Source organism: Nocardioides sp. (genome assembly GCA_037045645.1).
Lineage (GTDB): Bacteria > Actinomycetota > Actinomycetes > Propionibacteriales > Nocardioidaceae > Nocardioides.
Map to the genome: position 1 here is coordinate 1,431,298 of JBAOIH010000001.1, position 56,673 is coordinate 1,487,970.

Annotated in this window: 58 protein-coding genes and 1 pseudogene (2 of these 59 cut by a window edge); 33 read left to right on the forward strand and 26 right to left on the reverse strand. The window is 67.3% G+C overall.

The window, feature by feature from the left end; genetic code table 11:
* From tpiA to V9G04_07065, 4 genes are all read left to right on the forward strand, one after another.
* A protein-coding gene (gene tpiA / locus V9G04_07050) for a triose-phosphate isomerase (protein MEI2713047.1) crosses the window boundary here: on the forward strand, positions 1-733 show its 3' portion. 56 nt of this gene lie to the left of the window's left edge; only the last 733 of its 789 coding nucleotides appear in the window; its start codon lies off the left edge, out of view; it ends in the stop codon at positions 731-733.
* 29 nt (positions 734-762) lie between these two features.
* Positions 763-996 (forward strand): preprotein translocase subunit SecG, encoded by a 234-nt coding sequence (secG, locus tag V9G04_07055; protein ID MEI2713048.1) that lies wholly within the window; start codon positions 763-765, stop codon positions 994-996.
* Positions 997-1,052: 56 nt separating this feature from the next.
* Complete coding sequence (locus V9G04_07060; protein MEI2713049.1) at positions 1,053-1,412, forward strand: RNA polymerase-binding protein RbpA; 360 nt, start codon at positions 1,053-1,055, stop codon at positions 1,410-1,412.
* Between the two features lie 197 nt (positions 1,413-1,609).
* Positions 1,610-2,605, forward strand: coding sequence for a hypothetical protein (locus V9G04_07065; GenBank protein ID MEI2713050.1), 996 nt, complete (start codon positions 1,610-1,612; stop codon positions 2,603-2,605).
* A gap of 66 nt (positions 2,606-2,671) precedes the next feature.
* Here V9G04_07065 and pgl read toward each other — a convergent pair whose 3' ends face one another.
* From pgl to tkt, 6 genes and pseudogenes are all read right to left on the reverse strand, one after another.
* The gene (gene pgl / locus V9G04_07070; protein MEI2713051.1) at positions 2,672-3,505 is read right to left on the reverse strand and encodes a 6-phosphogluconolactonase; all 834 of its coding nucleotides are present in this window, start codon (positions 3,503-3,505) and stop codon (positions 2,672-2,674) included.
* Positions 3,498-4,409 (reverse strand): glucose-6-phosphate dehydrogenase assembly protein OpcA, encoded by a 912-nt coding sequence (locus V9G04_07075; GenBank protein MEI2713052.1) that lies wholly within the window; start codon positions 4,407-4,409, stop codon positions 3,498-3,500. Before V9G04_07075 ends, pgl begins: the two co-directional genes overlap by 8 nt.
* Positions 4,409-5,926, reverse strand: a complete 1,518-nt coding sequence (gene zwf / locus V9G04_07080; GenBank protein ID MEI2713053.1) for a glucose-6-phosphate dehydrogenase — start codon at positions 5,924-5,926, stop codon at positions 4,409-4,411. Before zwf ends, V9G04_07075 begins: the two co-directional genes overlap by 1 nt.
* Entirely contained in the window at positions 5,923-7,587 is a 1,665-nt protein-coding gene (gene pgi, locus V9G04_07085; GenBank protein MEI2713054.1) for a glucose-6-phosphate isomerase, read from the reverse strand. Before pgi ends, zwf begins: the two co-directional genes overlap by 4 nt.
* Positions 7,584-8,693 carry a transaldolase gene (gene tal / locus V9G04_07090; protein ID MEI2713055.1) on the reverse strand — a complete coding sequence of 370 codons (1,110 nt, stop codon included), beginning with the start codon at positions 8,691-8,693 and terminating at the stop codon, positions 7,584-7,586. Before tal ends, pgi begins: the two co-directional genes overlap by 4 nt.
* A gap of 27 nt (positions 8,694-8,720) precedes the next feature.
* Positions 8,721-10,823, reverse strand: a pseudogene (gene tkt, locus V9G04_07095) (transketolase).
* Positions 10,824-10,970: 147 nt separating this feature from the next.
* Here tkt and V9G04_07100 point away from each other — a divergent pair.
* On the forward strand, positions 10,971-11,942 hold the full coding sequence (locus tag V9G04_07100; protein MEI2713056.1) for a heme o synthase: 972 nt from the start codon (positions 10,971-10,973) through the stop codon (positions 11,940-11,942).
* Positions 11,943-11,954: 12 nt separating this feature from the next.
* Here the strand turns inward: V9G04_07100 and V9G04_07105 are convergent, their stop codons facing one another.
* Genes V9G04_07105 through V9G04_07115 form a run of 3 tightly spaced genes read right to left on the reverse strand, consistent with a single transcriptional unit; the run spans position 11,955 to position 14,301 of the window.
* A complete protein-coding gene (locus V9G04_07105) occupies positions 11,955-12,830 on the reverse strand; it encodes a COX15/CtaA family protein (protein ID MEI2713057.1) in 876 nt (291 codons plus the stop codon).
* On the reverse strand, positions 12,821-13,585 hold the full coding sequence (locus V9G04_07110; protein ID MEI2713058.1) for an ABC transporter permease: 765 nt from the start codon (positions 13,583-13,585) through the stop codon (positions 12,821-12,823). The genes V9G04_07105 and V9G04_07110 overlap by 10 nt, the downstream gene beginning before the upstream one ends.
* A complete protein-coding gene (locus V9G04_07115; GenBank protein MEI2713059.1) occupies positions 13,582-14,301 on the reverse strand; it encodes an ABC transporter ATP-binding protein in 720 nt (239 codons plus the stop codon). The genes V9G04_07110 and V9G04_07115 overlap by 4 nt, the downstream gene beginning before the upstream one ends.
* 239 nt (positions 14,302-14,540) lie before the next feature.
* On the opposite strand from V9G04_07115, the gene V9G04_07120 reads away from it, so the two are divergent.
* The 8 genes from V9G04_07120 to V9G04_07155 are packed head-to-tail and all read left to right on the forward strand — an operon-like array spanning position 14,541 to position 21,043.
* Complete coding sequence (locus V9G04_07120) at positions 14,541-15,224, forward strand: transcriptional regulator (GenBank protein MEI2713060.1); 684 nt, start codon at positions 14,541-14,543, stop codon at positions 15,222-15,224.
* Positions 15,225-15,245: 21 nt separating this feature from the next.
* Positions 15,246-16,670, forward strand: coding sequence for a Fe-S cluster assembly protein SufB (gene sufB / locus V9G04_07125; protein MEI2713061.1), 1,425 nt, complete (start codon positions 15,246-15,248; stop codon positions 16,668-16,670).
* A complete protein-coding gene (gene sufD / locus V9G04_07130; protein MEI2713062.1) occupies positions 16,670-17,854 on the forward strand; it encodes a Fe-S cluster assembly protein SufD in 1,185 nt (394 codons plus the stop codon). The genes sufB and sufD overlap by 1 nt, the downstream gene beginning before the upstream one ends.
* A complete protein-coding gene (locus V9G04_07135) occupies positions 17,854-18,189 on the forward strand; it encodes a non-heme iron oxygenase ferredoxin subunit (GenBank protein ID MEI2713063.1) in 336 nt (111 codons plus the stop codon). The genes sufD and V9G04_07135 overlap by 1 nt, the downstream gene beginning before the upstream one ends.
* The gene (sufC, locus tag V9G04_07140) at positions 18,186-18,944 is read left to right on the forward strand and encodes a Fe-S cluster assembly ATPase SufC (protein ID MEI2713064.1); all 759 of its coding nucleotides are present in this window, start codon (positions 18,186-18,188) and stop codon (positions 18,942-18,944) included. Before V9G04_07135 ends, sufC begins: the two co-directional genes overlap by 4 nt.
* 8 nt (positions 18,945-18,952) lie before the next feature.
* Positions 18,953-20,221, forward strand: a complete 1,269-nt coding sequence (locus V9G04_07145) for a SufS family cysteine desulfurase (protein MEI2713065.1) — start codon at positions 18,953-18,955, stop codon at positions 20,219-20,221.
* The gene (locus tag V9G04_07150) at positions 20,221-20,688 is read left to right on the forward strand and encodes an SUF system NifU family Fe-S cluster assembly protein (protein MEI2713066.1); all 468 of its coding nucleotides are present in this window, start codon (positions 20,221-20,223) and stop codon (positions 20,686-20,688) included. Before V9G04_07145 ends, V9G04_07150 begins: the two co-directional genes overlap by 1 nt.
* Complete coding sequence (locus V9G04_07155; GenBank protein ID MEI2713067.1) at positions 20,681-21,043, forward strand: metal-sulfur cluster assembly factor; 363 nt, start codon at positions 20,681-20,683, stop codon at positions 21,041-21,043. The genes V9G04_07150 and V9G04_07155 overlap by 8 nt, the downstream gene beginning before the upstream one ends.
* Before the next feature lie 351 nt (positions 21,044-21,394).
* Here the strand turns inward: V9G04_07155 and V9G04_07160 are convergent, their stop codons facing one another.
* Entirely contained in the window at positions 21,395-22,087 is a 693-nt protein-coding gene (locus V9G04_07160) for an HAD family hydrolase (GenBank protein MEI2713068.1), read from the reverse strand.
* Between the two features lie 26 nt (positions 22,088-22,113).
* On the opposite strand from V9G04_07160, the gene V9G04_07165 reads away from it, so the two are divergent.
* The gene (locus tag V9G04_07165; GenBank protein MEI2713069.1) at positions 22,114-22,650 is read left to right on the forward strand and encodes an ASCH domain-containing protein; all 537 of its coding nucleotides are present in this window, start codon (positions 22,114-22,116) and stop codon (positions 22,648-22,650) included.
* Here the strand turns inward: V9G04_07165 and V9G04_07170 are convergent.
* Positions 22,647-23,588, reverse strand: a complete 942-nt coding sequence (locus V9G04_07170; protein MEI2713070.1) for a hypothetical protein — start codon at positions 23,586-23,588, stop codon at positions 22,647-22,649. The genes V9G04_07165 and V9G04_07170 overlap by 4 nt on opposite strands.
* Positions 23,589-23,637: 49 nt before the next feature.
* On the opposite strand from V9G04_07170, the gene V9G04_07175 reads away from it, so the two are divergent.
* Positions 23,638-24,246, forward strand: coding sequence for an acVLRF1 family peptidyl-tRNA hydrolase (locus V9G04_07175; protein MEI2713071.1), 609 nt, complete (start codon positions 23,638-23,640; stop codon positions 24,244-24,246).
* 116 nt (positions 24,247-24,362) lie between these two features.
* Here the strand turns inward: V9G04_07175 and V9G04_07180 are convergent, their stop codons facing one another.
* The gene (locus V9G04_07180; GenBank protein ID MEI2713072.1) at positions 24,363-25,148 is read right to left on the reverse strand and encodes a hypothetical protein; all 786 of its coding nucleotides are present in this window, start codon (positions 25,146-25,148) and stop codon (positions 24,363-24,365) included.
* Between the two features lie 74 nt (positions 25,149-25,222).
* Here V9G04_07180 and V9G04_07185 point away from each other — a divergent pair, with 74 nt between their 5' ends.
* From V9G04_07185 to V9G04_07195, 3 genes are all read left to right on the forward strand, one after another.
* Positions 25,223-26,131 (forward strand): ABC transporter ATP-binding protein, encoded by a 909-nt coding sequence (locus V9G04_07185; GenBank protein ID MEI2713073.1) that lies wholly within the window; start codon positions 25,223-25,225, stop codon positions 26,129-26,131.
* 414 nt (positions 26,132-26,545) lie between these two features.
* Positions 26,546-27,700 carry a hypothetical protein gene (locus V9G04_07190; protein MEI2713074.1) on the forward strand — a complete coding sequence of 385 codons (1,155 nt, stop codon included), beginning with the start codon at positions 26,546-26,548 and terminating at the stop codon, positions 27,698-27,700.
* A 41-nt stretch (positions 27,701-27,741) separates the two neighbouring features.
* On the forward strand, positions 27,742-28,635 hold the full coding sequence (locus V9G04_07195) for a phosphotransferase (GenBank protein ID MEI2713075.1): 894 nt from the start codon (positions 27,742-27,744) through the stop codon (positions 28,633-28,635).
* A 10-nt stretch (positions 28,636-28,645) separates the two neighbouring features.
* Here V9G04_07195 and V9G04_07200 read toward each other — a convergent pair whose 3' ends face one another.
* On the reverse strand, positions 28,646-29,581 hold the full coding sequence (locus V9G04_07200; GenBank protein ID MEI2713076.1) for a neutral zinc metallopeptidase: 936 nt from the start codon (positions 29,579-29,581) through the stop codon (positions 28,646-28,648).
* Between the two features lie 61 nt (positions 29,582-29,642).
* On the opposite strand from V9G04_07200, the gene V9G04_07205 reads away from it, so the two are divergent.
* From V9G04_07205 to V9G04_07220, 4 genes are all read left to right on the forward strand, one after another.
* Positions 29,643-31,241 (forward strand): ABC-F family ATP-binding cassette domain-containing protein, encoded by a 1,599-nt coding sequence (locus tag V9G04_07205; GenBank protein MEI2713077.1) that lies wholly within the window; start codon positions 29,643-29,645, stop codon positions 31,239-31,241.
* Between the two features lie 63 nt (positions 31,242-31,304).
* Entirely contained in the window at positions 31,305-32,090 is a 786-nt protein-coding gene (locus tag V9G04_07210; GenBank protein ID MEI2713078.1) for an enoyl-CoA hydratase/isomerase family protein, read from the forward strand.
* A 161-nt stretch (positions 32,091-32,251) separates the two neighbouring features.
* On the forward strand, positions 32,252-33,973 hold the full coding sequence (locus tag V9G04_07215) for an ABC transporter ATP-binding protein (GenBank protein ID MEI2713079.1): 1,722 nt from the start codon (positions 32,252-32,254) through the stop codon (positions 33,971-33,973).
* 16 nt (positions 33,974-33,989) lie between these two features.
* Entirely contained in the window at positions 33,990-34,745 is a 756-nt protein-coding gene (locus V9G04_07220) for an SDR family oxidoreductase (GenBank protein MEI2713080.1), read from the forward strand.
* Here V9G04_07220 and V9G04_07225 read toward each other — a convergent pair.
* Complete coding sequence (locus tag V9G04_07225) at positions 34,689-35,594, reverse strand: SURF1 family protein (GenBank protein MEI2713081.1); 906 nt, start codon at positions 35,592-35,594, stop codon at positions 34,689-34,691. The two genes, V9G04_07220 and V9G04_07225, sit on opposite strands and share 57 nt — an antisense overlap.
* A gap of 40 nt (positions 35,595-35,634) precedes the next feature.
* On the opposite strand from V9G04_07225, the gene moaA reads away from it, so the two are divergent.
* Positions 35,635-36,624 carry a GTP 3',8-cyclase MoaA gene (gene moaA, locus V9G04_07230; protein ID MEI2713082.1) on the forward strand — a complete coding sequence of 330 codons (990 nt, stop codon included), beginning with the start codon at positions 35,635-35,637 and terminating at the stop codon, positions 36,622-36,624.
* A gap of 165 nt (positions 36,625-36,789) precedes the next feature.
* Here the strand turns inward: moaA and V9G04_07235 are convergent, their stop codons facing one another.
* Positions 36,790-37,002, reverse strand: coding sequence for a dodecin (locus tag V9G04_07235; GenBank protein ID MEI2713083.1), 213 nt, complete (start codon positions 37,000-37,002; stop codon positions 36,790-36,792).
* 44 nt (positions 37,003-37,046) lie between these two features.
* Between V9G04_07235 and V9G04_07240 the strand changes: the two genes are divergently transcribed.
* From V9G04_07240 to V9G04_07260, 5 genes are read left to right on the forward strand one after another with little or no spacing between them, the layout of a single operon-like run.
* Positions 37,047-37,340 carry a DUF3099 domain-containing protein gene (locus V9G04_07240; protein MEI2713084.1) on the forward strand — a complete coding sequence of 98 codons (294 nt, stop codon included), beginning with the start codon at positions 37,047-37,049 and terminating at the stop codon, positions 37,338-37,340.
* Complete coding sequence (locus V9G04_07245) at positions 37,337-37,534, forward strand: acetone carboxylase (protein ID MEI2713085.1); 198 nt, start codon at positions 37,337-37,339, stop codon at positions 37,532-37,534. Before V9G04_07240 ends, V9G04_07245 begins: the two co-directional genes overlap by 4 nt.
* 37 nt (positions 37,535-37,571) lie before the next feature.
* The gene (gene fabG / locus V9G04_07250; protein ID MEI2713086.1) at positions 37,572-38,282 is read left to right on the forward strand and encodes a 3-oxoacyl-ACP reductase FabG; all 711 of its coding nucleotides are present in this window, start codon (positions 37,572-37,574) and stop codon (positions 38,280-38,282) included.
* 49 nt (positions 38,283-38,331) lie between these two features.
* A complete protein-coding gene (gene fabI / locus V9G04_07255) occupies positions 38,332-39,105 on the forward strand; it encodes an enoyl-ACP reductase FabI (protein ID MEI2713087.1) in 774 nt (257 codons plus the stop codon).
* Positions 39,106-39,142: 37 nt separating this feature from the next.
* Positions 39,143-40,846, forward strand: a complete 1,704-nt coding sequence (locus V9G04_07260) for a Mur ligase family protein (GenBank protein MEI2713088.1) — start codon at positions 39,143-39,145, stop codon at positions 40,844-40,846.
* Here the strand turns inward: V9G04_07260 and cphA are convergent.
* Genes cphA through V9G04_07275 form a run of 3 tightly spaced genes read right to left on the reverse strand, consistent with a single transcriptional unit; the run spans position 40,825 to position 44,582 of the window.
* Positions 40,825-43,584 (reverse strand): cyanophycin synthetase, encoded by a 2,760-nt coding sequence (gene cphA, locus V9G04_07265; protein ID MEI2713089.1) that lies wholly within the window; start codon positions 43,582-43,584, stop codon positions 40,825-40,827. The two genes, V9G04_07260 and cphA, sit on opposite strands and share 22 nt — an antisense overlap.
* A gap of 10 nt (positions 43,585-43,594) precedes the next feature.
* Positions 43,595-44,467 (reverse strand): cyanophycinase, encoded by an 873-nt coding sequence (locus tag V9G04_07270; protein MEI2713090.1) that lies wholly within the window; start codon positions 44,465-44,467, stop codon positions 43,595-43,597.
* Complete coding sequence (locus V9G04_07275; protein ID MEI2713091.1) at positions 44,433-44,582, reverse strand: hypothetical protein; 150 nt, start codon at positions 44,580-44,582, stop codon at positions 44,433-44,435. Before V9G04_07275 ends, V9G04_07270 begins: the two co-directional genes overlap by 35 nt.
* Before the next feature lie 60 nt (positions 44,583-44,642).
* Here V9G04_07275 and V9G04_07280 point away from each other — a divergent pair, with 60 nt between their 5' ends.
* Complete coding sequence (locus tag V9G04_07280) at positions 44,643-45,140, forward strand: histidine phosphatase family protein (GenBank protein MEI2713092.1); 498 nt, start codon at positions 44,643-44,645, stop codon at positions 45,138-45,140.
* A 1-nt stretch (position 45,141) separates the two neighbouring features.
* On the opposite strand, the gene V9G04_07285 is transcribed toward V9G04_07280, so the two are convergent.
* The 3 genes from V9G04_07285 to V9G04_07295 all read right to left on the reverse strand — a co-directional run bounded on the left by V9G04_07285 (position 45,142) and on the right by V9G04_07295 (position 47,849).
* Positions 45,142-45,321: a hypothetical protein gene (locus V9G04_07285; protein MEI2713093.1), complete on the reverse strand. Its 180-nt coding sequence runs from the start codon at positions 45,319-45,321 to the stop codon at positions 45,142-45,144.
* 597 nt (positions 45,322-45,918) lie between these two features.
* Positions 45,919-47,148 (reverse strand): phosphoserine phosphatase SerB, encoded by a 1,230-nt coding sequence (gene serB, locus V9G04_07290; GenBank protein ID MEI2713094.1) that lies wholly within the window; start codon positions 47,146-47,148, stop codon positions 45,919-45,921.
* 35 nt (positions 47,149-47,183) lie between these two features.
* Positions 47,184-47,849: a hypothetical protein gene (locus tag V9G04_07295; protein MEI2713095.1), complete on the reverse strand. Its 666-nt coding sequence runs from the start codon at positions 47,847-47,849 to the stop codon at positions 47,184-47,186.
* 46 nt (positions 47,850-47,895) lie between these two features.
* Here V9G04_07295 and V9G04_07300 point away from each other — a divergent pair, with 46 nt between their 5' ends.
* The 4 genes from V9G04_07300 to V9G04_07315 all read left to right on the forward strand — a co-directional run bounded on the left by V9G04_07300 (position 47,896) and on the right by V9G04_07315 (position 51,245).
* Positions 47,896-48,693 (forward strand): ABC transporter ATP-binding protein, encoded by a 798-nt coding sequence (locus V9G04_07300; protein MEI2713096.1) that lies wholly within the window; start codon positions 47,896-47,898, stop codon positions 48,691-48,693.
* 33 nt (positions 48,694-48,726) lie between these two features.
* Positions 48,727-49,206, forward strand: coding sequence for an NfeD family protein (locus V9G04_07305; protein ID MEI2713097.1), 480 nt, complete (start codon positions 48,727-48,729; stop codon positions 49,204-49,206).
* 174 nt (positions 49,207-49,380) lie between these two features.
* Positions 49,381-50,484 (forward strand): SPFH domain-containing protein, encoded by a 1,104-nt coding sequence (locus V9G04_07310; GenBank protein MEI2713098.1) that lies wholly within the window; start codon positions 49,381-49,383, stop codon positions 50,482-50,484.
* Complete coding sequence (locus V9G04_07315) at positions 50,481-51,245, forward strand: sulfite exporter TauE/SafE family protein (GenBank protein MEI2713099.1); 765 nt, start codon at positions 50,481-50,483, stop codon at positions 51,243-51,245. Before V9G04_07310 ends, V9G04_07315 begins: the two co-directional genes overlap by 4 nt.
* 124 nt (positions 51,246-51,369) lie before the next feature.
* Here the strand turns inward: V9G04_07315 and V9G04_07320 are convergent, their stop codons facing one another.
* The 5 genes from V9G04_07320 to V9G04_07340 all read right to left on the reverse strand — a co-directional run.
* A complete protein-coding gene (locus V9G04_07320) occupies positions 51,370-52,341 on the reverse strand; it encodes an alpha/beta hydrolase (protein ID MEI2713100.1) in 972 nt (323 codons plus the stop codon).
* A 12-nt stretch (positions 52,342-52,353) separates the two neighbouring features.
* Entirely contained in the window at positions 52,354-53,067 is a 714-nt protein-coding gene (locus V9G04_07325; protein ID MEI2713101.1) for a gamma-glutamyl-gamma-aminobutyrate hydrolase family protein, read from the reverse strand.
* A 118-nt stretch (positions 53,068-53,185) separates the two neighbouring features.
* The gene (locus V9G04_07330) at positions 53,186-53,965 is read right to left on the reverse strand and encodes a 3-oxoacyl-ACP reductase (GenBank protein ID MEI2713102.1); all 780 of its coding nucleotides are present in this window, start codon (positions 53,963-53,965) and stop codon (positions 53,186-53,188) included.
* Position 53,966: 1 nt separating this feature from the next.
* Complete coding sequence (locus V9G04_07335) at positions 53,967-55,328, reverse strand: aldehyde dehydrogenase family protein (protein ID MEI2713103.1); 1,362 nt, start codon at positions 55,326-55,328, stop codon at positions 53,967-53,969.
* Positions 55,329-55,337: 9 nt separating this feature from the next.
* Positions 55,338-56,673 carry the 3' portion of a glutamine synthetase family protein gene (locus V9G04_07340; protein ID MEI2713104.1) on the reverse strand. Its footprint extends 26 nt past the window's final position, so the window shows 1,336 of its 1,362 coding nt (coding positions 27-1,362); its start codon lies beyond the right edge, outside the window; it ends in the stop codon at positions 55,338-55,340.

Sequence of the window (56,673 nt, forward strand, 5' to 3'; positions counted from 1 at the left end):
AGCGGTGGCACTGGTCCAGAAGTTGGCGTGGACGCTTTCCGACAAGCGCCACGACTACGCCAAGGCCGAGGTCGTGGTGATCCCGCCGTACGTCGACCTGCGCTCGGTGCAGACGCTCGTCGATGGCGACAACCTGCAGATCGGGTACGGCGCGCAGGACGTGTCGGAGCACGACAGTGGCGCCTACACCGGTGAGGTCTCGGCCTCGATGCTGGCCAAGCTGGGGTGCTCGTACGTCGTCGTCGGTCACTCCGAGCGCCGCGAGTACCACAACGAATCCGACGCCTTGGTCAGCGCCAAGGCGCACAAGGCGTACGACGCCAAGATGATCCCGATCGTGTGTGTCGGTGAAGGTCTCGACGTCCGCAAGGCTGGCGAGCAGGTGGCCTACACGTTGGCTCAGGTCGACGGCTCGCTCGCGGGCTTCTCGGCCAAGGACGTGGCGTCGCTGGTGATCGCGTACGAGCCGGTCTGGGCGATCGGCACCGGCGAGGTTGCCACTCCCGACGACGCGCAGGAGGTCTGCGCGGCCATTCGTGAGCGTGTGCGTGAGGTGCACGGCGACGAGGCGGCGGACTCCGTACGCGTGCTGTACGGCGGCTCGGTCAAGGCCGCCAACGTCGCGGCGATCATGGCGCAGCCCGACGTGGACGGCGCGCTCGTTGGGGGAGCGTCGCTGCAGGTCGACGAGTTCGGCGGAATCTGTCGCTTCTACGACCTGCCCGTTCTCTGAACCGCAGGGTCCTGACGTAGGCTCCTCCCGTGATTCTTGCCTTTACCATCCTGCTGATCCTCACCAGCTTGCTGATGATCGTTCTCGTGCTGCTGCACAAGGGCCGCGGCGGCGGAATGTCCGACATGTTCGGCGGCGGGGTCTCCAGTTCTCTCGGCGGCTCGTCCGTGGCCGAACGCAACCTCGATCGTTTCACCGTCGGCGTCGGCCTAATCTGGTTCGCCTCGATCATCGCGCTCGGGTTGACGTACGCGCACGGCTGAGCCGGCTTTCCTACTTTCTCCCAAGTTTCTCGATAGTCCAGAGAGGACGACGTACGTTGGCTGGTGGTGGCAACGCGATCCGGGGTAGCCGGGTCGGTGCTGGACCGATGGGTGAAGCCGAGCGCGGCGACGCAGCTCCGCGCCAGGCGGTCACCTTCTTCTGCTCGCACGGTCACAAGGCCGTGGTCAGTTTCGCGATCGAGGCGGTGCCGCCTGAGACGTGGGACTGCCCCAAGTGCGGCCTTCCGGCGTCGGTGGACAGTGAGAACCCGCCGCCGGCTCCGAAGATCGAGCCCTACAAGACGCACCTGGCGTACGTGAAGGAGCGCCGCTCCGACGCAGAGGCCAAGGACATCCTCAGCGACGCCGTCGACCTGCTCCGGCGGCGGCGCAAGTCCGGCGACATCGTCTTCTGACCGGGCACAAACGCACGCGTGAAACCCGCCGAGCGGGCGCGAACGCACGCGTGAAACCCGCCGAGCGGGCGCAAACGCACGCGTGAAACCCGCCGAGCGGGCGCAAACGCACGTACGAGCCGTGCTCGGCGAGCGCACCCACACGTGCCCTGTGGATAGCCAAGCGCCGACCTCGCCAGTTCGGCAAGAGTCGGCGCATGAATCAACTTCCACTATGGTGTCGCAGCGGCGCGGTCTTGGGGCCCGAATCTCCCTTGCCTCTCGATCGGCCTTTCACGGTCAAGCAAGCGCGCGGACTCGGGGTCAGCCGAGGACTCCTGGGTCGGCTGACCACCTGTGGATTCGTACGACCCGTACTGCATGGCGTGTATGTCGCGTCGCAGGTTCCCGATGCGTTGGCGCTGCGCTTGGCTGCCGTACGGCTGGTCGTCCCTGACCACGCCATCGTGGTGGATCGCACCGCCGCCTGGTTGCATGGGGTCGACGCATTGCCGCGCAGCGCCATCTATGAGCTGCCCGACCTGGACGTCTTCAGCCGCGACGCCAATCGGATGCGCCGTGACGGCGTGCGTAGCGGGACCCGGGGCCTTCTCGACCGCGACATCGAGGTCAGGGGTGGGGTGGCGCTGACGACACCCCTTCGCACGGCCTGCGATCTGGGTCGCCTGCTGTGGCGATATGACGCATTGAGCGCGATTGATGGATTCTTGCGACTCGGTGTCGAGCCGGCCGAGTTGGCGTTCGAGATCAACCGGTTCAAGGGTTTCCGAGGCGTACGGCAGTTGCGGACTCTCGCACCCCTAGGCGATCCGCGCGCCGAGTCTCCGCCTGAAAGCGCGCTGCGATTGCACTGGCACGACTCGGGAAATCCCTGGCCGGACATGCAGATGTGGGTGTACTGCGACGACGGACGACCGCGCTATCGCATCGATGTCGGCGCCGAGGTGGTGCTGTACGGGGTCGAGTACTTCGGCGAGCCATTCCACTCCGAGGACACCCGCGCCCACGACGACGGCCGACTGCGCTGGCTCTCCGAGGAACGAGGTTGGCAGATGGAGGTCTTCACCAAGGAGGATCTGTACGGCCCACAGCTCGCCGCGACCGACATGTTGCGATCGGGGTACGAGCGGGCGCGCGCGACCTTAGGGATCCGCACTTCGAGGATCATCGACCTGGGGCGACCGCAGCACTAGGTGGACGCGTGCGTTTCCGCCCGCTGGGCAGGTTTCACGCGTGCGTTTCCGCCCGGTGGGCAGGTTTCACGCGTGCGTTTCCGCCCGGTGGGGGAGGAGGGAGGCGGCGCCTTGATCGAGCCACCACACGGTCTCGACCTGGCCGCGTACGCCGCGCGCGGGGGTGTCGCGTACGAGCGGGTCGGACCACGCGTCGTTGGGGTCCTCGTCCGAAGCGGCAGCTTCGCCGCGCGGGGTGTGAGAAGCCAGTGCTCGTGCAACCGCTTCGGCCTTGTCTTCGCCACTGACCACGAACCAGACGCGAGCAGACCGTGCGAAGGCCTCGAAGGTGAGAGAGACCCGCTCGGGTGGCGGCTTTGGTGAGTCCGTCACCGGCACCGCGATCCGGTTGGTCAAAGCCGCTGCCGGGTGATGCGGGAAGAGCGACGCCACGTGGCCGTCGGGTCCCACGCCGAGCATCACGAGTTCGAAGCCGCCGGTCCCCTCGGCACGCACGATGTCGGAGTAGACATCCGCAGCGGTGTTGACATCACGCACCTCGTCGCTGGCGGGCATCGCCATGACGTGAGCCCGAGGCAACGCTCCGGCTGGAGAGGACACGAGGACCGACAAGAGATCCGACCACGCCTGGGCGGCGTTGCGGTCCTGAGAAGCAGTGGGTACGAACCGATCGTCGCCCCACCAGAACCGCACCCGCGACCAGTCCACGGAAGATGCCAGACCAGCCATCTCACGATGGATCACCCGCGAGATGGACCCACCTGTCAGCGCGATCTCGTGGATCGGCGCCCCGTGCGCGACCGCAGGTGGCGCCTGCCCGACCAGCGAGACAAATGCCGAGGCCACGGCAGCGGCCATCGACTCGCCCGAGTCGAAGATGCGTACGACGGGCTCAGCCATGCGCGACGAGCCACTTCGCCGTCTCGGCATAGATGTCGTCCTCGTCGAGATGGCGAAGTTCTTCGGCCAGCAGCTCCGGGGGATCCATCCGCCGCAGGGCCACCGGTCGATCCGGTTTGCCCGGAGAGCGGAAGGTGGCCAGCTTGCCGTCGAGCCGGACCAACTCGATCGGCCCTTCCTTGGTCTCCAACGTGACGTCGGTGATGCCCGGGCCGTCGGAGTTTCGCCGCTCGATCGAGACCTTGAGTCGGGACGCGAGCCACGCGACCAGCAGGTCCGCGGACGGACTGATCCGTTCGGCAGCGACACAGCCTCCCGTGACCTTCAAGGGGTGCTGATCCAACGCCGCTGCCAACAGCGCGCGCCACGGCGTGATCCGGGTCCAGGCCAGGTCGGAGTTGCCGGGCGCGTACACCTCGCACTGGCCCACCATCGCCGCCTTCTTGCCGCGGGTGACGAAAGCCGCGTCGGTGATCCGACGGTTGGCCAGGCGGCCGAGCGGATCACCGGCCGGGTCGGCGGGATGGTCCGCGGGCCACCACACGACGACGGGGGAGTCGGGCAGCAACAAAGGGAGTACGACGCTCGCGGCGTGCTTCACGACCGGACCAGAGAGTCGGATCAGGGCGCGCTCGCCACCTCCGGCTGCGCCCGCGCCAACCTGCGCGTTGACCCGAGCAGCACCGCGAGCCGCACCGAGCACCACACCAAGGATCCGAGCCGGGTGGGCTCGACACGCCATCTCGGCGGTCTGCATCGCCTCAGACGAGCCTTCCTCGTCGACCACGACGACGAGGGTCATCACCATGCCCATCATCGGGCTGCCGGCGCGCACTCGCGCGCGTACGAATTCTGCGGCGATCTCCGACGAGTTGGTGTCGGTGAGTTCGATCAGGTTGCCCATCAGGGACGCCTCCACATCCGGCCGTCGCGGGCCATCAGGTCGTCGGCAGACTTCGGGCCCCAGCCGCCGGACTCGTACTGATCCGGCTTGCCCTTGCGCGCCCATGACTCCAGGATCGGGTCGAGGATCTGCCAGGCCAACTCGACCTCCTCGTGCCGCGGGAAGAGCGGTGGGTCGCCGAGCAGGACGTCGAGGATCAGACGTTCGTACGCCTCGGGCGAGGCCTCGGTGAACGAGCCGCCGTACGCGAAGTCCATGTTCACGTCGCGGATCTCCATCGTGTTGCCCGGCACCTTGGAGCCGAAGCGCACGGTGAGCCCCTCGTCGGGCTGGACCCGGATCACGATCGCGTTCTGCGTCAGATCCTCGGTGTCGGTCACGCTGAAAGGCTGGTGCGGCGCCTTCTTGAAGATGATCGCGACCTCGGTAACACGCCGTCCCAGCCGCTTGCCGGTGCGCAGATAGAACGGCACGCCAGCCCAACGCCGGGTGTCCACGAACAGTTTGATCGCGGCGTACGTCTCGGTCACCGACGACTTCGAGATGCCCTCCTCCTCCAGGAAGCCCTGCACCTCGACGCCGCCCTGCCAGCCGTCGGCGTACTGTCCGCGCGCGGTCGACAGGTCCACGCGAGGCGGGCGTCGCAGCGCGCGCAGGACCTTGAGTTTCTCGATCCGCAGACTCTCGGCATCGAACTCGACGGGGTCCTCCATCGCGACCAGCGCCAGGAGTTGCAGCAGGTGGTTCTGGATCACGTCACGAGCAGCACCGACACCGTCGTAATAACCCGCGCGGCCCCCGATGCCGATGTCCTCGGCCATGGTGATCTGCACGTGGTCGACGTAGTTGGCGTTCCACAACGGCTCCCACATCGTGTTGGCGAAGCGCATCGCCAAGATGTTCTGCACCGTCTCCTTGCCCAGGTAGTGGTCGATGCGGAAGATCGAGCCACTGGGAAAGACGGTGTTGAGGATGCCGTTGAGTTCGCGCGCCGATTCGAGGTCGTGCCCGAACGGCTTCTCCACCACGACGCGGCGCCAGGCGTCGTCGCGAGACTCGGTGAGACCGTGCTCCTCCAACTGCTGGACCACATCGCCGAAGAACTTCGGTGGGATGGAGAGGTAGAACGCGTGGTTGCCGCCGGTGCCGCGGGCCACGTCGAGTTCTTCGATCGTACGACGAAGCGTGTCGAAGGCGACGTCGTCGGAGAAGTCGCCGGGGACGAACCGGAAGCCCTCCGCCAGTTGCGCCCAGACCTCTTCGTGGAACTCCGTACGCGCATGCTCCTTCACCGAGTCGTGGACGATCTGCGCGAAGTCCTGGTCCTCCCAGTCGCGTCGCGCGAAACCCACCAGCGAGAAGCCCGGCGGCAGCAGACCGCGATGGGCCAGGTCATAGATCGCGGGCATGATCTTCTTGCGCGCCAGGTCGCCGGTGACACCGAAGAGGACCATGCCGCACGGTCCGGCGATGCGGGGAAGTCGGCGGTCTTGCGGATCGCGCAGGGGGTTCTTCATGAACGGTGCTCCCGGTAGTAGGCGATCAGACCGCGCGTCGAGGCGTCCTGCTCATCGGCCACGGACTGGTCTCCCGACACGGCCGGGGCGAGTCGTTGGGCTAGTTGCTTGCCCAGCTCGACACCCCACTGGTCGTAGGAATCGATGCCCCACACCGCGCCCTGCACGAAGGTGATGTGCTCGTAGAGCGCGATCAGTTGCCCCAATACCGAGGGGGTCAAGGACGGAGCCATGATCGACGTCGTCGGACGATTGCCGGTGAAGACGCGCGCCGACACGATCTCCTCGGCCGTGCCCTCCGCGCGTACCTCCTCCTCGGTCTTGCCCAGCGCCAGTGCTTGCGTCTGCGCGAAGAAGTTGGCGAGGAAGAGTTCGTGGACGTCCGTGTCGCCGTCCTTGAGGTCGTACGCCGGGTTCGCGAACGCGAGGAAGTCGGCGGGCACCAGTCGCGTCCCCTGATGGATCAGTTGATAGAACGCGTGCTGACCGTTGGTGCCGGGTTCGCCCCAGAAGACCTCACCGGTGTCGGTGGTGACCGGCGCCCCGTCCCAGCGCACGCCCTTGCCGTTGGACTCCATCGTCAGTTGCTGCAGGTACGCCGGGAAGCGGTGCAGCAGTTGCGAATAGGGGAGTACGGCGTGCGTCTCCGCACCGAGGAAGTTGACGTACCAGACGTTCAGCAGCCCCACCAGCAGTGGCACGTTGTCGGTGTCGGGAGCCGTACGGAAGTGCTCGTCCATCGTATGGAAGCCCGCCAGCATGTCGGCGAAATGCGAGGGCCCGACGGCGATCATCAGCGACAATCCGATTGCGGAGTCCATCGAATAGCGACCGCCGACCCAGTCCCAGAAGCCGAAGGCGTTGGCCGGGTCGATCCCGAAGTCGGCAACCTTGTCGAGTGCGGTCGAGACCGCGACGAAGTGCTTGGCGACGGCATCGGAGTCCTCGACATCGTCGAGTGCACCGACAGCACGCAAACGATCGAGCAGCCAAGCCCGGCACAGCCGCGCATTGGTCAGCGTCTCCAGCGTCCCGAACATCTTGGACGAGACGATGAACAGTGTCGTTTCGGGGTCGAGCCCGGTCAGCGTCAAGGCAGCGTCGGTCGGGTCGATGTTGGAGATGAATCGGCACTCCAGGCCGGCCTGACGGTAGGGGGCGAGGGCTTCGTACGCCATCACGGGGCCGAGGTCGGAGCCGCCGATGCCGATGTTGACCACCGTCGCGATGCGCTGACCGGTGATGCCGGTCCAGTCGCCGTCGCGCACTCGTGACGCGAACGCGTACGCCCGGTCGAGCACCTCGTGCACGTCGGCAACCACGTCCTGCCCGTCCACGGTCAACGCTGCCGATCTTGGCAGTCGCAGCGCCGTATGCAGCACCGCTCGATCCTCGGTGACGTTGATGTGCTCGCCGGCGAACATCGCCTCCCGTCGCGCCGCGACCCCGGTCTGGGAGGCGAGGGTGAGCAGCGTGGACAGGACGGCGTCGTCGGCCAGGGACTTCGACAGATCGACGAACAGGTCCCCGGCCGTGTGGGTCCAGCGCGTGACGCGTTGCTCGTCGGCGAGCCAGGCGCGCAGGTCCGGATCGAATTCGTCGGCGAGGTCTTCCAGAGCCGCCCATGCAGTGGTCGTGCTGGGGTCGATCGGATCGTTCACGAGTCGGCCTTGGCGGCGTCGAGACCCGTCTGCACGTCCTCGATCACTTCGTCCCATGCCTTGACGAACTTGTCGACGCCTTCCTTGATCAACACCTCGATCACGTCGTCGTAGTCGATGCCCGCCTCGGCCAGCGACTGCATCGTTGCCTCGGCGTCGTCATACATCGTGGTGACCTGGTCACCCTTGACTTCTCCGTGGTCGCGGACCGCGTCGAGGGTCTTCTCGGGCATGGTGTTGACGGTGTTGGGGGCGACCAGATCGATCACGTACATCGTGTCGTCGTAGTCGGGGTTCTTCACGCCCGTCGAGGCCCACAGCGGGCGCTGGCGGTTGGCGCCGGCCTCCTCGAGGGCGCGCCAGCGCGGGGTGGCGAAGAAGCGTTCGTACGCCTGGTAGGCCAGCCGCGCGTTGGCGACACCGGCACGGCCGAACAGCGCCTTGTCCGCACCCATGGACTCCAACCGCTTGTCGATCTCGGTGTCGACGCGTGAGACGAAGAACGACGCAACGGAGTGGATCTGGGAGAGGTCGAGGCCGGCCTCCTGCGCCTGCTCCAGCCCGGCGACGTACGCCTCCATCACGTGCTCGTACTGCTGCAACCCGAAGATCAAGGTGACGTTGACGTCGATGCCTTGGGCGATGGTCTCGGTGATCGCCGGCCAGCCGGCCTCGGTGCCGGGGATCTTGATGAACAGGTTCGGCCGATCGACGGTCTTCCACAGTTCCGCCGCTTGCGCCACGGTGCCGTCGGTGTCGTCGGCAAGGTCGGGCGTGACCTCGATCGAGACCCGTCCGTCGACGCCGTCGGTGGCGTCATAAACGGGACGCAGCAGGTCGCATGCATTGCGTACGTCCGTGGTCGTCAACTCGAAGATCGTGCGGGTGACATCGGCGCCGGTGCTCGCCAACTCGCGCACCTGAGCGTCATAGCGCTCGCCCTCGGCGAGCGCCGCGGCGAAGATCGCCGGGTTCGTGGTCACGCCCACCACGTGCGAGTCCTTCACCAGGTCGGCCAGGTTGTCGGTCTCGAGGCGCTCGCGCGACAGGTCGTCGAGCCAGATCGAGACACCGGCCTCGGAGAGTTCTTGCAGATTGTTCGTCATGCTGGATTCCTCTCTAGTGATGTGCTTTCAGCCGGTCACGACGCGCAGGCTGTCCTGCGCCGCGTCCGCCACTGCCTGAGCGGTGATGCCGAACTCGCGGAAGATCCGCTCGAAGTCCGCCGACGCGCCGTAGTGCTCCAGGGAGATGATCCGGCCGTGGTCGCCGACCAGATCGCGCCACCCCTGCGCCACGCCGGCCTCGACGCTGACCCGAGCCTTGACCGTCGGCGGGATGATCCGCTCGCGGTAGGCGGAGTCCTGCGCGTCGAACCACTCGCGGCACGGCAGCGAGACCACCCGCGCGCGGACTCCCTGCTCGGCCAGGATCGACCTGGCCTCGACGGCCAGTTGCACCTCGGAGCCCGTGGCGATGAGCACGACGTCGGGCAGTCCGTCGCCCTCGGAGTCGAGCAGGATGTAGCCGCCGCGGTGCACGTCGTCGGTGGAGTTGAAGCCGTCCTCGCCGCGCGGGAACACCGGCAGGTTCTGCCGGCTCAAGATGATGCCCGCCGGACGGTCGGTGTGCTCCATGATCGTGTGCCACGCGGCGGTCGTCTCGTTGGCGTCGGCCGGGCGCACGATGTCCAGGCCGGGGATGGCGCGCAGAGCGGCGAGGTGCTCGACCGGCTGGTGCGTCGGGCCGTCCTCGCCCAGACCGATCGAGTCGTGCGTCCACACGTACGTCACGGGCAGTTGCATGATCGCGGACAGGCGTACGGCGCCGCGCATGTAGTCGGAGAACGTCAAGAAGGTGCCACCGAAGACGCGGGTGCCGCCGTGCGCGGCGATGCCGTTCATGATCGCGCCCATGGCGTGCTCGCGGATGCCGAAGTGCAGCACCCGCCCGGCGTACGGGTCGCCCTTCCACATCTTCGTCGAGCGGTCGGTGGGCAGGAACGACGGCGCACTCTCGATGGTGGTGTTGTTGGAGTCGGCCAGGTCGGCCGAACCGCCCCAGAACTCGGGCATCTTCTCGGCGATCGCGTTGATCACCGCGCCGGAGGCCTTGCGGGTCGCCATCCCCTTGGGGTCGGCGGGGAAGGTGGGCAGATCCGCGTCCCAGCCCTCGGGAAGCTCGCGGCGAGCCACGCGGTGCAGCAGTTCGGCGCGCTTGGGATAGCGGCTCGCCCACGCGGCGTACGCCTCATCCCACTGAGCGCCCGCATCAATCCCGCGCTTGGCCAACTCGCGGGTGTGCGCGATGACGTCGGCGGCGACCTCGAAGGTCTGCTCGGGGTCGAAGCCGATCACCTTCTTGGTAGCGGCGACCTCCTCGGCACCCAGAGCCGAACCGTGCGACTTGCCGGTGTTCTGCAGGTTGGGCGCGGGCCAGGCGATGATCGTCTTGAGCACGATGAAGCTGGGCCTGTCGGTGACGGCCTCAGCCTTGCGGATGGCCTCGATAGAGCGCGTCGACGTCCTCGACGTACTTGCCGCCGTCGTGGGTCCAGTCGACCGTCTGGACGTGCCAGCCGTACGCCTCGTAGCGCTTGCCGGACGTCCTCGCCGAGTGCGATGTCGGTGTTGTCCTCGATGGAGATCCGGTTGTCGTCGTAGATCAGGGTCAGGTTGCCCAACTCCTGCACACCCGCGATGGCGGAGGCCTCCGCGCTCACCCCCTCCTGGATGTCGCCGTCGCGAGCACAGTGCGTAGATGTGGTGGTCGAAGGGCGATTCACCCGGTGCCGACTCCGGGTCGAGGATCCCGCGCTGCCGGCGTGCTGCCATCGCCATGCCGACGGCATTGCCAATGCCCTGGCCCAGTGGCCCGGTGGTGGTTTCAACACCGGCGGTGTGGCCGTACTCCGGGTGCCCGGGAGTCTTGGAGCCCCACGTACGCAACGACTTGATGTCTTCCAGTTCCAGCCCGAATCCGCCGAGGTAGAGCTGGATATAGAGCGTCAGGCTGGAGTGGCCGCAGGACAGGACGAAGCGGTCGCGGTTGATCCAGTTGGGATCGGCGGGATCGTGGCGCATCACCTTTTGGAAGAGCAGGTACGCCGCCGGGGCGAGGCTCATCGCGGTGCCGGGGTGTCCGTTGCCGACCTTCTGCACCGCGTCCATCGCGAGAGCGCGGACGGTGTTGACCGCCTTGTCGTCGAGTTCGGTCCAGTCGAGCTTGGCGGGCAGTGTGGTCACGGGGTTCCTCTCGGCGGATTCATCTGTCGGCAGTCGGCGGCGCTGCCACCGAATCGAGCCTACCGAGGGCTGACGTTAGACTCGACCCCGCAATCCACCCACACCTTCCCGGGTCCATTTCTCAAAGGGTTCTTGTTCGTGACTCACGTCGGCTCCTCGGCATCGGCTGCGGCTGCAGATGACGCGACGACTCCTTCGAAGGCTGACCCGAACGCCGACCGTGCCACCTGGCGCGATGTGGTCGCGGCTTACGTCGGTCTCACCAAGCCGCGCGTGATCGAACTCCTCCTCCTGACCACGGTCCCGGTGATGTTCTACGCCGCGGGCGGCATCCCGCCGTTGGGCCTCGTCGTGGCGACCGTCGTCGGTGGGGCCTTGTCCGCGGGCTCGGCCTCGGCACTCAACTGCGTCTATGACCGCGACATCGACGAGCAGATGCGGCGTACGCGGCGACGCGCGCTGCCGCGACACATCGTCTCGCCCGTCTCGGCCACGATCTTCGGCATTGCGCTGGGCGTGATCGCGACCGTGATCTTGGCCGTGTGGGTCAACTGGCTCTCGGCCGGACTCGCGTTGGTCGCTGAGTTGTTCTACCTGTTCGTCTACACGATGTGGCTCAAGCGTCGGACGACTCAGAACATCGTGTGGGGCGGCCTGGCGGGCTGCTTCCCGGCCCTGATCGGCTGGACCGCGGTAACCAACGAACTTGCCTGGCCCCCGGTCGTACTCTTCCTGGTCGTCTTCTTCTGGACCCCACCACACACCTGGGCGCTGGCGCTGCGCTATCGCGAAGACTATGCGGGCGTCGACGTGCCGATGTTGCCCGTGGTCAAGCCGGCGGCCGAGGTTGGCAAGCAGATCGTGCTCTACACCTGGGCGACCGTGGCGACCTCACTGGCGTTGTGGCCGATCGCGGACACCTCCTGGGTGTACGTCGCGGCAGCGGTCGTGCTCGGTGCGGTCTTCCTGGTCTCGGCACACCGACTCTGGTCGCGCACCCGGCGTACCGAAGTCCTCGCCGAGATCCAGCCGATGAACCTCTTCCACGTCTCGAACCTCTACCTGGCCCTGCTGTTCGTGGCCGTGGCCCTGGACCCCGTCCTGCGTTGAGTTGGGCCCAACTCAACGGGGGTGGGGGAGCACTGCCAACGCGATCCGCGCCAGTCCGGCGGCGAGCAAGCCAGCGCCCAGCATGTGCAGCGCGACCAGCAACACCGGCAGATCGAGCCAGTACTGCACCCAGCCGAGGACGCCTTGACTGACCTCGATCGCCAGCACGATGGCGGCGATCAGCGACAGCCACCGATCACGCGTACGCAAGGCGAGCACGAGTAGGGCGAGCGTGAGAGCCACGAGGAGATAGACCGCGTACGCGTGCCAGTGCGACATGGTGGCCGGGTCCAGCCCATTTCGTTTCGCGTCTTCGTCGCCCGCATGGGGTCCGGCGCCGGTCACGACCGTGCCGAGGTACAGCACGATCCAGCCGACGACGAATGTCGCGAACGCGACTGCACGCGTGAGCGGCGCCGCCGCCGACCGGGTGGGCGAACGAAGATGGTCGAGCAGCGCCACGCACAACATCACGATCACCATCGAGGCGATGAAGTGGAAGCCCACGACCCACGGGTTCAACTGCGTCAACACGGTGATCCCGCCGATGATCGCCTGGAGCGGGATCCCGAAGGCGATCAAGGTGGAGATGATCAGCGCGCGTCGATTGCGCGAGGCCAGCGCGGCGAGGAACAGCAAGATCGCCAGCGCGACGAGGACGAAGGTCAGCAGCCGGTTGCCGAATTCGATGACGCCATGGATACCCAACTCGCCGTGTGCGCGATAGGACTCCTCGGTGCATCGCGGCCACGTCGGGCAGCCCAGACCCGAGCCGGTCAGGCGTACTGCCGCACCCGTCACAACGAGCATGATGTTGGCCAGCAGGTTGGCGATCGCCAACGGCCACAGCCAACGCGTGAGCGGGGCCAGTCGGTCGGTCATTCCCATCGGAAGGTCCTCGCGGTCAGTGCGGTGGCGACGATGCCCCAGGCCAGGAGTACGAGCAGCGCCCCCGGCGCCCAGGCCCCGTCGAGGAACGCAGTCCGGAGGGCATCTCCCAGCGCTCCCGACGGCAGCAGGCGTACGAAGCCCTCTGCCGAACCGTAGGTCGAGGTCGGGAGTACGACGCCGCCTCCGGCCATCAGGAGCAGATAGACAAGATTGGCCGCGGCAAGCGTGGCCTCGGCTCGAAGCACGCCGGCCACGAGCATTCCCAGACCCGCGAACGCGAAGGTGCCGAGCAGCACTCCGACCAGCGCCGCGGGCACCCCACCCCACGCAGGGCTCCAGCCGAGCGCGAGCCCCACACCGCCGATCACGATCATCTGAGCCACCATCACGATGGCCAGCGCGAGCACCTTGCCCAGCAGGAGCCCGGAGCGGGGCAGGGGAGATGCGCCCAGTCGTTTGATCACGCCATAGCGGCGTTCGAAGCCGGTGGCGATCGCCAGCGACGTGAAGGCCGACGACATCACAGCCAGGGCTAGCACTCCCGGGGTGAAGACGTCGACCGCCGGTGACGAGAGGTCTAGGCCCAGGCGATCCGCGCCCAGAACCGCGCCGACCAACACGAGCACGGGGACCACGACCGCGAGCAGGAGTTGTTCCCCGTTGCGCACCAGGAGACGGGCTTCCATGGTGGCTTGAGCACGCACCATCTGCGCGTACGGGGCCGCCCCCGGCGCGGGTGTGAACAGGCTCATCGGCCGTCACCGGTCAGCGCCAAGAACACCTCTTCGAGCGACTGCTCGCCCGCCGTCAACTCTGCGGGTGTGCCCGACGCCACCAGGCGTCCGCGGTCGATGATGTGAACCTCATCGGCCAGTTTCTCCGCCTCGTCCATGAAGTGTGTGGTGAGTACGACGGTCGCCCCGGCGTCGCGCACCTCGCGCAGCAACTGCCAGGTCGCGCGTCGCGCGTGCGGGTCCATGCCCGCTGTGGGCTCGTCGACGAACAGCAGTTCGGGGCGTCCGATCAAGGCCATCGCCAACGACAGCCGTTGCTGCTGGCCTCCCGACAGCCGCCGATACGGCGTCCGCCCGCAGTCGCCCAGGCTGAGTCTCTCGACCAGGACGTCGGGTTCGAGGGGGTGGGCGTGCAAGCGAGCCATGTGGGTCAACATCTCGTCCGCGCGCGCTCCTGACCAGGCGCCCCCGGACTGCAGCATCACGCCGAGACGGGGGACCAGCCGTGCGTGGTCCTGGACAGGGTCGAGCCCGAGCACGCGCACCGTGCCCCGGTGTGGCGTACGGAAGCCTTCGCAGGTTTCCAAGGTGGTGGTCTTGCCCGCACCGTTAGGGCCGAGAACGGCGGTGATCGTCCGGGGTGCGACTGTCAACGACAGATCGTCCACGGCAACCTTGCTGCCGTACCTCATCACCAGCGCGTCGATCTCGACGGCGGGGGTATTGGCGGCCACGGCGACAGTCTAGGAGCGGCCGTCGAGAGCAACGAGGGAGGGCTGGTCCGAGGCTCGACAGACCTGGGTGTCTTCAATGCCACGGTCACCGGCGCTGGCTGCTGATTGACCTCTGGACCCCCACCCCTTGCCCGCTTCCGCGGTGTGAGTGGTGGGGTTCAGTCAATTCGCACGCGGGCTCGATCAAGTAAGGGTCACCTTTGTTGAAATGGCAACCGCAATAACGTCACACTTGGCTTGTGCAATTGGACAAGGGAACGGATCAGTCGGCCTCGGGCGACGCTCCGACCCGTGACCGGGTCGCGCGGTCGATCCTGGAGAACGGCCCGTCCACGGCAGCCGAATTGGCGCAACGTCTGGAGTTGACTGCAGCCGCCGTACGCCGGCACCTCGACCATCTCGGCGAACTTGCGATGATCGAGGGCCGCGATCGCGCGGTGTACGGCCAGCGTGGACGGGGGCGTCCGGCTCGCGAGTTCGTGCTCACTCAGGCAGGTCGCGACGAGTTCGACCAGCAGTACGACGACCTCGCCGCGCAAGCGCTGAGGTTCCTGGCCGAGACGAGTGGCGACGACGCGGTGGTCGAGTTCGCTCGACGCCGGGTCGCCTTCATCGAGCGCGACTACGACACGGTGACCACCGAGCACCCGGAGTTGACCCCCGCTGAGGCGTTGGCGTTGGTGTTCAGCCGCGAGGGGTACGCCGCGACGGCCAAGGAACTGCCCGTCGTGGGCCAGCAACTGTGCCAGCAGCACTGCCCGGTGGCCCACGTGGCCCACGAGTTCCCGCAACTGTGTGACGCCGAGACAGAGGCGATCGCCAACGTCCTCGGCACCCATGTGCAGCGGCTGGCGACCATCGCGCACGGCGACGGCGTCTGCACGACCTGCATCCCGAACATCAAGAAGGAGAGGAAGTCCTGATGACCTCCATCGCTGAGCAGGATGGCTCGACGAGAGTCGAGCAACTCAACCCCGAAGCTCAAGGACATCGGTCGCTATGAGTTCGGCTGGCACGACGCCAACGACGCGGGCGCCACCGCCCAGCGTGGTCTCAACGAGGCGGTCGTACGCGACATCTCCGCCAAGAAGAACGAGCCACAGTGGATGCTCGACCTGCGCCTGAAGGGCCTGAAGCTCTTCGACCGCAAGCCGATGCCAACCTGGGGTTCGGACCTCTCGACGATCGACTTCGACAACATCAAATACTTCGTCCGCTCGACCGAGAAGCAGGCCACCAGTTGGGAGGACCTGCCCGAGGACATCAAGAACACCTACGACAAGCTCGGCATCCCCGAGGCGGAGAAGCAGCGCCTGGTCGCCGGAGTCGCCGCGCAGTACGAGTCCGAGGTCGTCTACCACCAGATCCGTGAGGACCTGGAGGAGCAGGGCGTGATCTTCCTCGACACCGACACCGCGCTGCGTGAGCACGAGGACATCTTCAAGGAGTACTTCGGCACGATCATCCCGGTCGGCGACAACAAGTTCGCCGCGCTGAACACCAGCGTGTGGTCCGGTGGCTCGTTCGTGTACGTCCCGCCAGGCGTGCACGTCGAGATCCCGCTTCAGGCGTACTTCCGGATCAACACCGAGAACATGGGTCAGTTCGAGCGCACGCTGATCATCGTGGACGAGGACGCGTACGTGCACTACGTAGAAGGCTGCACCGCGCCGATCTACAGCTCCGACTCGCTGCACTCCGCCGTCGTCGAGATCATCGTCAAGAAGGGCGGTCGTTGCCGCTACACGACCATCCAGAACTGGTCGAACAACGTCTACAACCTCGTCACCAAGCGCGCCGTGTGCGAGGCGGGCGCGACGATGGAGTGGGTCGACGGGAACATCGGATCCAAGGTGACGATGAAGTACCCGGCCGTCTACCTGATGGGCGAGCACGCCAAGGGTGAGACCCTCTCGATCGCGTTCGCGGGCGAGGGCCAGCACCAGGACGCGGGCGCCAAGATGGTGCACGCCGCGCCGCACACGTCGTCGAGCATCCTGAGCAAGTCCGTGGCGCGCGGTGGTGGGCGTACGTCCTATCGCGGCCTGATCCAGGTCAACGAAGGCGCCCACGGATCGAAGTCCAACGTGCTGTGCGATGCGTTGTTGGTCGACCAGATCAGCCGCTCGGACACCTACCCGTACGTCGACATCCGCGAGGACGACGTCTCGATGGGCCACGAGGCCAGCGTCTCCAAGGTCTCCGAGGACCAGCTCTTCTATCTGATGAGCCGTGGCATGGAGCAGGACGAGGCGATGGCGATGATCGTGCGTGGCTTCGTCGAGCCGATCGCCAAGGAGCTCCCGATGGAGTACGCCCTCGAGCTCAACCGACTCATCGAACTGCAAATGGAAGGAGCAGTCGGCTGATGACAGCCACTGTCGACAGCGTGCGAAGCGCGCTGGAACTTGATCATGTCGAGTCGCACCTGCACCCCACGGGGTCGTTCGACGTGGCCGATCACTACGTGCCCACCGGCCGCGAGGAGATCTGGCGATTCACCCCGCTCAAGCGGCTACGGAACCTGCACGCCGACGCGCCGCTGCTCGGGCGTACGTCGAAGTTGACCTGGAACGAGACGACCGAGGCGTCCGTCTCGATCGTGACCGGTGACGCTGCGCGCGAGTTGCGCGGGATCAGCGGCTGGGCACCCATTGACCTGTGGTCGGCCCGCGTGATGGCCGATGTGCCGGCAACCGTCCTCGTCGACGTCCCGGCAGAGACCGAACTCAGCGAGCCGATTGTGTTCGACGTGGTCGGTGAGACCGTGGACGACACGACGGGTGGGCACCTGGCGTTCCGCTTCGGCAACCACTCCAAGGCGGTCGTGGTGATCAACCACACCGGCTCGGCAGCGGTCGCCGCGGTCGTGGAGATCGTCGTCGGCGACGGCGCCGACGTGACTGTGGTGTCGATCCAGGACTGGGACGACGACGCCGTCCACCTGGCTCACCACCAGGCCCGCGTCGGTCGCGACGCGACCTACAAGCACGCCGCGATCTCGTTCGGCGGCGATCTGGTCCGCATGGACACCAACGTGACGTACGACGGCCCGGGCGGGTCTGCTGAATTGCTCGGCCTCTACTTCGCCGACGCCGGTCAGCACATCGAGCACAGGTTGTTCGCCGACCACACGGCTCCTCGTACGAAAAGCCACGTGTCCTACAAGGGCGCCCTCCAGGGCGAGAAGGCGCACACCGTCTGGGTCGGCAACGTCCTCATCCGCAAGGTCGCCGAGGGCATCGAGACGTACGAAGAAAACCGCAACCTGGTGCTCACCGACGGCTGTCAGGCCGACTCGATCCCCAACCTGGAGATCGAGACGGGGGAGATCGAGGGGGCGGGGCATGCCTCGGCCACCGGACGCTTCGACGACAACCAGCTCTTCTACCTGCGTTCGCGTGGGATCGACGAGAAGGAAGCCAAGCGTCTGGTCGTGCACGGATTCTTCAACGACCTGATCGCCAAGATCGGCGTCGAGCAGATCCAGGAGCGGCTGATAGCCACCGTCGAGGACGAGCTCGCCAAGAACGTGTCCGGCAAGGTCCTCTGATGACCTTCGAGCGCGCCTGTGCGTTGGCGGACATCCCGCACGACGAGGCCCTCGCGGTGACGCTGGGACGGTTCGACATCGCGATGACCCGTTGTGACGACGAGGTCTTCGCGATCGAGAACCTCTGCTCCCACGCACATGTGGCGCTCAGCGAGGGTGAGGTCCGCGACTGCCAGATCGAGTGCTGGCTGCACGGGTCGATGTTCGACCTGCGTACGGGCAAGCCCACCAACCTTCCGGCGACCGAACCCGTCGCCACTTTTGCCACAGAACTGCGCGGTGGCGACGTCTACGTCGACATCGCCTCCACCCTGAACGGAGTTACACCGCAATGAGCAAGCTTGAGATCAAGGACCTGCACGTCTCGGTCCAGACCGAGGACGGCCCCAAGGAGATCCTCAAGGGCGTCAACCTCACCATCAACTCGGGCGAGGTCCACGCGATCATGGGCCCCAACGGCTCGGGGAAGTCGACCCTGGCGTACGCCATCGCCGGTCACCCGAAGTACGACATCGACGGGGGAGAGGTGCTCCTCGACGGTGAGAATGTGCTCGACATGACCGTCGACGAGCGGGCGCGCGCCGGCCTCTTCCTGGCGATGCAGTATCCCGTCGAGGTGCCCGGCGTCTCGGTGTCCAACTTCCTGCGTACGGCCAAGACCGCCGTCGACGGCGCGGCACCGAAGCTGCGTACGTGGGTCAAGGACGTCAACACCGCGCTGGACCGCGCCGGGCTCGATGCCGCGTTCGCCCAGCGCAATGTCAACGAAGGCTTCTCCGGCGGTGAGAAGAAGCGCCACGAGATCGCCCAACTCGAGTTGCTCGACCCGAAGGTCGCGGTCCTCGACGAGACCGACTCCGGCCTCGACATCGACGCGCTCAAGGTCGTCTCGGAGGGCGTCAACCGCTTCACCGAGGACAAGGACAAGGGCGTCTTGCTGATCACGCACTACACGCGGATCCTGCGCTACATCAAGCCCGACTACGTCCACGTCTTCGTCAACGGCCAGATCGCCGACCAGGGCGGTCCGGAACTGGCCGACCGACTCGAGGCAGAGGGCTACGAGCGCTACACGAAGGCCGCGGTCTGACCGTGTCCCTGCCCGGACTTCTCCCCGACCTCGCGGTGGTCCGCAAGGATTTCCCGATCCTGGAGCGCACGCTCCCGGGTGGGCGGTCGTTGGTCTATCTGGACTCGGCCAACACCTCGCAGAAGCCGCAGATCGTGATCGACGCCATGGTCGACCACCTGGAGCGGCACAACGCCAACATCGCCCGCGCCATGCACCAGTTGGGTGCGGAGGCCACCGAGGCGTTCGAGGCGGCACGAGACAAGGTGGCGACCTTCCTGGGAGCACCTGATCGTGACGAGGTGATCTTCACCAAGAACGCGTCGGAGGCACTCAACCTGCTCGCGCGCACCCTGGGTGACCCGAGTCCGCATCAGGTAGGCCCCGGCGACGAGATCGTGATCACCGAGATGGAGCACCACTCCAACATCGTGCCGTGGCAACAATTGTGTGAGCGTACGGGCGCGACCTTGCGCTGGTTCGGGCTGACCGACGAGGGACACCTGGACCTCGCCGATCTCGACTCGTTGATCAACGAGCGTACGAAGGTCGTCGCCTTCACCTGGGTCTCCAACATGCTGGGCACGATCAACCCGGTCGCACGGCTTTGCGCCAAGGCTCACGAGGTCGGTGCGATCGCGATCGTGGATTCCTCACAGGCAGCGCCGCAGTTGAAGATCGACCTGGCGACGATGACGGCGGACGAGCGCCCGGACGCACTGGTCTTCACCGGCCACAAGGTCGTCGGACCAACCGGTATCGGCGTGCTGTGGGGTCGTCGGGCGTTGCTGTCCGACCTGCCACCCTTCCTGGGTGGCGGCGAGATGATCGAGACCGTCACGATGGAGCGCTCCACGTACGCCGACATCCCGCACCGTTTCGAGGCAGGCACGCCGCCGATCGCCGAAGCCGTCGGTCTGGGTGCTGCGGTCGACTACCTGAGCCATCTCGGTCTCGACGAGGTGCATCGGCACGAGCAGGCGATCACGGCGTACGCGTTGGAGGGTCTGCAGAGTGTGCCGGGCCTGCGCGTGTTGGGGCCATTGGATGCCGCACAGCGCGGGGGAGCGATCTCCTTCGAGATCGACGGCGTGCACCCGCACGACATCGCGACGGTGCTCGACACCCTCGGTATCGCGGTACGCGCCGGGCATCACTGTGCCAAACCCGCGCACCTGCGCTATGGCGTGCAGGCGTCGACTCGGATGTCGTCCTACCTCTACACGACGCCCACGGAGATCGACGCACTGATCGACGGGCTGAACTACACGCGCAACTACTTCGGACTGGGGGACTGATGAGCGCCGAACTCGACAGCCTCTATCAAGAGATCATCCTCGATCACTACAAGAACCCCCATCACAAGGGGCTTCGTGATCCGTTCGGGGCCGAGGTGCATCACGTCAACCCCACGTGCGGCGACGAGGTGACCCTGCGGGTGCATGTCGTCGACGGGGTGGTGCAGGACGTGTCGTACGACGCCCTGGGCTGCTCGATCTCACAGGCGTCGACCTCGGTGCTCACCGACCTGGTGATCGGTCGTCCGGTTAACGAGGCGCTTGCGATCCAAGACGAGTTCTTGCGCCTGATGCAAGGCAAGGGCCAGGTCGAGCCCGACGAAGAGGTGCTCGAGGACGCGATCGCGTTCTCGGGTGTCGCCAAATTTCCCGCGCGCGTGAAGTGCGCACTGCTGGGCTGGATGGCGTGGAAGGACGCGACAGCCCAAGCGACAGACATCGGCACCGAAGGAGCCAGCAATGACTGACCACAGCGATCTGCCGGACGTACCCGAAGCCACTGGCGGCGTCTCGACCCTCACCGAGGAGGACGTGACCGAGGCGATGAAGGACGTCGTCGACCCCGAACTCGGCATCAACGTCGTCGACCTCGGCCTGGTCTATGGCGTGCACGTCGAGGAGCACGACAACGTGGTGATCGACATGACGCTGACGTCGGCGGCCTGCCCGCTGACGGACGTGATCCAGGACCAGACCCACTCGGCGCTGGAGGGGATGGTCAACGAGGTGATCATCAACTGGGTCTGGATGCCGCCCTGGGGCCCCGACAAGATCACCGACGACGGCCGCGAGCAACTGCGCGCCCTAGGCTTCAACGTCTGAGCCACGCCGGCGCAGCCGGCGTGACGCGAAGAGGTTGAGCGAGCCCCGCGCCCGCGTGAGCGGGCGCGACGGGCGGGTCGAAACCTGACCACCGATCTCGGTGGTTGAGGAGCGAACGCAGTGAGCGTCTCGAAACCACACCGGGCCGACGGACTACACCGACCGCGACGGGCGGGTCGAAACCTGACCACCGATCTCGGTGGTTGAGGAGCGAACGCAGTGAGCGTCTCGAAACCACACCGGGCCGACGGACTACACCGACCGCGACGGGCGGGTCGAAACCTGACCACCGATCTCGGTGGTTGAGGAGCGAACGCAGTGAGCGTCTCGAAACCACACCGGGCCGACGGACTACACCCACCGCGACGCCTCGACCAGCGCGGTCACCACGGCCAACCCGTGCCTCGGCATCGGCGTGCGTGGGAGGATCAGCGTACGGATCCCGAGGTCGGCGGCGCCGCCGTCGTCGGTCCACGCGTCGCCCACCATGAGAGCGGCACCGGCGTCGACGCCGGCCTGATCCAGGGCGGCCCGGAAGATGCCAGGATCAGGTTTGACCGACTGCACGTCTCGGCTGAGCACGAGGTGATCCACGAGCGGCGTGAACCCCACGCGATCTAGGACCGGACGAATATCCAGACCCGCGTTGCTCAACACCACAACTTTGACGCCGAGGTCGCGCAACGCTTGCAAAGTCGGCACCGCATCGTCGTAGGCGATCCAGGTGTCGAGCAGCGTCTCGCGCAGGGCGTCGACAAGATCCGCATCGAGGCCGGGGATCTCGGCGGCCAAGATCGCGAACACCTCGCGGTGTCGCGCTTCGCTGAGATCTCGGGTGCCCTCGGGGTCGACCTCGCGAGCGCGTTCCCAGAAGAAGTCCAGCTTCGTCGAGGTCTCGACCGAGACCCTCGAAACTTCTCGCCCGAGGCGCGCTGCCGCCAAGGACAGCCACGCCTGGGCAGGGCCAGGGTCTACCAACGTGGAATGAAAGTCGAAGAGCACCGCCTCGATCGGTGCCGGCGGCAGAAGTTCACGTGCGCCCATGCACGCACCCTGTCAGACTCGACATCATGACTGACTCCCTCGCCTCGGACGCCGACGAGCCCACCGCAGAGAGCAACCCTGAGATCGAAGCGTTCTGGGACGTCGCCAAGTTCCACGCCCGGCTGAACGCCGCGCCGTCGTACTTCGGCCAGACGCCGCTGGAGTCCGTCACGCCACCTGCGTGGTCGTTCGGAGCAACTCCGGAGGTCGCCGACGAGTTGGCTGCGTTGGTGCGCGATGGCGTCAAGACGGCGACCGCGAGCGCACTGTGGGATTACGAGGCCGAGGGCGAGAGTCTGCCGGAGGAGGGTGAGTTCAGCATCGTGCTGGACGGCCGCGGTCATCCGGTGGCGCTGATCGCGACGACGCGGGTGCAGGTCGTCGCCTTCGACGCCGTCACCGAGGAGCACGCACGAGCGGAGGGGGAGGGCGATCGTACGCTCGCCTACTGGCGCGAGGTGCACGAACGCTTCTTCTCCGAGCACAAGTCGCACGACCGGGAGTTCGCTGCGGACATGCCGGTGGTGTGCGAGACGTTCGAGGTCGTCTACGTCGCGGACTAGAGCTTCGATCCGTCGTACGCAGGCAACGGTGGGTCCCACGTGAGGGGTACGCCTGGAGTGATCTGCTCGTTCGTGTCCTCGGGCCAGCGTGCGGTGCCGGTGTACGTCTCGCCATCGAGGTCCACGCGCACGACGTAGGTGAACGACTTCCCGCCGAGCGCGACCGCCTCGGTTGCTGGTTTCTGCTGGTGCCACGACACGTCGCCCTTGCTCCAGCAATCGCGCTTGGCCCTGCCAACGTCGAGGATGACGGACTTGCCGCTGTCGCTCCTGACCTCGATCGTCGCCGAAGCCCGCTTCGGGGTGTCGGGCAGGCCGGTGATGCCGAGCTCGATGCCATAGCTGTCCAAACTGCCGTCGTGGGCGGCAAGGACCGATGCGGTGCCGGTGGCGTTGCCGGGCACCGTGCCAGCCGTGGGAGTCGCCCAGCGGAAGCTGGCAGACACATCGCCACCCGGGCCCCGGCCGAAGAGATCGATCACCCAATCGGAAACCGGGCCGGCGGGATAGACGCGGAACGAGTGCTCGCCAAGGGTCTCTACCTTGCCTGGAACGCGGCGCAGACACCGGCCCTCACCCGGCTCGGCGAAGGTGGCCTCGAACTCGAACCCAGGCAGTGCGAAGGTGAAGTCGACATGGTCGGGCGATCCCACCGAGAAGAGTTTCGATCCGTCTCCACGCCAGCCGTCCGCGCAGCCGCCCTTCATGCACCAACTCCATGGCCGCAGTTCTTCGGTATGGCCGCCTCCGAGCTGCAAGAGAACACCCGCCGGGTGTTCGAAGTCCGCGTCCTCCTGGGTGACCTGATAGCTCACCGATGCGGCCGGCGAGGCATCGGTGGAAGTACGTGCCGACGGCACCTCCTCCACCACGGTCGCGTTGCCGCACGCGGCCAGCGTCATGCTCGCGAGGATCAGCGACATAGCTCGAATCATCATGTTGTGACGCGAGACGAGTGCGACTGGTTCCGTCGGTAGGTTGGTGAATGTGCCGAGCATCCTCGTCCCCGCAGTTCGTTGGGCGCGGTGGGTCGAGAACTTCGAGCGCGGCCACGGTGAGACACACTGGACGGCACCCGGCGCCTTGCGCGGGGTGGCCGCGGATGGGTCGACGGTGACGGTGGGATTGCCGTATCAGCGGACGTACGAAGGTCTCGCCGCACCACTCGACATCGCGGAGCAGGCACAGCCCCCCGACGACTGGGGCATCCTGCTCGTACGCAAGGGCGGTTTCGCTGTCGCGCGCATGGCGGGATCCGAGGTGCACGAGCACAAGATCGGACAACGCCACGTACAAGGGCGTACCAAGGCCGGCGGCCAGAGCCAGCAGCGCTTCGCTCGTCGACGCGACAACCAGGCCAGACAGGCGTACGAGGCCGCCGCTGATCACGCAGCTCGGCTGCTCGGAGAGAGTCGCGACCTTCTTGTGGTCACGGGCGGCGACCGGGCTGCCGTAGCCGAGGTGCTGTCCGACCCCAGGCTGGCACGGCTGCGTCAAGTCGGCCCGTGGCTGCCGACCCCGGACCCGCGTCGGCGCGAGCTCGATCAGGCGATCAAGGACGCCCAATCGCTGCAGGTCGACGTCACCAACGCCTGACCTGTCGCGTCTGCTCCGGCAGAGCCTGCCGACCTGTCGCGTCTGCTCCGGGAGCTGTGGAGAAAGTAGTGCAGATGCGACAGGTCGAGGCACTTGCGCGGAGCAGATGCGACAGGTCAGCGGAGGGTGAGGTTGATCTCCGCGAGCGCCTCACCCAGACGGGCGACCGCGACCTTGCCGACGCCGTGCAGCGCGAGCAGTTCGGCCGCACTCCACGAGGCGACCTCCTCCAAGGTCGTCACGCCCACCGCACGCAAGGCCCCCGTCGCGGGTGCGCCGATGTTGCGGGGCAGCGACGTTCCGGTCTGCACCGTACGCTCGCGCGCAGGCCCGCCATGATCCAGCACGGCTGCGCCGCGTGGCGAGAGCCGATAACCGATCGCCAAGGATTCGGTCAGGCCGCGCTCCTTGAGTTTGCGTACGTCCGCTTTCCACGCCAAGGTCTCCCGGCCGAGCCGATCAGCGAGTTCAGGAGCGCGTACGCCAGGATGCTCGTCGATGATCCGAAGGGTCTCGCGGGTCCAGGGCCCCTGCGCCGACGCCGAGTCGAGTCGATCGAGCCAGGCCCGGATCTCGGTGATCTCCTCCGGCGCCGGGATCGTGGCGCGCAGTTCGTCGCGGGGGTCGGCGCCGGCGTAGGTCAACCCGATCCGATAGAGCGTGCCGACGCTGCGGTACGTGGCTGACTTCTTCAGCGCCGCCAGCGACTCGGCACCCGCGCGTGTGGCATCAGCGGCTCGCAGTGCCGACACGGTCGTCGCCTCCACCGAGGTCACCTCGATAAGCCCTACGGACGTACGCATCCGGGTGCCCACTCGTACGCGTGGCCGGTCCCAACGACGGAATGCCAGGTCGACCTCGCCGCGCTTGATCGCCGCGAGTTCGCCCGGCCGGATCATCATGGCCGTGAGGATAGTGCGCGTGTCGGCGCCGGTTGGCCGAAACCGGGCCTGTCGCGCAGGCGTAGCGTGAACTCGTGAGCAACCCGAGCAAGACCGACCCGATTGAAGTCAGCGGCCTGGTCAAGACATTCGGCACGACCCGCGCGTTGGACGGATTGGACCTCACGGTCGGGCCAGGAGAGGTGCACGGATTCCTCGGCCCGAACGGCGCCGGGAAATCCACGACCATCCGGGCGCTGCTCGGCCTGATCCGCACCGAAGCAGGCACGGCGAGGGTGTTCGGACAGGACCCGTGGGCGGACGCGGTGGCGATCCACCGCCGCCTGGCGTACGTCCCCGGCGACGTGAACCTGTGGCCCAACCTCACCGGGGGCGAGGCGATCGACCTGCTGTTGCGACTGCGAGGTCTGAACCCGAAGGCGACGGATCGAGACGCGATGCTGCAACGCTTCGAACTCGATCCGACCAAGAAGGGCCGGGCCTATTCCAAAGGCAACCGGCAGAAGGTCGCGCTGGTCGCCGCGTTCGCGGCGCCTACCGAACTGCTCATTCTCGACGAGCCCACCAGCGGACTCGACCCGCTCATGGAGCAGGTGTTCAACGAGTCGCTCGCCGAGCACAAGGCGGCAGGGGCCACGGTCCTGCTCTCCAGTCACATCCTCAGCGAGGTCGAAAGGCTCGCGGACCGGGTCACCATCATTCGTGAGGGCGCGACGGTCGAGACCGGCTCGCTGGCCGAGTTGCGTCATCTGAGGCGCAACCACGTCCGCGCCGAGGTCGTCGGCGACATCCCGGCTCAGATCCACGGCACCCACGACCTGGTGGTGACGGATGGGCTCCTCACCTGCACCGTCGAGGCGGACGGGTTGGCGCCGCTGTTGGCCGCGTTGCGGCAGGCAGACGTACGCGCACTGACGGTGACGCCGCCATCTCTGGAGGAACTCTTCCTCGACGCCTACCGTCCGCAAGGCAGCCAGCCATGACCGGCGTAGGTGCTCTGCTGCGGGCAGCAGTGCGACGAGACCGCGTCCTGATCCCCGTGTGGATCGCGGTGTTGGCGCTGATGGTGGCGGCCTCGGCCTTCGCCACCGCAGATCTCTACGCCCACGAGTCCGAGCGCGTGGCCGCCGCTCGGCTGGTCAACTCCAGTCCCGGTCTGGTCGCGCTCTACGGACCGATCCTGAACGTGCACAGTCTCGGCGAGATCGCGATGAGCAAGATGACGGTGATGTACGCGCTCTTCGTCATGGGCATGGGGCTGGTGATCGTACGCCGCCACACCCGCACCGAGGAGGAGTCGGGACGCGCCGACCTGGTCGGCGCCGGGCTGATCGCTCGCGAAGCCCCCTTGCGAGCCTCGCTCCTGCTTGCGGCCGGAAGCTTCGTTGGCGCTGGGCGTGCTGGCCGCTGCTCTCGATCTGGTGGCCGGGCTGGAGCCGATCGGTTCGCTGGCCTTCGGGGCGAGTTGGGTCGGCGCCGGGATCGTCGGCGCGTGCACCGCCGCGCTGGCCTGCCAACTGACCTCAAGTACGCGTACCTGCACGGGGATCACCCTGGCGATCTTCGGAGCCTGGAACGTGCTGCGAGCCGCCGGTGACATCGGCCCGGACGGATTGGGCTGGCTTTCACCTCTCGGCTGGGGTACGCGGCTCGACGCCTGGGGCGATACCCGCTGGTGGGTGCTGGGGCTCTATCTCATCCTCGCCGCGGCGCTGGCCGTGGCCGCTGAGCGTTTGCGCGCACGACGCGACCTCGCGGCGGGCATCTTCGCGGATCGACCCGGCCCGGCGCGCGGTGAACTCCACTCGATCCCGGCGCTGGTCTGGCGCCTCAACCGGGTCGCACTGGCCTGGTGGCTGGCCGCCAGCGTCGTCTTCGGCGGCCTCTTCGGCTCGATCGCGCCTCACCTGGGCGGGCTCTTCGATTCGGCAGCGGGCCGAGCGGCACTGGAAGCGCTCGGCGGCAAGGGCAAGGTTGAGGAGTCCATGCTGGCCGCCCTGTTGGCCGTCATGGCGGCGCTCTTCTCGGCGTACGCGCTGCACACGGTCGTGGCCGCGGGGCACGAGGAGTTGGACGGTCGTACGCCGGTGGTGCTGGCGGCCCACGGCAGCAGAGCTGCGGTGTTCGGAACCCAGGTAATGCTGGCCTTCGCGGGATCTGCGTTGCTGGCGTTGGGATATGCCGCCGGTTGCGCGGTGGGCTACGGCGCGCAGGTGCGCGGGATCGGCCACCAACTCGCCGTGCTCGTCCCGGCCGCGCTGGCGCACGTGCCCGCGATCTGGGTGGTGGCGGCGCTCGGGCTGGTGGTCTGGACGGTGCGCCCCGCGCTGACCTGGCTCGGTTGGGCGTTCCTGGCCGCGTTCGTGATGCTCTCCGACCTGGGCCGCGCCCTGAAACTGCCCGAGTGGGTGCTCCAACTCTCGCCCTTCGAGCACGTCGTGAAGGTGCCCGTGCAGCCGGTCTCCTGGGCAGGGGAGTTCGGGCTGAGTGCGGTGGCGGCGGCGTTGCTGGTGTTTGCGTGGTCGCGATATCGCACGCGCGACGTGGGCTGAACCACCCCTCACGAGGGGCGATGGTCGATTAGGGTCCGACCATGTGGCACCCCGAGCCGGGCTGGCAGCCGTTGCCATCGGGCTCCGGCGCGTCCACGGTGGGCGTCTGGGCGGGCACCTGGGACGGCACGCCAGCGGTGATCAAACGCCTCGCGCGCCCACACGACCCCGACCCCGACGTGGACTCGCCGCAAGGGTTCGCGTACTGGTGTCGCGAGGCCGACGTGTCCACCGAACGGCTGCTCGAGAGCACCCTGGGCATCCGTGCGGCACGGTGCCTGGCCGTCGAGGAGGACGGTGAGGGCGTCACGGTGGTGACCGAGAGAGTCCAGGCAGCCGCCAACAACGGGCTCTTCCTGGCTGCCGCACTCGGAACCTTCGCCACCAACGAGGTGCCCGATCGCCGCTGGTGGGCCTGTGGGCAACTTCGCGCGCGCCTGAGGCGGGTGGAGCGTCGTGGCGGTTGGCGCACGCTCGGGCGTACGACCGCCGCCGACATCGCCGATCACCTGTGGCGACGCCGCGGGCACTTTCTCGATCTCCTCGACGCCGCACCCCAAGTCTTGCAACACGGTGATCCGACGCCGGCCAACCTGCGAGGTCGAGACCGGGAACTGGTGATCGGCATCGACTGGGGATCGGTGGGCCTCGGCCCGCTGGGACACGATCTGGGCCTGCTGGCGCTGGGAGCGCGGGAGGAATTCGGCCCGCTGTTGACGGCGTACGTGGAGGCGTACGACCCGACGATGCGCGACCAGGCCCGTCTCGGGGCATATGTGAGCGCGGTCTACACCGCGTTCACCCGGGCAGACTTGGCCCTGCTGCAAGTCGCGCCGGGGGATGGTCCGTTGGCCGCGAAGTTTCGCCACCCGAGCGTCGCGACCTATCTGAAATCACTGCAGCGCCTCGGCCCGGAGGTCGAAGCGCTGCTGTGAAGTAGTGGAATCAGGGACCGACGGGCACGCAGGCGTCGACACCCTGCTTGAAGCCGATGTTGAAGGATTCCACCCGCTGCTTGGCCGAGCCGTGGGTCCAGTTCTCCGGCGTGACCCGGCCCTGGGTCTTCTCCTGGATCCGGTCGTCACCGACGGCCTCGGCGGCCGCGATGGCCTCCTGGATGTCCTGCTCGGTGATCTGGGTGAAGATCGCGACCTTGCCGGTGGCATCCTCGGTCTCGGTGGCACCGGCGGTCCAGGCGCCCGCGAAGCAGTCGGCCTGGAGTTCGAGTTTGACCGCGTCGGAATTGGGGCCCTTCTGGGTGCGCACCTTGTTCATGATGCCCGCGAGGTTCTGGATGTGGTGGCCGTACTCGTGGCCGATCACATAGGGCTCGACGAAGCCCCCGTCAGGCCCACCCAGTTGTTGCTCCAGAACCTGGTCGAAGAAGGTGGTGTCGAGATAGATCGTCTGGTCTCCGGGGCAATAGAACGGGCCGACCTGGCTGGTCGCCTGACCGCAGGCGGTGTTGACGGCACCCGAGAAGGTCTGCATCTTGGCGGGCTGGAACTGCGCGTTGTCGCCCTCGAAGTCGGTCTTCCAGAAGTTGTAGAGCGAGTTCTCCACCGCGATCCGGGCACAGTCGACGTCCTGCTGGGCGTCCGCGCCGGTCTTGCAGTTGGCGTAGCGGTCGGGGTCACTGACCCGGCTGGTGTCGTTGCCCGACTGGGTGCCTTGGTCCTGCCCCGAGGGCTGGCCGGGGAGCCCGCCCATGCACTGGAACAGTACGAAGAGCAGCAGCAGGACCAACAAGCCGCCGATGCCGCCGCCAGCGGTGGTGCCGCCTGGGATCGGCAGTCGCATACCGCCACCCCCGGGGCCGCCGCGTCCGCCGTCGTCGCCAACCCGGCTCGTGTCCAGCCTGGCCTTGGGGTTGAAGCGCATCTGTTGTCCTTCCGATACCGCTCAGGAGGGCCCACCGCCCTCGCGGTAGCCTATCGAGCCGATGCTCACCGCCAAACACCTCCAAGTGCGCGCCGGGTCACGACTTCTGATGGAGGACGTGACCTTCCAGGTGGCACCCGGCGACAAGATCGGCCTCGTCGGCCGCAACGGCGCCGGCAAGACGACCCTGACGAAGGTGCTCTCCGGTGAGGCCTTGCCGGCCGCCGGGAGCGTCACCGCCACCGGCGAGATCGGCTATCTGCCCCAGGATCCCCGCTCGGGCGATCCGGAGCAGTTGACCCGCGAACGGATCCTGTCCGCGCGCGGCCTCGACGATGTCGTACGACGCCTGCGACTTGCCGAGGAGCAGATGGCCAGCGATGACGAGGACGTACGCGAGCGAGCGATGCGCCGCTATGCGCGAGCCGACGCAGAACTCCACGCCGGCGGGGGATATGCCGCCGAGTCCGAGGCCGCGACGATCGCCCACAGCCTCGGCTTGGAGGACCGGCTGCTCAGCCAGCCGCTTCGTACGCTCTCGGGTGGTCAGCGGCGACGCGTCGAGTTGGCCCGGATCCTCTTCAGCGGTGCGGAGACCCTGCTGCTCGACGAGCCGACGAACCACCTCGACGCCGACTCGATCGTGTGGCTGCGCGACTTCCTCAAAGCACACAAGGGTGGGCTTGTGGTGATCTCCCACGACACCGCGCTGTTGGAGACGACGGTCAACAAGGTGTTGCACCTCGACGCCAATCGCGCCGTGATCGACGTCTACAACATGGGGTGGAAGGCGTACCTGACCCAACGCGAAACCGACGAGCGACGTCGCAAGCGCGAGCGACTCAACGCCGAGAACAAGGCGCGTACGCTGACCGATCAGGCCAACAAGATGCGCGCCAAGGCGACCAAGGCGACCGCGGCACAGAACATGCTCAAGCGGGCGGAGAAACTGCTCGACGGAGTCGAGAGCGCACGAATGCACGACCGGGTCGCCAAAATCGCCTTCCCCAAGCCGGCTCCGTGCGGCAAGACGCCGCTGAGCGGCTCGGAGCTGTCGAAGTCGTACGGCTCGCTCGAGGTCTTCACCGACGTCGAGCTGGCGATCGACCGTGGCTCACGGGTGGTCATCCTGGGGCTCAACGGTGCGGGCAAGACCACGCTGCTGCGGATCCTGGGCGGGGTCGACCAACCCGACACCGGCGTGGTGACGCCCGGGTACGGCCTCAAACTCGGCTACTACGCCCAGGAGCACGAGACCCTGGACACCGACGCGACGGTCTTGGAGAACCTTCGTCACGCGGCGCCACAGCTCACCGATTCCGAGGCGCGCTCGGTGCTCGGCTCGTTTCTCTTCTCCGGCGACGACGCCCACAAGTCGGCCGGTGTGCTCTCCGGGGGAGAGAAGACCCGACTCGCGCTGGCTGCGCTGGTGGTCTCCAGCGCCAACGTGCTGCTGCTCGACGAGCCCACCAACAACCTCGACCCGGCGTCTCGCGAGGAGGTGCTGGCGGCCATCCGGTCGTACGAGGGCGCAATCATCCTGGTCACCCACGACGAGGGTGCCGTACGCGCTCTCGAACCCGACCGGGTGCTGATCCTGCCCGACGGTGTCGAAGACTTGTGGAACGAGGAGTACGCAGACCTCGTCTCGTTGGCCTGACCTGATCCGGCGGGGCTCCGACCGAGGCCAGATCGGGCCGAGCTCCTCCCTAGACTTCGCCACATGCCTACGCACGAAGAACTCACGACCGCCGGACTCGACTTCGTCCAGGACGGACCCGTCGCGACGATCACGCTCGACCGCCCGGACGTACGCAACGCGCAGACGCCGTTGATGTGGGAGACGCTGGCAGCGCTCGGCAGCGACTTGGGCGACGAGGTGCGGATCGTGATCGTCAAGGGCAACGGGCACTCGTTCTCCGCTGGGCTCGACCGGGCGATGCTCGACCCGAAGGCCGGTCCCGATTCGGTGATCGGGCTGCTGCAGCGCACCGACGAAGAGATGTCCGCCCAGATCGGGCATTGGCAGGAAGCCTTTACCTTCCTGCGCGACCCGCGTTTCGTCTCCATCGCCCAGGTGCACGGCTTTGCGATCGGCGCGGGCTTCCAACTGGCGCTCTCGTGTGACCTGCGCGTGGTCGCGGACGATGCGATCTTCTGCATGAAGGAGAGCGCGCTCGGCCTGGTGCCGGACCTCACGGGAACAAAACCGCTGGTCGACGCGGTTGGGTACGCCAGAGCTCTGGAGATCTGCGCCACCGCGCGCAACATCTCCGGTGACGAGGCGGGCCGGCTCGGACTCGCGACCACGGTGGTCGCGGCCGACCAACTCGACGCGGCGACCGCGGAGCTCGTACGCAATCTCACCGCACCACTGCCGGGCGCCGTTCGCGAGACGAAGGCGATCCTGCAGCAGGCCGCGGCCCGCGACCTGGACAGCCAGCGTCGTGTCGAGCGTGAGGCGCAGGTGCGCCGCTTCCGGGAGCTCGCGGAACTGATGAAGGGATAGCCATTTGGCGAACATGCACGGGATGCGACCGCAGTTCCGACACCTCCGGGCCGATCGCGAGGTCGCCAACCAGAAGCTGGGACGAGAGACCGTCCGGCGCGTGCTGTCGTTCGCCAGACCACTGCGGCCGCAGATCGCGGTCTTCATGGGCCTGACCATTCTTGACGCGTGTCTGGTGGTCGTCTCCCCGCTGTTGGTCAAGCTGCATCGTCGACGACGGGATCCTCAAGCAGGACACCTCGCTGGTCATGTGGCTGGCGCTGCTGATGGCGCTGGTCGCGGTCGTGGATGCGGCATTCACCGTGACGCTGGGCTACTTCTCTTCGCGGATCGGTGAGCACCTGATCTTCGACCTGCGCTCGCAGGTCTTCGCGCACGTGCAGCGGCAATCGCTGGCGTTCTTCACGCGTACGCAGACCGGCGCGCTGGTCTCGCGGCTCAACAACGACGTCATCGGTGCCCAGCGAGCCTTCACCTCGACGCTCAGCGGCACCGTGTCCAACTCGATCTCGGTGGTTGTCGTCGGCATCTCGATGCTGTGGTTGTCCTGGCAGGTCACCCTGCTCTGCCTGCTGATGTTCCCGATCCTGCTGCTCGCCTCGCGCTGGGTAGGTGCTCGACTCGCCGGACTCACCCGGCAACAGATGGACGGCAACGCCGACCTGGGCAACGCGATGACCGAGCGCTTCAACGTCGGTGGGGCGATGCTGCTCAAGCTCTTCGGGCGGCGCGCGGACGAGGATGCGTACTTCCAGGACAAGGCGGCCGTGGTGCGGGATCTGGGGATCCGGATCTCGCTGATCCAGCGCGTCTTCGTGGCTGCGATGATGCTGGTGCCCGCACTCGCGACCGCGCTGGTCTACGGCGTCGGTGGTCGGTTGGCGATCAGCGGAGCGCTGTCGGTCGGCACCCTGCTGGCGCTCGCGACGCTGCTCGTACGCCTGCTCGGCCCCCTGCAGGGGCTGTCGAACGTACGTGTAGACGTGATGACCGCGCTGGTCAGCTTCGAGCGGGTCTTCGAGGTGCTCGATCTGCCGTCGATGGTCGCGGAGAAGCCCGACGCGGTGAAACTCCCCGCGGAGGCGAACCGGCTCGTGTTCGACGACGTCTCCTTCACCTATCCCCGGGCAGACGAAGTGTCCTTGGCATCGTTGGAGGCGGTCGCGCGTACGGAGAGCCGCGACAACTCCCAGGTGCTCGACTCACTGTCGTTCACGGCCGAGCCGGGGGAGATGGTCGCGTTGGTCGGGCCTTCGGGCGCGGGCAAGACGACCGTCACCAACCTGGTCGCCCGGCTGTACGACGTGCGCTCGGGCGCCGTCCGGATCGGCACGCCCACGCAGACCTGGGACGTGCGTGACGTGACCTTGCAGTCGCTGGAGGACGCGGTCGGCTATGTCACCCAGGACGCCCACATGTTCCACGAGACGATCAGGGCCAACCTGCTCTATGCACGGCCGGCGGCGACGCAGGAGGAGATCTGGTCGGCACTCGAAGCCGCCCAGATCGCAGGGTTGGTGCGCTCCCTGCCCGACGGTCTCGACACCGTTGTCGGTGATCGCGGCTACCGCCTGTCCGGTGGGGAACGGCAGCGTCTGGCCATCGCGCGCCTGCTGCTGAAGGCGCCAGCGATCGTGGTGCTCGACGAGGCCACCGCTCACCTGGACTCGGAGAGTGAGGCCGCGGTGCAGCAGGCCCTCGATGCGGCGCTCGCGCAACGTACGTCGCTGGTCATCGCGCACCGGCTCTCGACCGTACGCAACGCCGACAAGATCCTGGTCCTGGACGGTGGCCGGATCGTGCAGCAGGGCACCCACGACGAGTTGCTGGTGGCGGGTGGGACGTACGCCGACCTCTACCGCACGCAGTTCGCGCACGCCTGACACTACGGTGGCGTCCATGGATCTTGGACTCACCGATCGCGTCTATCTGGTCACCGGCGGCACCCGAGGACTCGGGGCAGCGACGGCTCGCGCACTCGTGGACGACGGTGCGCGCGTCGTGGTGTCGAGCCGCGATCAGGCATCCGTGGACGCTTCCGTAGCCGACCTGGGGGAGCGGGCGATCGGCCTGGTCGCCGACAACGCCGACCCTGCTGCGCCCGGCCTGCTACTCGACGCTGCGCGTTCGAAGTGGGGTCGCGTGGACGGCGCCCTCGTCAGCGTCGGCGGACCGCCACCGGGCAAGCCCAGCGAGGTCGACGACGATGCCTGGCGCGCGGGTTTCGACTCGGTGTTCCTGGGGGGCGTACGCCTGTGCCGCGAGGTGGCTGCTGCGCTGGGGCACGGCGGCTCGATCGCGCTGGTCCTGTCGACATCGGTGCGCAACCCGATCCCTGGTCTCGCCGTCTCCAACGGCCTGCGGCCCGGGTTGGCGATGTTCGCCAAGGACCTGGCCGACGAGGTCGGCGCGCGCGGGATCCGGGTCAACGGTCTGCTGCCTGGACGAATCGCGACCGATCGGGTGCAGGAACTCGACGAGGCCACGGGAGACCCGGCCGCCGCCAAGGCGCGTCAACTCGAGTCCATCCCGTTGGGTCGCTATGGCGAGCCCGACGAGTTCGGTCGCGTCGCGGCGTTCGTACTCTCGCCGGCCGCGTCACTGCTGACGGGCGTGATGCTCCCCGTCGACGGAGGTATCTCCCGCTCGCTCTGAGTCCGGCGGCAGGTCGTCGTCCGGGGGCAGGTCGTCGTCCGGGGGCGCGGTCCACGCGTCGAGGCGGTCGCGGAAGGTCGGCCGTCGGCCGGACGAAGGTGCGCCACGCTCGCGCTTGACGGGCCCGTTGCCGCGCCACTCGTCGTACAACAGATAGCCGAAACCGAACACCGCCAGCACGCCGAAGAACCACCACTGCAGACCGTAGAAGAAGTGCGGTCCCTCGCCGAGGTCGGGCAACTCGACGGGGCGCAGAGCCTCGGCGGGTGGGGGATCCTCGCTCTTGAGTTCGAGGAAGCCGCCATAGACCTCGCGGTCGAGAGCCGCACCGATCTCCTCGCTCGAGATGGCACGGGTCGAACGATCGTCTACCTCGGTGCCGCGACCGGTCGCGTCGGCACGTACCCACCCCTCGATGGTCACCTCGCCGCTCGGCGGCTCTGGTGCCGCGACGCTGCCCGAGCCGGTGTTCTCCGTACGCATCCAGCCGCGGTCGACCAGAAGGGCCGTGCCGTGCGCGGTCACGAGTGGCACCACGACCTCCACCCCCGAGGTGCCCTTGCGGGTGCGATAGCGCACGATGATCGTGTCGTCGGTGTCATAGGTCCCGGTCGCGGTGATCAGTCGCCACTCGTCATCGGCGCTGACCGCACGACCTGCCGCCAGGACGTCGTCCACCGGCTCGGGTGCGGCCTTCTCGTTGCGTTCGATCACGGCGTTGTCGTGGCGACGCTGGTCGAGACGGCCGAACTGCCACTCGCCCAACCACCAGGCCAGGTAGGCCAGCAGAGCCACGATCAGGGCGAACACGACCCAGCGGGTGGACAGGAGGAAGCGCCAGGATCGCACGGAACGAGGGTAGTCGGGGGTCGCTGCGTAGACTGAACCGGTGAAGTTGGAGGACCGATTCGGCCGGGTGGCCACCGACCTGCGGGTGTCATTGACCGACCGCTGCAACCTGCGCTGCACCTATTGCATGCCGGCGGAGGGTCTGGACTGGCTGCCCGACGAGTCGGTGCTGACCGACGACGAGATCGTCCGGTTGATCGGCGTCGGGATCACCCAACTCGGCATCGAAGAGGTCCGTTTCACCGGGGGCGAGCCGCTGGTACGTCGCGGACTGGTGGGGATCGTCGCGGGCGTACGCTCCCTGAACGCGGACGTGGAGATGTCGCTCACCACCAATGCGCTGGGACTTTCGCGTCAGGCGGGGGCGCTGGCCGAGGCCGGGCTCAACCGGGTCAACGTGTCTCTCGATTCGATCCGGCACGAGGCGTTTCGTGAGATCACCCGGCGCGACCGGCTGCACGATGTCCTCGAAGGCCTCCAAGCCGCGCACGCCGCCGGGCTCGGTCCGGTCAAGGTCAATGCCGTGCTGATGCGCGGCATCAACGACGACCAGGCCCCGGAGTTGCTGCAGTGGGCGATCGACCACGGCTATGAGTTGCGCTTCATCGAGCAGATGCCCCTGGACGCCCAGCACCAGTGGAACCGCACCAACATGATCACCGCCGACGAGATCTTCGAGCGGCTCTCCACCGAGTTCACGCTGACCCCGCACGGAGAGCCGCGTGGCAGTGCTCCGGCGGAGCTGTTCGACGTCGATGGCGGGCCTGCGACGGTCGGGGTGATCGCTTCGGTGACACGACCGTTCTGCGGTGACTGCGATCGCGTACGCCTGACTGCCGACGGTCAGATCCGCAACTGTCTGTTCGCGCGTGAGGAGTCCGACCTGCGTACGGCGTTGCGCTCGGGCGCCACCGATCTCGAACTGGCCGAACGCTGGGTCATCGCCATGCGCGGCAAGCGGGCCGGTCACGGGATCGACGACCCGTCGTTCCTCCAGCCGGACCGGCCGATGTCGGCGATCGGCGGCTAGTTCGGGTCGGGGGAGTGCCCGGCGGTTGAGCGTGCGAGTTCGCGCGTACGCTCGAACTCACGCAGTTGGAACGATCCAGAATGTACGGGTTCGCGCGTACGCTCGAACTCGCCCCGAGCTGCGGCACACCTCGCTGCGCTCGGCGTACCTCCGCTCGCTCCTTGGTCATTCGTCCTCTAACCGAAAGCCGATCTTCATAGCCACCTGGAAGTGCTCCACCTCGCCGTCCTTGGCCTGGCCGCGGATCTGCGTGACCTCGAACCAGTCGATGTGGCGAAGGGTCTGCCCGGCGCGCGAGATGCCGTTGCGGATGGCTTGGTCGATACCGTCGGGGGAGGTGCCCACGATCTCGGTGAGGCGATAGGTCCGGTTGCTCATGACTCGGATCGTAGGCCAGCCCGGCCGGTCGTACGATGGACTCCATGCCACACCGCCGCAGCGATCGACCGCTGCGCATCACCTCGGCGCCGACCAACAAGGCCGACGAGATCGCGTCACGCCAACGCCGCTATCTGTTCTCGATGGCGATCCGTACGGCGTGTGTCATCGGCGCGGTCGCGGTGGGTCCCGGCTGGTTCCGTTGGGTGCTGATCGCCGGGGCGGTGCTGCTGCCGTACGTCGCGGTGGTAATCGCCAACGCTGCCAATCAGCGCGACGACGGCTTCCGACCCGAGACCCCGAACCACCAGCACCGAGAGTTGGGAGGCACCCGATGAACGTGTGCTCTGCGAAGGGCTGCGCCGCCGCAGCGTTGTGGGAACTGCGCTGGAACAACCCCAAGATCCACACCCCCGAACGGCGCAAGGTGTGGCTGGCCTGCGACGAGCACCTGCCCTCGTTGACCGACTTCCTCTCGGCGCGCGGATTCCTGCGCGAGACCGATCCGCATCCGGGGCGCGGGCCGGTGTGATTCGGCGTACTAATCGGTAATCACTAGCGTCAAAGCGGTGAGTACCCCACGATCCGTCCTGGTCACCGGAGGCAACCGCGGCATCGGCCGCGCGATCGCCGAGCAGTTCGTACGACTGGGCGACAACGTCGCCGTCACCACCCGCAACGGCGGCGCGCCGGAAGGCGCGCTGGACGTGCGCTGCGACATCACCGATCCCGCAGCGGTCGAGGCAGCATTCGCGACGATCGAGGAAGCACATGGCCCGGTGGAAGTGCTGGTCGCCAACGCCGGGATCACCAAGGACACCTTGCTGTTGCGGATGAACGAAGACGACTGGTCGAGCGTGATCGACACCAACCTCACCGGCTCCTACCGCCTGGCCAAACGGGCCGCGAAGGGGATGTTGCGGCTGCGTCGGGGACGGGTCATCTTCATCTCCAGCGTGGTCGGCCTGCTGGGTTCGGCCGGCCAGGTCAACTATGCGGCCTCCAAGTCGGGTCTGGTCGGCCTGGCTCGCTCCCTCGCGCGCGAGCTCGGATCCCGTGGGATCACCGCCAACGTGGTCTCACCCGGCTTCGTCGAGACCGACATGACCGATGTCCTCACCGACGAGCAGAAGGCCGCAATCAAGGCGCAGGTCCCGCTGGGTCGCTATGCCAGCACGGACGAGGTCGCCTCCGCAGTGACCTGGTTGGCCTCCGACGGGGCCGCGTACGTCACCGGCGCCGTCATTCCCGTCGACGGCGGCCTCGGCATGGGGCACTGACTCCCAACTCAACCCCTAGCGAGACCCAACTCAACGAAAGGACGGTGCCATGGCAGGCATCCTCGAAGGCAAGCGGATCCTGGTCGCCGGCGTGACCATGGACTCCTCGATCGGTTTCGCGACCGCCAAGATCGCCCAGGAGCAAGGTGCGACCGTGCTGATCTCCAACTTCGGTCGCGCGCTCGGCATCACCCGCCGCATCGCCAAGAGGCTGCCCAGCGAGCCACCCGTGCTCGAACTCGACGTCACCGACCAGGGCCACCTCGACGGGCTCGCCGACGCGGTCCGCGAGCATGTGGACGGTCTCGACGGGGTGGTGCACTCGATCGCCTACGGCAACCCCGAAACGCTGCTGGGTGGCAAGTTCCTCGACGGTCCGTGGGAGGACGTGGCCCAGGCAGTGCAGGTGTCGGCGTACTCGCTGAAGAGCCTCGCCGTGGCCTGTCGCCCGCTGATGAGCAGCGGCGGGTCGATCGTCGGCCTCACCTTCGATGCCACCACGGCGTGGCCGTCGTACGACTGGATGGGCGTGGCCAAGGCCGCGCTGGAGAACACCTCGCGCTATGTCGCCCGCGACCTGGGTCCGGACGGGATTCGCTGCAACCTGGTCTCCGCCGGACCCCTCAAGACGCTTGCCGCGAAGGCGATCCCCGGGTTCGAGGCACTGGAGTCGTCCTGGAAGGACCGGGCGCCGCTCGGCTGGGACGAGAGTGACCACGAGCCGACCGCACGTGCGGTGTGTGCGCTGTTGAGCGACTTCTTCCCCGCCACGACCGGGGAGATCGTGCACGTGGACGGCGGTTTCCACGCGATGGGGTTGTGAGGGACGCAGCGCCGAGCGAGACGCTAGGTTTCCGTAGGTGACTTCCCTGGTCGAACTCCGCGTCCTTGAGGGGCCCAACCTCTACTTCCCGCGTGCCGCCATCAAGCTCACGCTCGACATCAGCACCCTCGCGCACGCGCCCACCGAACGCGCGAAGGCCCTCGCGACCCGTATCGGCCTTCGCAACGCCAGACCCGGCGAGCCGGACACCGGCTTCCGGCAGCGGTTCGCCACCCGCGCGGTCGCTCGCCTGGTACGCGCGATCGCCGAGGAGAGCGGGACCAAGCGGCTGGCCATCCGGGTGCGTTCGACCCACGACCCGCACCAGATCGTGGTGGCCTACCCCTGGCGGCATCGCGGTCGCGGGCGCGCGATGGGCGAGGCGGTGGCAGCCGTGCTCGATGCCCTGCCCAGCGCCGACCTCGAGGCCGTGATCAGCGAGGCCGCAGCCGCTGTCGCGACAGCCGAGCCTGGTGCGCAGCCGACGACGATCACGCCCAAGATCCCGGTCGTCGCCGTCACCGGCACCAACGGCAAGACGACCACCAGCCGGATGATCGCGCACCTGGCGCGGACGGCCGGCAAACTCACCGGCTGGTCCAACACCGACGGCATCTATATAGATGGCGAGCTGGTCGAGGCCGGTGACTACTCCGGTCCCAGCGGTGCTGGCCGAGTGTTGGCGCACAAGCAGGTCGAGTTCGCCGTCACCGAGACCGCCCGCGGCGGCATCCTGCTCAAGGGCATCGGTCTGACCCGCAACGACGTCTCCGTCGTGACCAACGTCAGCGCGGACCACCTGGGGCTGCACGGGATCGACACGCTCGATCAGTTGGCGGAGGTCAAGGGCGTCGTCCCCAAGATCACCCGGCGCAGCGGGTGGGCGGTGCTGAACGCCGACGATCCACGCGTGTACGCGATGCGGTCGACGATCAAGGCCCAGCCGTGGGTCTTCTCGCGCGACCCGGACTCGCCCGGGATCCGCGAGACGCTGACCGACGGGGGCCGCGCCACGACCGTGATCGACGGCTGGATCTCGGTGCTCAAGCCGCACGCCGACCCCGACCCGCTGCTCGAACTCGTAGACGTACCGATGACGCTGGCGGGACTTTCGCGCTTCAACGTCGAGAACGCACTGGCTGCGGCGTCGGCCGGATTAGCCATCGGATTGCCTCGGGCGGTCGTGATCGAGGGCTTGCGTGACTTCCGCCCGGACGCCGAGCACAACCCGGGCCGGATGAATTTCTTCAGCGTCCCCGTCGAGGGCGGCGTCGTCTCGGTCGTGATGGACCTGGCACACAACGAGGCCGGGCTGGAGGCGTTGCTGGAGATCATGGCGGGCGTACGTCCACCCGAGCGTGCGCTGCGACTCGGGCTGGGTGCCGTGGGAGACCGCCAGGACGACCTGATCGTACGACTGGGCGAGATCGCGGGGATGGCCTGCGATGACATCGCGATCGGGCACAAGCTCAAGTACCTGCGTGGCCGCACACGTGACGAACTGGACGGCTTGTTGCGCGAGGGCCTGGAGCGGGTCGGCTTCGAGGGTGCGGACAGCTACGACACCGAACTCGCCTCTTTGGAAGCACTCGTCACCCGTGCTGTGCCCGGCGACGTGATCGGCCTGATGTGCCACGCCGAGCGCCAGGAGTGCTACGACTGGATCGCTGCCCACGGCGGTACGTCGGACACTCCTGAGACCCTGGGCGACAAGGTGCGTCAGGCCTCCGGCGCGACGTAATCCGGGTCAGCCGTCGGCAGGTCCTCGTTGCCCGCACCGGCCTGCGCCTGCAGCGACCAGTTCTCCAGCTCGCTCATCACCTGCGGGTGCTTGTCCACGCAGATCACCACGAGGTCGCCGGGGTTCGCACGCGCCATCGCGTGGCTTACGGCCTCGATCTCCACGGTGATGATCTCGACCTGTTTGCAACGCGCCCCCTCGGCCATCGCCCGGCGTACGCCTTCGGCCACCAGTGTCGAGGTCTCACCGCGCTCACGACCACGCAGCGTGACGTCCTCGCGGACGATCACGACGTCGAAGTGGTGGGCCGCGACCTCGCCGAGTTCGCGCATGTCCTCGTCGCGACGGTCGCCAGCGGTGGCGATGACACCGATCCGCGAAGGCTTGCCGAGTTCGTGCGAGGACGTGAGCGAGTCGCCGACCCGGTCGACGAAGTCGCCCAACATCCGCATTCCCGGAGCGTTGTGGCAGTAGTCGACGATCACGTTGACGCCGTTGACCTCGACCTCGTTGAGGCGGCCGGGGGAGAGGTAGTAGTTGGTCGAGAAGGTCCGCAGACCCTGCCGGATGTCGTGCAGGGGAGCACCTGCCGCGAACGCTGCCGCGGCTGCGGCCAAGGTGTTCTGTACGTTCATCCGCGCCTTGCCGCCGAAGGTCGCAGGCAGCAGGTGCACCCACGCCAACTGCATCTCACGCGGGCCGTGCTTGACCAGGATCATCTCGCCGCGCTCGGTCTGATTCAGCACGATCGCCTTGCCGCCGCGACGGCAGTGCGCGTCGATCATGTCGCGCTCCTCCGAGCCTGGCTCGGCCATCGAGAACCACACGATGCTGCCCGAGCAACGCCGCCGCATGTTGCGTACGAGCGGGTCGTCGGCGTTGAGCACCGCGTGGCCGTCGCGCGGCACCGCCTCGACCACGACCGCCTTGACGTCGGCCAACTGCTCCACGGTGTCGATGCCGCGCAGACCCAGGTGGTCGGGCTGCACGTTGAGGACCACGGCGACGTCGTTGCGCTCGTACCCCAGGCCCTCGCGCAGGATCCCACCACGCGCCACCTCGAAGACGGCGAAGTCGACGCGCGGGTTCTGCAACACCATCCGAGCCGAGCGGGGTCCGGACGCATCGGCGCGGATCAGCAGGCGCTCGTCGATGACGACGCCGTCGGTCGAGGTCATGCCGACCTTGCGGCCCAGCCCCTTGAAGATGTGGCTGATCATCCGTGAGGTGGTCGTCTTGCCGTTGGTGCCCGTCACCGCGACGATCGGGATGCGTGCGGTGGTGCCGGGTGGGAAGAGCATGTCCACGACCGGCTTGGCGATGAATTGGGGCTCGCCGATGGTCGGGTGGGTGTGCATCCGGAAGCCCGGGGCCGCGTTGACCTCGCAGATCGCTCCGCCGGTCTCGCGTACGGGCTCGGTGATGTCGGGGCAGATGAAGTCGATGCCCGCAATGTCGAGTCCGATCATCCGGGCCGCTTCCTCGGCGATCTCCACGTTCTCGGGGTGCGCCTCGAAGGTGCGGTCGATCGAGATGCCTCCGGTGGACATATTGCCGGTCAGCGCGAGCTTGACCATCTCACCCTCGGCGGGCACCGAGTCGAGGGTGTGCCCCTGACTGGTGAGAACCTCCTCGGCTGCCGCGTCGATCTTGATCCGGGTCAGCACCTTCTCGTGGCCGACGCCGCGGCGGGGGTCGGCGTTGGTCAGGTCGACGAGTTCTTGCACCGTCGAGGAGCCGTCACCGGTCACCGAAGCGGGGACGCGCTCGGCGATCGCCTCCATCCGCCCGTTGATGATCAGACAGCGGTAGTCCTTGCCGGTCACGAACGACTCGACGATCACATAGCCGCGACGTGACTGCTCTTCCGCGATCGGATACGCCGCTCGTACGTCTTCCTCGTCCTGCAGATCGAGGCACACCCCGCGGCCGTGGTTGCCGTCCAGGGGCTTGACCACCACGGGATACCCGATCCGGCGCGCAGCGGCGACCGCGCCGTCCGCGGACCGTACGGTCTCCTGCTTGGGGACCGGCAGACCGGCGGCACCCAGCAGCTTCGTGGTGAGGTCCTTGTCCGAGGCCACGTCGACCGCGATCGAACTGGTCTCCGAGGTCATCGTGGCGCGGATGCGCTTGGCGTGCACTCCCTGGCCGAGTTGGACGAGGGAATACTGATTGAGCCGGATCCACGGGATGTCGCGCGAGACGGCCTCGTCGACGATCGCCTGGGTCGACGGTCCGAAAGCACTGCGCTCGGCACGTCGGATGTAGGCCTCGAGTTCCTCGTCCCAGTGGAAGTCCGCCTCGGTGGAGACGAGGTGATTGACCAGGCGTACGGCCAACCGCCCCGCGGCCAGGCCGACGTTCTCGTCCACATAGCCGTAGATGACGTTGTAGTGGCCCGGCTGACCCTTGACCTGACGGGTCTTGCCCCGGCGGATGTCGTGGCCGACGACCTGCTGCAGCGCGAGCGCACAGTGCTCGGCGACGTGGCCCAGCCAGGTGCCCTCCTGCAGCCGCTCGACGAAGCCGCCGCGACGACCGCGCGAGCAGGAGTGCTCGCGCAGACCGGGTAGCATCTGCAGGAGATTGTCGGTGAAGCCCGGCAGCCGATCGGTCGGATAGTCCTCCAAGGAGCCGAGGTCCACGACGAGGTGGATCGACTTGTCGTAGGACCAGATGTTCGCACCGCGGTAGACGCGGGTGTCGAGGATCGTCAGATCGGGTGTCGCGGTCACGCGGGTGCTCCTACTTGTCGTCGGACGTGGACTTCGAGCGCTTCTTGGACTGGCTTCGCTTGCGGGCCAGACGCGCGCGCAGTGCCTGCGGGGACTTGTCCGCCGCTGCGATGTCTCGCGCCATCTGGCGCATATCGGTCTGGGCCTCGGCGATCTCGGCGGCGTCCTCGGCCGAGACCTGGGTGGCGGGTGGGACCAGGGCGCGCGCGGTGAGGTCGTACGCCGTCCCGGACGGCAGCACGTGCAGCATGACGCCGCTGGCGAGCAGGGGCGCCGAGCGGCGGGCTTCGTACGCGTTGGTCACCATCTGGGCGGGATCGAAGACGGTCACCGCGCCTCGGCCGATCACGCGCAGCACCTGGTGCCCGTCGCGCTCCTCGACGACCGCACAGGTGTCCTCGTCGATGCCGATGCCGAGCAGTTGCGGCGACTGCGACACGATCATCAGCAGACGGCCATAGCGGTTGCGTTGCTCGAAGTGCTGGTCGATGACGACGCCGTCGACCAGGCCCAGCCCAGCCGCGACCTGGGTCATCCGCTGCTTGGGGGTCGCCCCGCCGACCCCAAAGGCGACCATATGCGAGGACTGGATGGAGGCACCGGCTGACGTGCCCGCCACCACGACGCCTCGCTCATGGGCTCGCACGATCGCGTCACCCACGGGCGTACCGCACACGATCGCCGACAGTTTGAGCTGGTTGCCGCCGGTCATGAAGACCCCGGTCGCCTCGTCGAGGAGTTCGACGAGGTCGGGCTTGTGGGCGTCGGCTCGGGTCTCGGGACGGATGGCGTCGACCCGGGCGGCACCGAGGCGACCGAATAGCGCGTCGTACACCTCCACCACTTCGTCACCGAGCGAGGACGCCGTCGGGATCACGACGATCCGCGCGTCCTTGCCGCCGCTGGCGGCGACGAATTCCTTGAGGATGGTGCGCTTGCGGAAGCTTGTCCTCGGCGCCGCCGATGATCATCAGCGTGCCGGGACCTGAGGTATGCATGACACGGAAGGCTATCGGCTGGAACAGTGTCTGCGGACATGACTCTGGAGGGAATTGCAGATGACCGAGGCGAGACGGCTGGTGCTCATGCGGCACGCCACCGCCGAGTCGGCGGGTGCGGGCGACTCGGCGCGTGCACTGGCCCCCCGAGGTGTGCGCGAGGCCGGATGGATGGGCACCTGGCTCAGTGGCCAGGGCGTACGCCCGGATGCCGCGCTGGTGTCGGCAGCGCGACGCGCGCAACAGACGTGGCGTGGTGTCGCGGGCTCGGCGGGATGGCAGATCGTCCCGCAGATCAGCGAGGCGCTCTATTCGGCCAGCGCTGAGACGGCTCTCGACCTGATCCGGGACACGGACGCGACCGCGCGGACGTTCCTGGTCGTGGGACACAACCCGACTCTGAGCATGCTGGTGCATCAACTCGACGACGGCACCTGGGGCCGCGGGTCGTACGGCTTCGAACCCGGGACCGCGGCGATCCTGGAGGTCCCCGGGGATTGGTCTGAGTTGGCGTACGCCGGCTGCCGTGTGGTCGCACTCCACGGCCCCACGGGCTGAGTCAGAGGACCTTCCAGTCTCCGTTGATCTTGGCCAAGGTGACTTCTTCAGAATCGTTCAACATGCCGATCGAGTATTCGACTCTCACCACAACAGCCTTCCCAGCCACTGCGGGCACTTCCTCTTCCTCCCACTCCTCGTCGCTGGGTCTCAACTCCCGCACGGTCTTGGCGTCGCTCACCGAGACGGTGATTCCAGGCGACATCCAGGAGCAGGTCGACTCGTCGGGCTGGTACTCGAGCTTCCATGATGGCGTCACAGTCGTGGTCCCAGCCCACTTCGACGTATCGCTGCGCGACCGATTCGGGAGAGCCGCCGGACGCAAGGCCTACGACGAACCCGATCCCCAGGAAGCAGGTCAGCAGAGCAGCACCGGCGATCACGCCGATCGCCCACTTGGGCAGCGTCCGCAACTCCTGTGCCACGGAACCTGTCACTGCCTGCATGGATACCGAGGTCGCGGGCGACCAGCTCACACCGGGCGCAACGTGACTCTGTGCCTGGGCGTCAGGGGGCGTCGAGGATTCCACCTGGAGTGTTCCGCATCGGCCGCAGAACCGCTGCTGGGCGGTGAGTTGATTCCCGCACCCGCTGCATGAAGCCATCGACCCAACACCTTTCCTCCGGTGTGAATAGGCTGCGGGGGGTGTCTTGTCGACGCCATTCCCCGATCATGGGACCCGGGTGAGTGCCCGGGTCAGGGATGCGAGAGTGAACAGCCGGGGAGCGCCAACTCAACACCTAGGCAGGCCAAACTCAAGGGTCAGGGACACCCAACTCAACGGACGGGGGGAGCCGGGGTGTCGAAGCCGGCCGCCGCGTCTGCAGCCTCGACCTGGTCGCGGGTGACACCCATCAGATACAGGATCGAATCGAGATACGGCACGTTCACCGAGGTGTCGGCGGATTGTTGGACCACGGGTTTGGCGTTGTACGCGATCCCGAGCCCGGCGGCGTTGAGCATGTCCAGGTCGTTGGCCCCGTCGCCGATCGCGATCACGGCGTCGGCACTGATGCCGATCCGCGCGGCATACTCCAATAACGCCTCGGCCTTGCCCGCGCGATCGACGATCGGCCCGACGAGACCGCCGGTGAGGTGTCCGTCGACGACCTCGAGGGTGTTGGCACGTGAGAAGTGGATGCCCAGGTCGGCTGCCAACCGGTCGGTGATCTGGGTGAACCCACCCGACACCAGGGCGAAGCGGTAGCCCAGACGGCGCAGGGTGCGGACGAGCGTACGAGCTCCGGGGTTGAGTTCGATGGCGTCGTAGACGTCGTCGAACACCGAGTCCGGCAGCCCGGCGAGCGCGGCCACCCGCTGACGCAGCGATTGTTCGAAGTCGATCTCTCCACGCATCGCGAGTTCGGTGATGGCCGCGACCTCGGCTTCGCGTCCGGCATGGGCGGCGAGCATCTCGATCACCTCGCCTTGGATCAGGGTCGAGTCGACATCCATCACGACCAGGCGTACGCCGCGCCGGTAGATGTTGTCGATCTGCACCGCGATGTCGACCCCGAGCGAGCGGGCATCGGCGGTCAGGCTGGTGCGCAGTCGGTCGACCTGGGTGCCCGACACCTTGAGGTTGATCGCGGTGACGGGATAGTCGGCCAGGCGTTCGATCCGGTCGATATTGGTGCCCGAGTCCGCGATCCGCCCGGTGATGGCGGCAAACGACGACGCCTTCAGCGGTGCACCGAGGATCGTGACGTCGGCTCGCGTCGCGCGGGAGCGAGGCTTCTCGGGAGAGGTCCGGGTGATCTCCACGGCCATGCCGAGCTCGGCCGCGCGCGCCGCCACGGCGTCCCGCATGCGTTTCCAGTCGCGTGGCGCGCTGACGTGCACACCCAGGATGAGTCGACGGCGCAGCACGATCTGTTCTACGTCGATCACCTCCACACCGGCCTTGCTGAGGGTGCGGAAGATGGCCGCGGTTACGCCGGGTCGATCCTTGCCCGACAGCGTGATCAGCAGTGTCTTCGGCGTGTCGGGCTCGCTGAAGGGACTCATAGCAAGGCCCGACCTTAGTCCGCCGGGCGTGCCGCTCACTGCGGTGGCCACACCTCGGGCGAGCATGCCGCCACCAGGGCGCGCCTGCCGGCGCGATCCAGCGGCTGCAGCGCACTGCGCCGAGTTTGCGCGGCGCTGGCGCTGAGGGCACCGCCGTCGTCGGCTAGTGCAGCACGGACGATGGCGATCGCGCGGGCGCCCTCGAAGGCCAACCGGACACATTCGAAGGGGGTGCCTGGGGCGCCGATTGCATCAATGCCGGACCCCAAGTTCAGCAGACCGTCTGCGGCATCGGTGTTGGCGCTGGCTACGTCCAGTGCGGCAACAGCATCGGAGACCGAGATGACGGTGGCGCGCAGCTGTCGGCGGGCTTCGCCGAAGTCCACGAGCTGGCGCGGACGTGCGTCATAGGCTTGCCAGCCACCTTCGGTCAGCACGAGTCCCAAACCGCCGGCGACCAGCGCTTCGCCCTCGTGCAGTGCCGCCGAGTTGAAGTCCGGAGGTCCGCCGAGGCCGACGGGATCGCCCTCGGTAGGCAACGCGATCCCGACCTGGTCCGATCCGCTCATCCGCAGGAGTCGAACCTCGTCCACGGTCAGGCGGCTGTGGGTGAACAGGGTGTCGGCTGGGGTGAGACCACGCAGCCAAGCGGTGCCCCACCACGCGTCGAAGACGCACCCAGGCACCAATTCGTCCTCCACGCCGGTGAGCGTACGTTGCGACCATGCGTCCGGTTAGGGTGGCGCCATGGCCGCCGTATTGGAGTTCGCCGACGTCACGGTCAAGCGCGGACAGGCCACCTTGCTGGACTCGATCAACTGGGTCGTCGAAGAGGACGAGCGCTGGGTGATCCTCGGTCCGAACGGCGCCGGCAAGACCACGCTGATCCAGGTCGCGGCTGCGCTGCTGCACCCGACCTCCGGGGTCGCGGGTGTGCTGGAAGAGGTCCTCGGAACTGTCGACGTCTTCGAGTTGCGGCCTCGCATCGGCTTGACGTCGGCGGCGCTGGGGGAGCGGATCCCGCGCGGGGAGGCCGTACGCGACGTCGTCGTCTCCGCGTCCTACGGTGTGGTCGGACGGTGGCGAGAGTCGTACGACGACCTCGACCACGAGCGGGCGTACGAACTCCTGCGTGAGGTCGGTGCCGGGCATCTGCTCGATCGCACGTTCGGGACCCTGTCGGAGGGTGAGCGCAAGCGCGTCCAGATCGCGCGCGCCTTGATGACCGACCCGGAGTTGTTGCTGTTGGACGAGCCCGCGGCCGGGCTCGATCTCGGGGGTCGTGAGGATCTGGTGTCCACGTTGTCGACGCTGGCCTACGATCCCGACTCGCCCGCGACCGTGCTGGTCAGCCACCACGTGGAGGAGATCCCCCCGGGCTTCTCGCACGCACTGCTCTTGCGGGACGGTCGCGTGACCGCGCAAGGACTGCTGGACCAGGTCATCACCGAAGAGCACCTGTCCGCGACATTCGCGATGCCGTTGGTCGTCACGAGGGCCGACGAACGCTGGGCCGCCCGTCGGCGCACCCGCCGCGCGCCGTGATCGACGCTGGACCGCCCGGGATAGGGTCGGACCATGGAGTGGCTGAGCGAGCATGCGTGGGAGACCTGGCTTGCGCTGATGATGCTGCTGGCCATCGGGGAGATGTTGAGCCTCGATCTGGTGCTCGGCATGCTCGCAGTCGGGGCGGGCGTCGGACTGATCGCCGCACTCGTCGGGCTCCCCGGCATCGCCCAGGTGCTGCTCGGGCTCGGCGCGGCCGTGGCGTGCCTTGCCCTGATCCGGCCCAGCCTGTTGAAGAGACTGCATAACAGCCCCGAACTCAAACTCGGTCACACCCAACTGATCGGCATGCGCGGTGTGGTCACCCATGAGATCACTGCGGGCACACCCGGCCAGGTCAAGCTCGGTGGCGAGACGTGGAGTGCCCAGCCCTTCGACGACTCCCTGACGATCCCGCTCGGAGCACCCGTCGAGGTCTTCGAGATCCGAGGGGCGACCGCGTACGTCTATCCGCTGGGCGAGCTCGACCCGCCCACCGAACCGAAGGCCTGAACGGGCCGTGTTGACGCTGTCGTTCGTCGTCGTGCCGGCCGTCCTGGTCGAGGGCTTGGGCCGTCGCAACTGCGCCGGCGACGCCCAAATGGACGACTTCACCGGGTCGCTCACTTACGCCCCGAATCCCCTCGAGCTCCCACCGGTTCACTTGCCCAACTGAGAGGAAACACCATGCCTACGGTCCTGGCGGCTCTGGTCGCCATTCTCGGCCTGTTCATCATCTTCATGCTGGCCAAGACGGTGAAGATCATTCCGCAGGCTCGCGCCGGCATCGTCGAGCGGTTCGGGCGCTATCAGCAGACTCTCGACCCGGGCCTGAAGATGGTCGTGCCCTTCGTCGACCGGGTGCGCTATCTGATCGACCTGCGTGAGCAGGTTGTCAGTTTCCCGCCGCAGCCGGTGATCACCGAGGACAACCTGACGGTGTCGATCGACACGGTGATCTACTTCCAGGTCACCGATCCGGTGGCTGCGACGTACGAGATCGCGAACTACATCCAGGCCGTCGAGCAGCTCACGATGACCACCCTGCGCAACATCGTCGGTGGGATGGACCTCGAGGAGACGCTGACCAGCCGTGACTCGATCAACACTCGGTTGATGAGCGTGCTCGACGAGGCCACCGGCCGCTGGGGCATCAAGGTCAAGCGCGTCGAGATCAAGGGCATCGACCCGCCGCCGTCCATCAAGGACGCGATGGAGAAGCAGATGCGCGCCGACCGTGACAAGCGTGCGGTCATCCTCACCGCCGAGGGTGAGCGGCAGTCCGCGATCCTGACCGCAGAGGGCAACAAGCAGTCCGCGATCTTGAACGCGGAGGGCGAGCGCGAGTCGCAGATCCTGCGCGCCCAGGCCGACCGGGAGGCGGCGATCCTGCGTGCCCAAGGTGAGGGCCAGGCCATCCAAACGGTCTTCCAGGCCATCCACGACGGCCAACCCGACCAGGGTCTGCTGGCGTACCAGTACCTGCAGATGATGCCGAAGATCGCCGAGGGCAGTGCCAACAAGGTGTGGGTGATCCCATCTGAGATCACCAAGGCCATGGAGGGGCTCGGGTCGTCGCTGAACGAGATCGCGGGAATCCCGAAGGACTCCTCGCCCCGCAAGCGCGTCGACATGGGTCCGAGCGAGCCTCGGCTCCCGGCGGCGGCAGATCGTGAGTTGAGCGCGACCAACGAGGCCGTACGCGAGGCGATCGCCGAGGCGGAGACCGCTGCCAATCCCGGGGCGTCCGCCAAGGTCTCCGACGTACCGGAGGATCCCTCGGCTCAGTGAGTCCCTTCGAGATCGCGGCGATCCTGCTCGCCGGGATGGCCGCAGGCACCATCAACACCATCGTGGGGTCGGGAACGCTCATCACGTTCCCGACCCTCTTGGCGTTCGGTTTCCCACCGGTGGTCGCCAACGTGTCCAACACCGTCGGACTGGTGCCCGGCACCATCTCCGGTTCGATCGGTTATCGACGTGAACTCACCGGTCAGCGTGATCGCCTGATCCGGCTCGGCTCGGCTTCCCTGCTCGGGGGACTGCTCGGCGGGGTGCTCTTGCTGGTGCTGCCGTCAAGCGCCTTCGACGCCATCGTCCCCGCACTGATCGCGCTCGGCGTGGTGTTGGTCATCATCGGACCTCGGGTATCGGCGTGGGTGGCTCGGCGTGCGGGTGGACGTGACGTGATCCCAGATCACGGCCTGTGGTGGGTCTGGCCGGCAGTCTTCGCCGCCGGGATCTATGGCGGCTACTTCGGGGCTGCCCAAGGTGTGCTGCTGATGGCGATCCTGGGCATCGGAGTGGTCGACACGATGCAGCGGCACAACGCCACCAAGAACATCCTTGCCCTGCTCGTCAATGGGGTGTCGGCGCTGCTCTTCATCGCGGTCGCCGACGTCGACTGGCGGGTCGCCGGGCTGATCGCGGCAGGGTCGATCGTCGGCGGACAGATCGGCGCCACGGTGGGGCGACGGCTGCCGGCGAACGTCTTGCGTGCCGTGATCGTGGTCGTGGGCGTGGTGGCTGTCGCCGCCCTGCTCGTACGCTGACCTGTCGCGTCTGCTCCGCGCGAGGGCGCTGACCTGTCGCGTCTGCTCCGCGCGAGGGCGCTGACCTGTCGCGTCTGCTCCGCGCGACGGCGCCGACCTGTCGCGTCTGCTCCGCGCCGCGCGCTCAGCGCGCGACGTACGCCTCGTGCCAGCGACCCAGCTCGTCATACGCCCGGGCGCGTACGGACGGTCGCGACAAGATCACGTCGTGCATCGCACCCTCGATGGGCGCCAGCGTCACGTGCCGGGCGATCTGAGGAGACCAGCGACGCATGTGCTCGACGTCGAGCACGATGTCGTGGCCGAACACGTCCTCGCCCATCTCGGTCGGACGTGTTGTGCTCCCCGAGGTCAGCACCAAAGTGGGGTACGGCAGATCGAGCCCGGACTGCAAGCGCGCTTGACCCAGCCGGACGGCGCGCAGCCAACCCGCATAGATCGGCCGGGATTCGTTGGGTTTCAAGGCCAGCTCGTAGTTCCACTCCCCGTCGAAGTCCTTGTGCAGGCTCGGGCCATAGAAGCCTGCAGCGCCACGCGGGATCTCGCGCTTGGGCTGATACCCGCCGACCTGACGCATCACGTTGGAGCCGACCCGCATCCAGAACGGTCCATGCATGTCGAGCCACGGTGAGTTGAGCACCAGGCCAGTGACCTCGTCCGGCGTCCGCGATGCCAACCACAACGGCAGGATCAGGCCCCCGGTCGAGTGAGCCGCGACCACGACCGAGTCGTGGCCGTCGCGGGTGGTGATCCGGGCGTACGCCTCGTCGAGATCGACGAAGTACAACTCAAGATCCGAGACATAGCACGGGGTCATGTGCGGACGCAGCGACCGCCCGTACTTGCGCAGGTCCACCGCATAGAAGTCGTACCCGCGGTCGACCCACCACTGTGCCCACTCGACCTGGAAGAAGTAGTCGTTGAACCCGTGCACATAGAGCACGGCCTTGCGCGTCGGTTGCGGTGCCGCCAGGCGTACGAGTGTCGCCTCGGCGGCGCCTTCTTCATCGGGATCGAGCGGGATCGTCTCGGCCTCGAAAGGGGCGCCTAGCAACTCGTCGGGCAGCCAGGGAGCCTGGGGCAGGTCTGCGCGCACGGCGTCAGTGTCTCAGGGGAAAGCGGCGTACGCCGAGGCCGCCGCAACGAGTCCGCGCATGAGTTCGAGTTCGGCGGCCATCTCCGGGTGCCACTGCACACCGACCACGAAGCGTGCGCCGGGCAGTTCCATCGCCTCAATCGTGCCGTCGGCCGCGTGTGCGGTGACGGTGAAGCCGGGCGCGGAGCGTACGGACTGATGATGATGACAGCGCACCTGCACGTCGGCCCCGAGGATCCCGGCAAGCCGGGACGCAGGGTCGATGCGTACATCGGTATCGCCGAAGACAGCGCCACCGGGGGAGTGATTCTCGTGCCCGACCAGGTCAGGAGTGTGCTGGTCCAGTGCGCCACCGGCGTGCGCGGCCATCAACTGCATCCCGCGGCAGATCCCGAGCACCGGAAGTCCCGCCACCGCCGCCGCGTCGAGCAGGGCACACTCCCAGGCGTCTCGGTCGGGTCGCCAGCCAGCCGTACGCTCGTGCGGCTGCTGCCCATAACGCTGTGGATCGACGTCCGCGCCGCCGGTGATCACCAGTCCGTCCAGTCGTGCCACGACGGCCGCTGCGGCCTCCCGCGAGTCGCTGGCGGGCGGCAGGAGCACCGGGACTCCTCCCGCCGCGACCACCGTGTCCGCGTACTCGCTGTGCAGCAGGTCGGCGCGCTGTCGCCACACCCCCCAGGCGGCGTCTTCGCGATAGGTCGACAGGCCGATAATGGGAGTCACGCGTGCTCCCGGAGCGCGAGTTCACGCGTACGCTCGAACTCGTGCGGGTGGGGCGCGCCAGAGCGCGCGAGTTCACGCGTACGCTCGAACTCTCTCCGGAGTGACGTGGGTCTGGCCATCAGAGAGGTGTGACGTACGCACCCGAGATGCCGCCATCGACGAGGAAAGTCGAGGCCGTGATGAACGACGACTCGTCGGACGCCAGGAACAACACAGCATTGGCCATCTCGCGCGGTTCGCCGAAACGACCCATCGGCACGTGCACCAGCCGACGCGCGGCCCGCTCCTCGTCCTTGGCGAAGAGTTCCTGCAGCAGGGGAGTGTTGACCGGTCCGGGGCACAGCGCGTTCACGCGTACGCCTTCTCGCGCGAACTGCACGCCGAGTTCGCGCGACATCGACAACACGCCGCCTTTGGAGGCTGAGTACGAGATCTGCGAGGTCGCCGCGCCCATCACCGCGACGAACGAGGCCGTGTTGATGATCGAGCCCGAGCCCTGCTCCAGCATGTAGGGCAACGCCGCCTTGCAGCACAGATAGACCGAGGTCAGGTTGACCCGCTGTACGAGGTCCCACGCCTCCAGGTCGGTGTCGAGGATCGAGTCGTCCTGCGGCGGGCTGATCCCGGCGTTGTTGAAGGCGATGTCGACCGAGCCGTAGGTGTCCTTCGCGGTCTTGAAGAGAGCGTCGACCTCCTCCTTGCTGGTCACATCGACGTGGACGTACGTGGCCACGTCCGAGCCGCCGAGTTGCCCGACCAGGGTGTGCCCGCGCTCGTCATCGATGTCACCGATGACGACCTTCGCGCCCTCCTCGACGAACCGCTCGACGGTCGCCAGTCCGATCCCGGAGACTCCTCCGGTGATGACGGCAACCTTGCCGTCCAGACGTCCTGCCATTTCAGTTTCCTTCCGTGCTGATGAAGACGTTCTTCTCCTCGGTGAACGCATTGGGGGCGTCCGGGCCGAGTTCGCGGCCGAGGCCGGACTGTTTGAAGCCACCGAACGGCGTCCAATAGCGCACCGACGAGTGGCTGTTGACCGAGAGGTTGCCGGCTTCGACGCCGCGGGCGACCCGCAGTGCACGGCCGACGTCGGAGGTGAAGATCGAGCCGGAGAGGCCGTACTCGGTGTCGTTGGCCCGCGAGATCGCGTCCTCTTCGTCGTCGAAGGCCATCACCGCGACGACCGGCCCGAAGACCTCCTCGCGCCACACCGCTTCGTCGGTCGACTGCGACTCCACTACGGTCGGCGGCAGCCACCACCCGGGGCCGGACGGTGCCGCACCAGTGAACGCCACCGAGGCACCATCGATATAGGTCTGCACCGATGCCATCTGTCCCTGGGACACCATCGGTCCCATCTCGCTGTCCTCGGCCGACGGATCCTTCACCCGAAGGTCTGCGACCGCGGTCTGGAAACGCCCGACGAACTCGTCGTACGCCGAACGCTCGACCAGGATCCGCGAGCGTGCGCAGCAGTCCTGCCCGGCGTTGTCGAAGACGGCGTACGGCGCCTTGGCGGCAGCAGCCGCGATGTCGGTGTCGGCGAAGATGATGTTGGCCGACTTGCCGCCGAGTTCGAGCGTGACGCGCTTCACCTGAGCCGCGCAGCCGGCCATGATGCCCTGACCGACCGAGGTGGATCCCGTGAAGCACACCTTGCGTACGAGCGGGTGGTCCACGAACCGCTGCCCCACGACGGACCCGCGCCCCGGGACGACGGTCAGAACGCCTTCGGGAAGCCCCGCCTCCACGGCGAGTTCACCGATCCGGATCGCGGTCAACGGGGTGATCTCGGCCGGCTTCAACACCACCGTGTTGCCCGCCGCCAACGCGGGCGCGAAACCCCACGCCGCAATCGGCATCGGGAAGTTCCACGGCACGATGATGCCGACCACTCCGAGCGGTTCGTGGAAGGTCAGGTCGACGCCGCCGGGCACCGGGATCTGGCGACCGAAGAGCCGTTCGGGAGCAGCGCTGTAGTAGTTCAGGCAGTCGCGCACGTTGCCCGCTTCCCAGCGAGCGTTGCCGATCGTGTGGCCGGCGTTGAGGACCTCCAGGGCGGCGAGTTCCTCGATGTGGGCGTCCACGACCGCGGCAAACGTACGCAGCAGCCGCGCGCGCTCGCCGGGCGCGAGCGCACGCCACGCGGGGAAGGCGTCGGCGGCGCGTTGGATGGCCGCATCGGCGCCCGCGAGGTCGGTCGACGGCACCTCGTGGTCGAGCGGTTGCTCGGTGACCGGGTTGATCAGGATGGTCAAGGTTCCTCCTTAGAGCCGCTCGAACCCACGCACGCGCTCCCAGTCGGTGACTGTGGCGTTGTAGGCGTCGAGTTCGATCTGGGCGTTGTGGGCATAGTGGTCGACGACGTCGTCACCGAAGGCGTCGCGAGCGATCTGGGAGTCGAGGAACAGCGCGCGGGCGTCGGCGAGATTGTTAGGCACGCGCTCGAGCTCGGAGTCGTACGCACTCCCGACCAACTCGTCGGGCAGTGCCAACTCGTGGTCGATGCCGTGCAGACCTCCCGCGATCATCGCGGCCAGTGCGAGATATTGGTTCACATCGGCACCGGGCAGGCGATTCTCCATCCGCGCCCCGGCCTTCCTGCCCACCAGCCGCACCGAGCAGGTCCGGTTGTCGCTGCCCCAGCCGACGGTCGTGGGCGCGAACGAGCCGTGCGCGAAGCGCTTGTAGGAGTTGATGTTGGGCGCATAGAGCATCGTGAACTCGCGCATGGTGGCGAGTACGCCCGCGATGAAGTGGTCATAGAGCCTGCTGCGGCCGTCGCCGTCCCAGAAGACCAGTTCACCGTCGGTGCCGCGCAGTGACAGATGGATGTGGCACGACGACCCGTCGCGCTGGTTGTACTTGGCCATGAAGGTGATCGACTTGCCGTGGTGGGCGGCGATCTCCTTGGCGACGGTCTTGTAGACGCTGTGGTTGTCGGCCGTACGCAATGCGTCGGCGTACAGGAAGCCGATCTCGTGCTGGCCGAAGTTGCACTCGCCCTTCGCGCCCTCCACGTCGAGGCCGGCGGCGAACATCGTGTTACGGATGTCGCGCAGCAAGGGTTCGACTCGCGAGGTGCCCAGGATCGAGTAGTCGACGTTGTATTGATTCGCGGGTGTGAGGTCGCGGTAGTTCAGCTCGTGGGCCATCTCATAGGAGTCCTCGAAGATGATGAACTCCAACTCGGTGCCGGCCAGCGCCGTCCAACCACGCTCGGCGAGCCGGTTGATCTGGGCCTTGAGGATCGACCGGGGGGACTGGCGTACGGGCTCGTGGTTCATCCAGGTGAGGTCGCACTGCACCATCACGGTGGCGGGGTGGTGCGGGAGTCGACGAATGGTGTCCCAGTCGGGGACGAACTCCATGTCGCCGTAGCCGGTCTGCCACGACGAGATCTCGTACCCGGCCACGGTGTTCATGTCGACGTCCACCGCCAGCAGGTAATTGCAGCCCTCGGTGCCCGACTCCAGCGCGACGTCGAGGAAATAGCGCGCGTGCAGACGCTTGCCCTGAAGTCGTCCCTGCATGTCTGTGAAAGCCAGGATGACGGTGTCGACCCCGTCTGCCTCGATCTCGGCGCGCAGTTGCTCCAGAGTC

Excerpts from the sequence above, each read along its gene's own strand:
- V9G04_07150 (MEI2713066.1), top strand. The coding sequence starts at position 20,221 with ATGAGCGCCGAACTCGACAGCCTCTATCAAGAGATCATCCTCGATCAC.
- V9G04_07110 (MEI2713058.1), bottom strand. The coding sequence starts at position 13,585 with ATGAGCCTGTTCACACCCGCGCCGGGGGCGGCCCCGTACGCGCAGATG.
- V9G04_07155 (MEI2713067.1), top strand. The coding sequence starts at position 20,681 with ATGACTGACCACAGCGATCTGCCGGACGTACCCGAAGCCACTGGCGGC.
- V9G04_07135 (MEI2713063.1), top strand. The coding sequence starts at position 17,854 with ATGACCTTCGAGCGCGCCTGTGCGTTGGCGGACATCCCGCACGACGAG.
- V9G04_07075 (MEI2713052.1), bottom strand. The coding sequence starts at position 4,409 with ATGGGCAACCTGATCGAACTCACCGACACCAACTCGTCGGAGATCGCC.
- sufB (MEI2713061.1), top strand. The coding sequence starts at position 15,246 with ATGGCTCGACGAGAGTCGAGCAACTCAACCCCGAAGCTCAAGGACATC.
- V9G04_07240 (MEI2713084.1), top strand. The coding sequence starts at position 37,047 with ATGCCACACCGCCGCAGCGATCGACCGCTGCGCATCACCTCGGCGCCG.
- fabI (MEI2713087.1), top strand. The coding sequence starts at position 38,332 with ATGGCAGGCATCCTCGAAGGCAAGCGGATCCTGGTCGCCGGCGTGACC.
- V9G04_07200 (MEI2713076.1), bottom strand. The coding sequence starts at position 29,581 with ATGCGCTTCAACCCCAAGGCCAGGCTGGACACGAGCCGGGTTGGCGAC.
- V9G04_07220 (MEI2713080.1), top strand. The coding sequence starts at position 33,990 with ATGGATCTTGGACTCACCGATCGCGTCTATCTGGTCACCGGCGGCACC.
- V9G04_07280 (MEI2713092.1), top strand. The coding sequence starts at position 44,643 with ATGACCGAGGCGAGACGGCTGGTGCTCATGCGGCACGCCACCGCCGAG.
- V9G04_07065 (MEI2713050.1), top strand. The coding sequence starts at position 1,610 with ATGAATCAACTTCCACTATGGTGTCGCAGCGGCGCGGTCTTGGGGCCC.
- sufD (MEI2713062.1), top strand. The coding sequence starts at position 16,670 with ATGACAGCCACTGTCGACAGCGTGCGAAGCGCGCTGGAACTTGATCAT.
- zwf (MEI2713053.1), bottom strand. The coding sequence starts at position 5,926 with ATGAAGAACCCCCTGCGCGATCCGCAAGACCGCCGACTTCCCCGCATC.
- V9G04_07330 (MEI2713102.1), bottom strand. The coding sequence starts at position 53,965 with ATGGCAGGACGTCTGGACGGCAAGGTTGCCGTCATCACCGGAGGAGTC.
- serB (MEI2713094.1), bottom strand. The coding sequence starts at position 47,148 with ATGAGTCCCTTCAGCGAGCCCGACACGCCGAAGACACTGCTGATCACG.
- V9G04_07310 (MEI2713098.1), top strand. The coding sequence starts at position 49,381 with ATGCCTACGGTCCTGGCGGCTCTGGTCGCCATTCTCGGCCTGTTCATC.
- V9G04_07195 (MEI2713075.1), top strand. The coding sequence starts at position 27,742 with ATGTGGCACCCCGAGCCGGGCTGGCAGCCGTTGCCATCGGGCTCCGGC.
- V9G04_07210 (MEI2713078.1), top strand. The coding sequence starts at position 31,305 with ATGCCTACGCACGAAGAACTCACGACCGCCGGACTCGACTTCGTCCAG.
- V9G04_07205 (MEI2713077.1), top strand. The coding sequence starts at position 29,643 with ATGCTCACCGCCAAACACCTCCAAGTGCGCGCCGGGTCACGACTTCTG.
- V9G04_07160 (MEI2713068.1), bottom strand. The coding sequence starts at position 22,087 with ATGGGCGCACGTGAACTTCTGCCGCCGGCACCGATCGAGGCGGTGCTC.
- tal (MEI2713055.1), bottom strand. The coding sequence starts at position 8,693 with ATGACGAACAATCTGCAAGAACTCTCCGAGGCCGGTGTCTCGATCTGG.
- V9G04_07305 (MEI2713097.1), top strand. The coding sequence starts at position 48,727 with ATGGAGTGGCTGAGCGAGCATGCGTGGGAGACCTGGCTTGCGCTGATG.
- pgl (MEI2713051.1), bottom strand. The coding sequence starts at position 3,505 with ATGGCTGAGCCCGTCGTACGCATCTTCGACTCGGGCGAGTCGATGGCC.
- V9G04_07300 (MEI2713096.1), top strand. The coding sequence starts at position 47,896 with ATGGCCGCCGTATTGGAGTTCGCCGACGTCACGGTCAAGCGCGGACAG.
- V9G04_07170 (MEI2713070.1), bottom strand. The coding sequence starts at position 23,588 with ATGATGATTCGAGCTATGTCGCTGATCCTCGCGAGCATGACGCTGGCC.
- V9G04_07245 (MEI2713085.1), top strand. The coding sequence starts at position 37,337 with ATGAACGTGTGCTCTGCGAAGGGCTGCGCCGCCGCAGCGTTGTGGGAA.
- V9G04_07105 (MEI2713057.1), bottom strand. The coding sequence starts at position 12,830 with ATGGGAATGACCGACCGACTGGCCCCGCTCACGCGTTGGCTGTGGCCG.
- V9G04_07275 (MEI2713091.1), bottom strand. The coding sequence starts at position 44,582 with ATGCATACCTCAGGTCCCGGCACGCTGATGATCATCGGCGGCGCCGAG.
- sufC (MEI2713064.1), top strand. The coding sequence starts at position 18,186 with ATGAGCAAGCTTGAGATCAAGGACCTGCACGTCTCGGTCCAGACCGAG.
- V9G04_07235 (MEI2713083.1), bottom strand. The coding sequence starts at position 37,002 with ATGAGCAACCGGACCTATCGCCTCACCGAGATCGTGGGCACCTCCCCC.
- V9G04_07180 (MEI2713072.1), bottom strand. The coding sequence starts at position 25,148 with ATGATGATCCGGCCGGGCGAACTCGCGGCGATCAAGCGCGGCGAGGTC.
- V9G04_07165 (MEI2713069.1), top strand. The coding sequence starts at position 22,114 with ATGACTGACTCCCTCGCCTCGGACGCCGACGAGCCCACCGCAGAGAGC.